The 57,671-nt window shown below is 58.4% G+C and carries 51 protein-coding genes and 2 pseudogenes (1 of these 53 running past the window's edge); 24 read left to right on the forward strand and 29 right to left on the reverse strand.

The window, feature by feature from the left end:
- The 4 genes from repA (at position 1) to PR017_RS17775 (ending at position 5,481) form a co-directional block, all read left to right on the forward strand.
- The gene (repA, locus tag PR017_RS17760) at positions 1-1,215 is read left to right on the forward strand and encodes a plasmid partitioning protein RepA (RefSeq protein ID WP_240538907.1); all 1,215 of its coding nucleotides are present in this window, start codon (positions 1-3) and stop codon (positions 1,213-1,215) included.
- Positions 1,212-2,249 (forward strand): plasmid partitioning protein RepB, encoded by a 1,038-nt coding sequence (gene repB / locus PR017_RS17765; RefSeq protein WP_111218139.1) that lies wholly within the window; start codon positions 1,212-1,214, stop codon positions 2,247-2,249. Before repA ends, repB begins: the two co-directional genes overlap by 4 nt.
- Positions 2,250-2,402: 153 nt before the next feature.
- Positions 2,403-3,617, forward strand: a complete 1,215-nt coding sequence (gene repC / locus PR017_RS17770; protein ID WP_111218130.1) for a plasmid replication protein RepC — start codon at positions 2,403-2,405, stop codon at positions 3,615-3,617.
- Positions 3,618-5,169: 1,552 nt separating this feature from the next.
- Entirely contained in the window at positions 5,170-5,481 is a 312-nt protein-coding gene (locus PR017_RS17775) for a KTSC domain-containing protein (protein ID WP_111218128.1), read from the forward strand.
- Between the two features lie 945 nt (positions 5,482-6,426).
- Here the strand turns inward: PR017_RS17775 and PR017_RS17780 are convergent.
- A complete protein-coding gene (locus PR017_RS17780; protein WP_111218126.1) occupies positions 6,427-7,329 on the reverse strand; it encodes a recombinase family protein in 903 nt (300 codons plus the stop codon).
- Between the two features lie 1,506 nt (positions 7,330-8,835).
- Here PR017_RS17780 and PR017_RS17785 point away from each other — a divergent pair.
- Together PR017_RS17785 and PR017_RS17790 are read left to right on the forward strand one after the other, a co-directional pair.
- Positions 8,836-9,186, forward strand: a complete 351-nt coding sequence (locus PR017_RS17785) for a hypothetical protein (RefSeq protein WP_111218123.1) — start codon at positions 8,836-8,838, stop codon at positions 9,184-9,186.
- Between the two features lie 448 nt (positions 9,187-9,634).
- Positions 9,635-10,387 carry an N-acyl amino acid synthase FeeM domain-containing protein gene (locus PR017_RS17790; RefSeq protein ID WP_111218121.1) on the forward strand — a complete coding sequence of 251 codons (753 nt, stop codon included), beginning with the start codon at positions 9,635-9,637 and terminating at the stop codon, positions 10,385-10,387.
- Positions 10,388-10,613: 226 nt separating this feature from the next.
- On the opposite strand, the gene PR017_RS17795 is transcribed toward PR017_RS17790, so the two are convergent.
- From PR017_RS17795 to PR017_RS17820, 6 genes are all read right to left on the reverse strand, one after another.
- A complete protein-coding gene (locus PR017_RS17795; RefSeq protein WP_133255559.1) occupies positions 10,614-13,028 on the reverse strand; it encodes a putative bifunctional diguanylate cyclase/phosphodiesterase in 2,415 nt (804 codons plus the stop codon).
- A 163-nt stretch (positions 13,029-13,191) separates the two neighbouring features.
- The gene (locus PR017_RS17800; protein ID WP_111218117.1) at positions 13,192-13,437 is read right to left on the reverse strand and encodes a hypothetical protein; all 246 of its coding nucleotides are present in this window, start codon (positions 13,435-13,437) and stop codon (positions 13,192-13,194) included.
- Between the two features lie 629 nt (positions 13,438-14,066).
- Positions 14,067-15,494, reverse strand: coding sequence for a mannose-1-phosphate guanylyltransferase/mannose-6-phosphate isomerase (locus PR017_RS17805; RefSeq protein WP_279619543.1), 1,428 nt, complete (start codon positions 15,492-15,494; stop codon positions 14,067-14,069).
- A 386-nt stretch (positions 15,495-15,880) separates the two neighbouring features.
- A complete protein-coding gene (locus PR017_RS17810; protein WP_111217243.1) occupies positions 15,881-16,510 on the reverse strand; it encodes a recombinase family protein in 630 nt (209 codons plus the stop codon).
- Positions 16,511-16,778: 268 nt separating this feature from the next.
- On the reverse strand, positions 16,779-17,198 hold the full coding sequence (locus PR017_RS17815) for a plasmid partition protein ParG (protein ID WP_341798958.1): 420 nt from the start codon (positions 17,196-17,198) through the stop codon (positions 16,779-16,781).
- A 702-nt stretch (positions 17,199-17,900) separates the two neighbouring features.
- Positions 17,901-18,461 (reverse strand): hypothetical protein, encoded by a 561-nt coding sequence (locus PR017_RS17820; RefSeq protein ID WP_206423120.1) that lies wholly within the window; start codon positions 18,459-18,461, stop codon positions 17,901-17,903.
- Positions 18,462-18,660: 199 nt separating this feature from the next.
- On the opposite strand from PR017_RS17820, the gene PR017_RS17825 reads away from it, so the two are divergent.
- Positions 18,661-19,017 (forward strand): Rossmann-fold NAD(P)-binding domain-containing protein, encoded by a 357-nt coding sequence (locus PR017_RS17825; RefSeq protein WP_240538876.1) that lies wholly within the window; start codon positions 18,661-18,663, stop codon positions 19,015-19,017.
- 268 nt (positions 19,018-19,285) lie between these two features.
- Here the strand turns inward: PR017_RS17825 and PR017_RS17830 are convergent, their stop codons facing one another.
- A complete protein-coding gene (locus tag PR017_RS17830; protein ID WP_111217245.1) occupies positions 19,286-20,014 on the reverse strand; it encodes an SDR family NAD(P)-dependent oxidoreductase in 729 nt (242 codons plus the stop codon).
- Between the two features lie 95 nt (positions 20,015-20,109).
- Here PR017_RS17830 and PR017_RS17835 point away from each other — a divergent pair, with 95 nt between their 5' ends.
- Positions 20,110-20,532 (forward strand): winged helix-turn-helix transcriptional regulator, encoded by a 423-nt coding sequence (locus PR017_RS17835; RefSeq protein WP_111217247.1) that lies wholly within the window; start codon positions 20,110-20,112, stop codon positions 20,530-20,532.
- Positions 20,533-20,713: 181 nt separating this feature from the next.
- On the opposite strand, the gene PR017_RS17840 is transcribed toward PR017_RS17835, so the two are convergent.
- Entirely contained in the window at positions 20,714-21,088 is a 375-nt protein-coding gene (locus PR017_RS17840) for a VOC family protein (protein ID WP_111217249.1), read from the reverse strand.
- A 120-nt stretch (positions 21,089-21,208) separates the two neighbouring features.
- Here PR017_RS17840 and PR017_RS17845 point away from each other — a divergent pair.
- Positions 21,209-21,403: pseudogene (locus PR017_RS17845) on the forward strand (3'-5' exonuclease); the annotation flags it as partial.
- A gap of 81 nt (positions 21,404-21,484) precedes the next feature.
- Here the strand turns inward: PR017_RS17845 and PR017_RS28320 are convergent.
- Positions 21,485-21,619 (reverse strand): 2'-5' RNA ligase family protein, encoded by a 135-nt coding sequence (locus PR017_RS28320; RefSeq protein ID WP_341798959.1) that lies wholly within the window; start codon positions 21,617-21,619, stop codon positions 21,485-21,487.
- An 892-nt stretch (positions 21,620-22,511) separates the two neighbouring features.
- Here PR017_RS28320 and PR017_RS17850 point away from each other — a divergent pair.
- The 3 genes from PR017_RS17850 to PR017_RS17860 all read left to right on the forward strand — a co-directional run bounded on the left by PR017_RS17850 (position 22,512) and on the right by PR017_RS17860 (position 29,370).
- Positions 22,512-23,447: a DUF3991 and toprim domain-containing protein gene (locus tag PR017_RS17850; protein WP_111217251.1), complete on the forward strand. Its 936-nt coding sequence runs from the start codon at positions 22,512-22,514 to the stop codon at positions 23,445-23,447.
- 132 nt (positions 23,448-23,579) lie between these two features.
- Positions 23,580-24,185, forward strand: coding sequence for a DUF1419 domain-containing protein (locus tag PR017_RS17855; protein WP_111217253.1), 606 nt, complete (start codon positions 23,580-23,582; stop codon positions 24,183-24,185).
- 97 nt (positions 24,186-24,282) lie between these two features.
- Positions 24,283-29,370 carry a helicase-related protein gene (locus PR017_RS17860; protein ID WP_111217255.1) on the forward strand — a complete coding sequence of 1,696 codons (5,088 nt, stop codon included), beginning with the start codon at positions 24,283-24,285 and terminating at the stop codon, positions 29,368-29,370.
- Between the two features lie 177 nt (positions 29,371-29,547).
- Here PR017_RS17860 and ligD read toward each other — a convergent pair whose 3' ends face one another.
- A complete protein-coding gene (ligD, locus tag PR017_RS17865; protein WP_111217257.1) occupies positions 29,548-30,594 on the reverse strand; it encodes a non-homologous end-joining DNA ligase in 1,047 nt (348 codons plus the stop codon).
- Between the two features lie 322 nt (positions 30,595-30,916).
- Here ligD and PR017_RS17870 point away from each other — a divergent pair, with 322 nt between their 5' ends.
- From PR017_RS17870 to PR017_RS17900, 8 genes and pseudogenes are all read left to right on the forward strand, one after another.
- Positions 30,917-32,617 carry a ParB/RepB/Spo0J family partition protein gene (locus PR017_RS17870; protein ID WP_111217372.1) on the forward strand — a complete coding sequence of 567 codons (1,701 nt, stop codon included), beginning with the start codon at positions 30,917-30,919 and terminating at the stop codon, positions 32,615-32,617.
- A 357-nt stretch (positions 32,618-32,974) separates the two neighbouring features.
- Positions 32,975-33,148, forward strand: a pseudogene (locus tag PR017_RS28440) (DUF7007 domain-containing protein); the annotation flags it as partial.
- A gap of 40 nt (positions 33,149-33,188) precedes the next feature.
- Positions 33,189-33,842, forward strand: coding sequence for a hypothetical protein (locus tag PR017_RS17875; RefSeq protein WP_111217259.1), 654 nt, complete (start codon positions 33,189-33,191; stop codon positions 33,840-33,842).
- Between the two features lie 253 nt (positions 33,843-34,095).
- Entirely contained in the window at positions 34,096-34,677 is a 582-nt protein-coding gene (locus tag PR017_RS17880) for a hypothetical protein (protein WP_111217261.1), read from the forward strand.
- Positions 34,678-34,960: 283 nt separating this feature from the next.
- Positions 34,961-36,004 carry an ArdC family protein gene (locus PR017_RS17885; RefSeq protein ID WP_240538877.1) on the forward strand — a complete coding sequence of 348 codons (1,044 nt, stop codon included), beginning with the start codon at positions 34,961-34,963 and terminating at the stop codon, positions 36,002-36,004.
- Between the two features lie 150 nt (positions 36,005-36,154).
- Entirely contained in the window at positions 36,155-36,373 is a 219-nt protein-coding gene (locus PR017_RS17890) for a prevent-host-death protein (protein ID WP_240538878.1), read from the forward strand.
- Positions 36,366-36,626 (forward strand): hypothetical protein, encoded by a 261-nt coding sequence (locus PR017_RS17895; protein ID WP_206423121.1) that lies wholly within the window; start codon positions 36,366-36,368, stop codon positions 36,624-36,626. Before PR017_RS17890 ends, PR017_RS17895 begins: the two co-directional genes overlap by 8 nt.
- Positions 36,627-37,129: 503 nt before the next feature.
- A complete protein-coding gene (locus PR017_RS17900; RefSeq protein WP_111217265.1) occupies positions 37,130-37,438 on the forward strand; it encodes a DUF736 domain-containing protein in 309 nt (102 codons plus the stop codon).
- Positions 37,439-37,487: 49 nt separating this feature from the next.
- On the opposite strand, the gene PR017_RS17905 is transcribed toward PR017_RS17900, so the two are convergent.
- Genes PR017_RS17905 through PR017_RS17915 form a run of 3 tightly spaced genes read right to left on the reverse strand, consistent with a single transcriptional unit; the run spans position 37,488 to position 39,437 of the window.
- The gene (locus PR017_RS17905; protein WP_111217267.1) at positions 37,488-37,766 is read right to left on the reverse strand and encodes an HU family DNA-binding protein; all 279 of its coding nucleotides are present in this window, start codon (positions 37,764-37,766) and stop codon (positions 37,488-37,490) included.
- A gap of 56 nt (positions 37,767-37,822) precedes the next feature.
- A complete protein-coding gene (locus tag PR017_RS17910; protein ID WP_341798960.1) occupies positions 37,823-38,179 on the reverse strand; it encodes a WGR domain-containing protein in 357 nt (118 codons plus the stop codon).
- Between the two features lie 55 nt (positions 38,180-38,234).
- Positions 38,235-39,437 carry a DUF1173 domain-containing protein gene (locus tag PR017_RS17915; protein ID WP_111217269.1) on the reverse strand — a complete coding sequence of 401 codons (1,203 nt, stop codon included), beginning with the start codon at positions 39,435-39,437 and terminating at the stop codon, positions 38,235-38,237.
- 267 nt (positions 39,438-39,704) lie between these two features.
- On the opposite strand from PR017_RS17915, the gene PR017_RS17920 reads away from it, so the two are divergent.
- Positions 39,705-39,836 (forward strand): hypothetical protein, encoded by a 132-nt coding sequence (locus PR017_RS17920; protein ID WP_275113008.1) that lies wholly within the window; start codon positions 39,705-39,707, stop codon positions 39,834-39,836.
- Between the two features lie 51 nt (positions 39,837-39,887).
- Here the strand turns inward: PR017_RS17920 and PR017_RS17925 are convergent, their stop codons facing one another.
- Together PR017_RS17925 and PR017_RS17930 are read right to left on the reverse strand one after the other, a co-directional pair.
- On the reverse strand, positions 39,888-40,289 hold the full coding sequence (locus PR017_RS17925; protein ID WP_111217271.1) for a hypothetical protein: 402 nt from the start codon (positions 40,287-40,289) through the stop codon (positions 39,888-39,890).
- A complete protein-coding gene (locus PR017_RS17930) occupies positions 40,286-40,996 on the reverse strand; it encodes a ParA family protein (protein WP_111217273.1) in 711 nt (236 codons plus the stop codon). The genes PR017_RS17925 and PR017_RS17930 overlap by 4 nt, the downstream gene beginning before the upstream one ends.
- Positions 40,997-41,513: 517 nt before the next feature.
- Between PR017_RS17930 and PR017_RS17935 the strand changes: the two genes are divergently transcribed.
- Entirely contained in the window at positions 41,514-41,912 is a 399-nt protein-coding gene (locus PR017_RS17935) for a plasmid mobilization protein (RefSeq protein ID WP_111217275.1), read from the forward strand.
- A complete protein-coding gene (locus tag PR017_RS17940) occupies positions 41,912-44,320 on the forward strand; it encodes a relaxase/mobilization nuclease domain-containing protein (RefSeq protein ID WP_111217277.1) in 2,409 nt (802 codons plus the stop codon). Before PR017_RS17935 ends, PR017_RS17940 begins: the two co-directional genes overlap by 1 nt.
- An 87-nt stretch (positions 44,321-44,407) precedes the next feature.
- Here the strand turns inward: PR017_RS17940 and PR017_RS17945 are convergent, their stop codons facing one another.
- The 13 genes from PR017_RS17945 to PR017_RS18005 are packed head-to-tail and all read right to left on the reverse strand — an operon-like array spanning position 44,408 to position 57,217.
- Complete coding sequence (locus PR017_RS17945) at positions 44,408-46,468, reverse strand: type IV secretory system conjugative DNA transfer family protein (protein WP_111217279.1); 2,061 nt, start codon at positions 46,466-46,468, stop codon at positions 44,408-44,410.
- Positions 46,465-47,496 (reverse strand): P-type DNA transfer ATPase VirB11, encoded by a 1,032-nt coding sequence (gene virB11 / locus PR017_RS17950; RefSeq protein ID WP_111217281.1) that lies wholly within the window; start codon positions 47,494-47,496, stop codon positions 46,465-46,467. The genes PR017_RS17945 and virB11 overlap by 4 nt, the downstream gene beginning before the upstream one ends.
- Positions 47,459-48,700, reverse strand: coding sequence for a type IV secretion system protein VirB10 (virB10, locus tag PR017_RS17955; RefSeq protein WP_111217283.1), 1,242 nt, complete (start codon positions 48,698-48,700; stop codon positions 47,459-47,461). Before virB10 ends, virB11 begins: the two co-directional genes overlap by 38 nt.
- The gene (locus tag PR017_RS17960; RefSeq protein WP_425070043.1) at positions 48,697-49,509 is read right to left on the reverse strand and encodes a TrbG/VirB9 family P-type conjugative transfer protein; all 813 of its coding nucleotides are present in this window, start codon (positions 49,507-49,509) and stop codon (positions 48,697-48,699) included. The genes virB10 and PR017_RS17960 overlap by 4 nt, the downstream gene beginning before the upstream one ends.
- Complete coding sequence (locus PR017_RS17965) at positions 49,506-50,198, reverse strand: VirB8 family type IV secretion system protein (protein WP_111217285.1); 693 nt, start codon at positions 50,196-50,198, stop codon at positions 49,506-49,508. The genes PR017_RS17960 and PR017_RS17965 overlap by 4 nt, the downstream gene beginning before the upstream one ends.
- Before the next feature lie 33 nt (positions 50,199-50,231).
- On the reverse strand, positions 50,232-51,239 hold the full coding sequence (locus tag PR017_RS17970) for a TrbL/VirB6 family protein (RefSeq protein WP_111217287.1): 1,008 nt from the start codon (positions 51,237-51,239) through the stop codon (positions 50,232-50,234).
- A 2-nt stretch (positions 51,240-51,241) separates the two neighbouring features.
- On the reverse strand, positions 51,242-51,457 hold the full coding sequence (locus PR017_RS17975; protein ID WP_111217289.1) for a hypothetical protein: 216 nt from the start codon (positions 51,455-51,457) through the stop codon (positions 51,242-51,244).
- Positions 51,447-52,148, reverse strand: a complete 702-nt coding sequence (locus tag PR017_RS17980) for a type IV secretion system protein (RefSeq protein WP_111217291.1) — start codon at positions 52,146-52,148, stop codon at positions 51,447-51,449. The genes PR017_RS17975 and PR017_RS17980 overlap by 11 nt, the downstream gene beginning before the upstream one ends.
- Before the next feature lie 11 nt (positions 52,149-52,159).
- Positions 52,160-53,242 carry a lytic transglycosylase domain-containing protein gene (locus tag PR017_RS17985; protein ID WP_111217380.1) on the reverse strand — a complete coding sequence of 361 codons (1,083 nt, stop codon included), beginning with the start codon at positions 53,240-53,242 and terminating at the stop codon, positions 52,160-52,162.
- Complete coding sequence (locus tag PR017_RS17990) at positions 53,239-55,653, reverse strand: VirB4 family type IV secretion/conjugal transfer ATPase (protein ID WP_111217382.1); 2,415 nt, start codon at positions 55,651-55,653, stop codon at positions 53,239-53,241. Before PR017_RS17990 ends, PR017_RS17985 begins: the two co-directional genes overlap by 4 nt.
- A 5-nt stretch (positions 55,654-55,658) precedes the next feature.
- The gene (locus PR017_RS17995) at positions 55,659-55,958 is read right to left on the reverse strand and encodes a VirB3 family type IV secretion system protein (protein ID WP_111217293.1); all 300 of its coding nucleotides are present in this window, start codon (positions 55,956-55,958) and stop codon (positions 55,659-55,661) included.
- Entirely contained in the window at positions 55,958-56,296 is a 339-nt protein-coding gene (locus PR017_RS18000; protein ID WP_111217295.1) for a TrbC/VirB2 family type IV secretion system protein, read from the reverse strand. The genes PR017_RS17995 and PR017_RS18000 overlap by 1 nt, the downstream gene beginning before the upstream one ends.
- Before the next feature lie 15 nt (positions 56,297-56,311).
- Positions 56,312-57,217: a lytic transglycosylase domain-containing protein gene (locus PR017_RS18005; RefSeq protein ID WP_240538880.1), complete on the reverse strand. Its 906-nt coding sequence runs from the start codon at positions 57,215-57,217 to the stop codon at positions 56,312-56,314.
- A gap of 288 nt (positions 57,218-57,505) precedes the next feature.
- Here PR017_RS18005 and PR017_RS18010 point away from each other — a divergent pair, with 288 nt between their 5' ends.
- Positions 57,506-57,671 carry the 5' end (the start) of a hypothetical protein gene (locus PR017_RS18010; protein WP_240538881.1) on the forward strand. It continues 329 nt past the right edge of the window, so the window shows 166 of its 495 coding nt (coding positions 1-166); it begins with the start codon at positions 57,506-57,508; its stop codon lies off the right edge, out of view.

Below are 57,671 nucleotides of genomic sequence, written 5' to 3' on the forward strand. Positions count from 1 at the left end.
ATGGCTCAAATCATTGGCAACATCCCGCCCGCAGACGAAAGTCTCATGGGGCTTATCGAGCGGCATTCGGATACGCTGTCAAGTCAGCTTCAGGCCCATCATCTAAGTGTCTTTCCACCTCATGCGGAAAAAACGATCCGCTTTTTTCAGCCAGCTGAAGCCGCAAGGTTTATCGGTGTGAAAGAGGTGTACCTGAGAACCCTTGCGAACGACTTAGCCGCGGATCTCGACGTTAGCACCGGCCCAGCAGGCCGGCGATCCTATTCAGCGATGGATATGCATAAGATCCGCAATCATTTGGACAAGGTCGGCCGCGGAAGTCGGCGTTATCTTCCACACCGTCGCAACGCAGAAGATCTTCAGGTCATTTCCGTGATGAACTTCAAGGGTGGCTCCGGCAAGACCACGACCGCCGCACATCTCGCGCAATATCTGGCGCTGCGGGGCTATCGCGTTCTTGCGATCGATCTCGATCCGCAGGCGAGCTTGTCCACCCTCCTGGGCGTTCAGCCCGAGACGGATGTCGGCGAGGGCGAGACGCTCTACGGTGCGCTGCGCTACGGGGCCCCTCGCCCCATGCACGAAATCGTCAGGGGGACGTATATTCCCGATCTTCATCTTGTACCCGGGAACCTCGAACTCATGGAATTCGAGCATGACACTCCGCGTGCGCTGATGAAACGAAAGCCCGGCGATGTTATGTTCTTCCAGCGGATGAAGGCAGCCCTTGCCTCGGTCAAAGACAACTATGATGTTGTCGTCGTGGATTGTCCGCCGCAACTTGGCTATCTCACACTGTCTGCAATTGCCGCCGCGACCTCATTACTGGTGACCGTCCACCCGCAAATGCTGGACGTCATGTCGATGAACCAGTTCTTATCCATGATGTCCGACCTTTTGCGCGAGATCGCAGGACACGGCGCAGAGTTTGATTACAAATGGATGCGTTACCTCATCACGCGCTTTGAACCGAGCGATGGGCCGCAAAACCAGATGGTCGGCTATCTTCGCGCCATGTTCGGCGACAACGTGCTGATCCATCCCATGCTCAAAACTACAGCTGTCTCTGATGCTGGCCTCACCAATCAGACGCTGTTTGAGGTGGAGCGCGGTGCGTTTACGCGGGCGACTTATGATCGGGCCATGGAGGCGATGAACAATGTAAACGGAGAGATTGAATCTCTCATCAGGAAAGCATGGGGACGGGCAGCATGAGCCGTAAAGACATTTTGCCAATTCCGCAGAACATTGGTCGAGTCGAAGCAACGCGCCAAGCCAAACCGCGCACTTTGCCACTTATGCCCGAGCCGCAAGATAGGCTGTCTCTCGTTGAGCAGCCAAAAGCAGAAAACAAGATTGTCAAACAGGTCGGCTCGACATTTGAACTAGAGCGCGAGCGTCAGGCGCGTGCCGACGATATCGAGAAGCGCCTGCTCGCTGGCCAATCGATCATTGACATGGATCCTGGTACAATTGACCCATCGTTTCTGCAAGACCGTATGCCCGGCGACATAGATGGGCTAGTGGTCTCTATTCGTGAGCAAGGGCAACAGGTACCCATTCTGGTGCGCCCTCACCCTGATATCCCAGGCAGATACCAGGTCGCGTTTGGCCATCGGCGCCTTCGTGCCGTTGCGGAACTCGGACTGAAGGTCAAGGCGATCGTCCGTGATCTCAGCGACGATCAGCTTGTGGTTGCGCAGGGACAAGAAAACAACGAGCGCCAGGATCTCACCTACATTGAAAAAGCTAGGTTTGCTGATCGCTTGAAGGCCCGCTTTGCTCGCGACGTGATCATGTCGGCTCTCTCTGTTCAAAAGGGAGACCTGTCGGTCATGCTGTCCGTGGTCGCCAAGATGCCAGGAGAACTAATAGATGCCATCGGACCTGCTCCAGGCATAGGTCGTCGTAGCTGGATGGAATTTGCAGACTATTTGACCGTCGGAAACAACCTCGACAGGGCAATCGATATCAGCGAAGGCGAAGACGTGCAGGCGCTACCATCAGACGAGCGGTTCAAGGCTGTCTTGAGACAGTTACGGCCCAATGCTGAGCGGCAAAAAGCAGAGCCTTGGACAAGCCCACGGCAGCATCGTCTTGGGCTAGTTAAACACGGCAAAGCCACGCTGGATATTTCTGTAAGCACGAAAGACGCGCCCGATTTCGCCGCGTTCTTGCTGAACCACGTTCCAGCACTCTACGATGAATTTAAATCGAAAAGTACCGAACATCAACGCAACGGAGAGTAGACCGGAAAAGAAAAAGGCCCCCAAAACGTTGCCGTCGTGGAAGCCCCTTCTGTAGTCCGCAAACACAGAATCGCACTTCCATGAAAAACAGTCAAGACTCCTGGCATCATTTTGGTGAGCGGATTTCTTTTGCCTATCGAAAGGTAAGAGTTAATGCACACAGAAAGCGTGACGACGCCCTTTGGGCGGCGGCCAGTGTCCCTTGCCTCGATCAAACGGCAAATGGCGGCTGTCGAGATCAAACCAGGAAAATCAGCAAATAAATGGAAAGTGTTTCGCGACATTGCGGCAGCAAAGTCACTTCTCGGCCTTCAATCTAGCAGTCTTACAGTTCTGAACGCGCTGCTGAGCTTCCATCCTGATGCAGAGCTGCGTCAGGATGGAGTGCTTATTGTGTTCCCTTCCAACGTTCAACTTGCCCTGCGCGCCCATCAGATGTCCGATGCGACCATCCGCCGACATATTGCAGCCTTGGTCAAGAAAGGTCTGATCATCCGCAAGGACAGCGCCAACGGCAAGCGCTACGCCCGTAAGGATAGATCTGGAGCCATAGAATCTGCGTTCGGCTTCGATCTCTCACCATTGCTCGCCAGAGCCGATGAGTTCCTATGCTTGTCCGAGGATGTGGCCGCCAAACGAGACGCGTTGCGAAAGGCCAAGGCCGACTTGACGATATGCCGTCGCAACGTCCGTAAGATCCTCACAGCCGCGATCGAAGAGGGTGCAGAAGGGAATTGGCATGAGATCGAAAACACCTATCTGGGTCTCGTCCGCCGCATGTCCCGTTCACCCACCATTACAGAAATAGAGGCGTCTCTAGCTCACATGAAAATGCTCGAGGCGGATCTCATCAACCGTCTGCATTTATTGGTGGATCCTGAGAAAATGAGCGGCAATGACAGTCACAATGACCGGCATATACAGAATTCAGATCCTGACTCTACTATTGAATTTGAACAGCGGTTAGACCAAAGCGCACACCGCCGTCCCCGTGGACCTGAAAGCGCACCACGAGATACACGAACGATATATCCCTTGGAAACGATTTTGCGTGCTTGCCCACTTATCTCAGACTATGGCCCAGGAGGGACCATCAAAAGTTGGCGTGAGCTTATGATCGCGGCCGTCGTCGTCAAGTCTATGCTGGGCGTCAGCCCGTCTGCCTATCAGGAGGCATGCGAACTCATGGGACCAGAAAACGCAGCGGCAACGATTTCATGCATTTTACAGCGTACAAATTTTATAACTTCTGCGGGCGGATACCTTCGAAATCTCACCAAGCGGGCGAGGGAGGGGCGATTTTCGCTTGGTCCCATGATTATGGCGCTTCTTAGATCCAACATAAGCAGGGAGCCCTCGTTTGGTTAGCGAAGTTTGCCGCGGCAAACTTTTCCCCATAAGAGTTTGCCGCGGCAAACTGCGCATTTCCCTTGCCAAGGGAGATTCAACCGGGATTGGAATGGTCGCGTGACTTCTCAAATCCCTCCTCCCGCGAAACAAAGCGGGACTCAGACACCATCGAAATGCCCAGACGGACTTATCCCGTGCCCGCGGGATCTGTAACCAATCTGGACGGCCGCAACAACGCTCGCCAACATGACTGGACCTCAACGCCGCAACGAAGACGACAAAGCAATGTAAACCAGACTGGTCTTACACAGAGAGCAGTCAGATGAAAGAATAGGGATTTGCTCGATGGTCGAGGGAGGTACAGGCAGAACCCAAGCATGCGACTATTGAACCTCCGTAGGAGGCGCGAATGAAACGCAACGCAGAATTTTGGAACTTCATGCTGCAGCACCTACCGACCACACAACACCGGTTCGCACAGATCGGCATTGCCGTGCATATCGCGTCATTACTCGTAGACATCAGGAACGTCGAAAAACTCTCTCCATCTCCGACACAAAACTTCCAGTTGTCGGAAAGACCGCTCAATCCCTCATCTCGATCTCCTGCTTGCCTAGAGATACCCTCCAGGGCGAATCCTAACGGACCCGACGATTCGCCGGCGCAAAACTGGCCTTCCATGGAGACGAAGTATCAGACATAGGTGCAAACCTTGAGATCTCCGGGACGCGTCGAACGCTTGGTACCGATCGACTTCGCACCTTAACGCTAGCAACACGCGCTTGGTCAGACGCGCCACTCAACGACAGTCCTTTGACCACTGGCCAGTAAGAAGCCGAATTCATTCTGTTCAACAGCTACGCCCGCGCCTGTGCGGCATTGAATTATAATTTATCAACTTATTCTTTGCGCCCGCATCGTGTAGCAAGCAGCATTTCCCTCTATGGGCAAGCTCTGGAGAAGAGACATATGTGCTTCAGGGATTGATATGTGGACGTCCTGTTACGTTGGGACTGCATTTCCGAGAAGGCCATAAAATGCAAAAGCGAACATCGTCTTCCCAGCGCAAGCATTTTTTTATCCACACGACGATGAAAGCCTTCCGGCGCAATTTCATGTTCCACCGAAGCAAGCAACTCTCTCTTCAGCCGGGAAGGGCGGTAAGGTTGAAAGCGCACGCGCACGTGTTTTCCATTGCAATGCAATTAATTGTGGCATTCCCCAGTGGTGGAAGTTCAAGATTCGAAATTACACCTACTCACTATCATCGACTGCCTTGAAACGACGGCATTGGGTAAAAGTAAGCGTGTTGCTCACAGGCTGTGAGGGCTTCAGAACAATGTTCTAAATAGCTTCAGTGGTTTGAAACATTGGCTGGGGCGTAAAGTTGATAATTGCGATGAGCATAGAAGAAATTTTACCAGTGTAGGCAAAGTAAAGCGTGGTGAGTTTCCTGCTCTTTTCCGCTGTCCCATTGGGCTTGAGCGAACCGACCCCTCGGCGTCATTTGATGACACTTGAACTTTCTGTGTTGCAGTGCATTATAACCACACACTAGGGGGTTTATCCAATGGACGCAGAAATCCTGACAGTTAACTTTAGGTCAAGAGCGGTGAGGACGGTTCACTATGAATTCGCGAGCAACCGACTTGTCGTTATCACGGCGCACCGCAAGACCCGCGTTTATGGCAGCGTACCATTTGAGCTTGTGAAGGCCTTTGCGGAACATCCGACGCCTGGTGTGTTCTATGAGAAATATCTAAGGGTGGCGCTCAGACCGCAACTCTTGTCCAATTTACTCGTTAAATTCATGCTGCTCAGGCGCATCAAGCGTGTTGAAACATCGTCGCCTGCTGATGTTAACCTAACGGTCTACTCTTAGCTGGCGATGCACGCTGATGTAGAGACAATTTGGCCAAGTGCCTTGCATCAAGCAAGAGGTCAGGCCGGAGCTTGCACATGTAGCGCTGAACCACGCAATAGAACTCAAGGTCTATCGCTCTCCCACTGACCCTGGTGATGTCGCCCCGGTAGCGCCATCCACTTGTTGCCCAGTGGTAATGCTGGTGGGCAATCCTCCGTCCTGTTTACCACCCTTACATTCGACACCGATCCGCCTCCGGCGGCGTTATCGAGAATGGTACATATTTCGATAGGTTGACTGATGACAGTGGTGCATCCAGCACTACCTGCGCGTGTTACATTTTAGTTGTTGAAGTCCCTCGGAAATTCCTTTGGTGCTTCCCATTTAAAATAACTGTAAAATACGGCCGGATTACTGATCAATTCATCAGAAGTAAATGGCGCCGCGTCGCGCAGTCAATTAAAAATGTTCTCTCTTTGGATCGTCGGTGCAATCATCGGCTACTGCCAATAAACTCTGACTGCCAGTTGATGTCACTATTAATTATTGCCAATTGGTTTGGATTAGGGAAAATGATGCCAAAACATTCAAACTCGGACGTTGGTCTTCGTTGGTTGATAATGTACCAGCGGGTGCCGTGGATGTTAAGAACAGTACTCTGTACTGCCTGTATGGTCCTGGTATTGGGCCTTTCTGCTTTGAACGCAAATGCCGATACTACCGTTACTCCGAAGTCAACGCGAAGCGGCGGCCAACTGATCGGAAATCAATGTCGCATCGAAGCAGATATTTGTTTCAATACATGCGACTCGAAGAAAGACAACGACCCGCATATGAGATGTCTCGGAACTTGCGTGGATGAATTTGATACCTGCAAGAAGGCGGGTGCGACAAAGTGACGATTTATTTTTCTAGATGCTGAGGTAAAGGCGGGGGCGTTCACCGGTATCTCGTTTTAGCCTCTCAGCCGCGTATCAGCCCGAACCTGCGGCCCTCATCGAGAAAATGACGAACCGAGGATGGTTGCCACTTTCGGCCACCGCGGGGCGGTTTCTCGCCGAGCAATTCTAATTGAGCCCCAATCCCCCGAAGCGACAAGGTCGGATCGGCAATCGCGATTGCGGCAATGAGCGTCATGAGGCGATCGTCCGGTCCGCGTCGCGGCGATCGAACAAGCAGGTCGGGATCCGCCAGTTTCTCGCGGGCCAGTCGATGGACGGCACGCCGGAGGCGTTCGGTGGTCCAATCCATGCCACGACGATTGAGCACAAGCGCGATGTTGTCCCAGCTATGATCGGGTCGAAGCTGCTGGACCGTTGGCAGCCAGCTTTCTGCCGATGCCATGAGTTCGTCGAGATAAATTTTGTCGCGTGCCCGTGACAAGGCCTGGAGTGCGTCCGGCCGCCGATCTCGCAGACCGGGATTTCCGGCAAGCCTCCCACGTTGTTTTGCCAGCTTGATACCAGCGCGGGTACTTTCCCCTGTCAGCGCCTTTTCGAGTGAAGCAATGGCCCGAGCCATCGCAAGGCAAACTGCGCCATTGGGCGGCGCGGTGTCGATGCTGTCCCCGATCGAACGGAGTTGAACGCCCCGTTGCTCGAGATCCTCCATCAAAGGAAGAAGATGGCGGGTGGAAAGGCCGAGCCGTTCGAGGCGAACAACGATCAGCACATCACCTGCCGAGAGGTCGCCGAGCAGCCGGGTCAGCACGGGTCGGTCCCGGGAGGCAGACGTCCCATGCTCCTCAAAGATCCGATCGCAACCGGCTGCACGAAGGTCGTCGATTTGTGAATCGCGCGGCTCTTCGCCAGGGACGGTTCGGGCATAGCCAATGAGGCGTGGTGCACTCGGCTGGATACTGGACATGTCTTCTCTCCCTGCCGAGTTGCCAACGACACACAACCCACTGTACAGCAAAGATACATCAGAAACAGCACTATTTAAAGCGTGGTTTACAGCATGCGTGGAAGGCGTCCAGGCGGAAGAGACACGTCAGAACGGGCCGTCGGCAAACGCGGATTGCTTGCGCCGCTCACCGGTGTGCTGTGGCGGTTTTTGGGCGGTACATGCTAACGCGAAGGCGACGACAAGGCACCCCAAACGGTGTAGGCCTCCAAAGCGGCTCAGTGCAGATTGAGGCGACGAGATCCTGAAGTGTCTCGATCCGCTCGACGAGCCAGGTGAGCTCCCCCTCACGGCTTTGCCGAAGGGACGGAACCTGACATCACTGCTCTCAATCGAGCAGCAGTTGAGCACAGACCGGACTGGTCACCAGCGACCAGCCAACGCATAAATCTGCCGAGACGTCGTGCGTTCTGCAGAGGGAACTCGTCGACGCTTCGCATCTGCAACGATTTAGTTGGGTGACGGCAAGTCCGCGTCCCTCCCATCAGGATTGTATACGCGAAAATTGCCGCTGCACGCGCGACGGCCGGCGGACCCTTCGGCCCCTCGCTGCTGCCATGGCTTTCTTTGGCGTCTTCCCCCATTCGCCTACCTGAGCGCAGCTTTTTCGTTCCAACATAACCATAGCGCCTACAACCTCCCCGGCTCTGTTCGCTGCACTGCGCTCGTTCGGGCTAGGCGTACCCGAAACTACCCTGAACAGCCTAAATCGCAGCAATCTATAAATACATGGCGATGGAGACCTTCCAAGACGGTGTATCGGCCCAGCGGCAGACCCGCGGCCCAAAACCCGTGTCGACTGGACGCCTCCCAAACGAGGTCGATCGCTTTCAATGGCGCCTAAGGTCTACCGAGTGGCGTCTTAATCAGAAAGAACCCGAACACTCAGGCTGGGGGGAGTTGCGTCCTCCCAGGGGTTCGAAAGGCACTTCCGCCTATGAAGGCGCTTGTTATTGGGTAAGGGTCATGGGGTTCGATACCACGGGGGAGGGCCATTCTAGTTACGGTCCAACCTTGAATGCGGTTTGCCATGCCTGCAAGTCGTAGGTGTGTGTTTCGTCTATCGGCCTCGGCAGATTTAATATGGACGATGTCCTTCCACGCTAACCAGGAAAGCTTTGCCGACGCGTTGGCACCCTGCGTGGCGCTATGAGACAGAGGGCGCGGGACGAGGGTTGACGACATTGGAACCCAGCGGGAAACAGATTTCGGCGTTATCTCCTACAGCAGCATCGGAGATCGGATCGTGACGGCGAATGACGTCAAGACTAGCTGCCAGCGGACGTTCGATTTGTGAGCAGTTGTATCATCCAGTAATATTTGGTTAACTATAGCGCCAAGAAGGGCCGCTGCGCTTATTGGTCCGCTTATTATTAGCTGCTAGAAAAATACTCGAGTTTGCATCGTCGTTTTTAGCCGGATACGCCTGTATCTTGCCGACACCATCTTTGAGACACAAGGACAGTTATGAGCGCCTGTTTTAAAGCCGGCAGGAACGTCGACATTGAATTGCGATTGATCTCCTATGCGGACGCTGCCCATGTCGATCGCGTGGACTACCAGCTGTCCGAGGATTCGCGAGAGGCGGTGGCGACGTTCAGGTGTGAGAGCTTTGGAGACTGCGTGGTATTCCTGGAGCTGAGCGACGAGGCCTTGGTTACGGAAAGCGATTTGGCGACCATGGCAATGCTTGCCAATGCGGAGCTCGAGCGGATCGTTTGCGACAGTGGCTATGGCGCGGTGTTCGATATCGTAAGGCAGAGCTCTCCCATAGCAGTCCCGGATCGTTTCAGGATCGAATACAAACAGTTTCAATAGGTCGCCGTGCCCTCGCCACAGCGTGCCGGAATTTTCGTTCCGTCGAAAAAGCATGTCAAAAGATCTGCGGTATGAAGACCGCGACTGCCATCTCACTTTGCCCATGTTGGCGGGTCTCGACACGTTTTGAACGGTATCCAACTACGCCTCATCAACGTTCCCGGCACATAGGGCGTAAGTCTTTTCAGCCGCGCGACCACCAGAGTGGGAAACCGTGGAAGCCCGCACAGCTCGCAGCCCACGTTTTGCTGCTGCCGCCCGATAACTGCCAAAGCAGCAGAAATGCAAGCGTTCGACGCCGGCGGCCAACCCTACAGTTGCATGGGGGAGGGGCTGGCGGTCCTTTGCAAATTAACCATATTGTGAACGGTGGAGGCGATCCATCGCGACGAGGATTGTTATGATTTTAATAAATCGTTAGGATATTTTGGGGGCAAAGGAAAAGACGATGACGGTGCGCAATCAATCTTTACACCCTCTGGCTGCCACGACAAGCTTTGCGGCTCAGGGGCTTGCCGCACTCAATCGGATTGAATACCGTCGCGTCGTCGCTGGTAACGACCTCGAAGAGATTTTCCGCCTGCGATACAACGCCTATCGGCGCGAAGAGCTGATCGAATCCGATGCGTCCCATCAGAGCGCGGACGCCTATGATAGTTCGCCGAATGCCCAGATTTTCGGCCTCTATTTCGAGGATCGTCTCGCCAGCTCGCTGCGCATTCATTTCGCGACTCCCACGGAGCGAACTTGTCCGACGAATTCGCATTTTCCCGGCGCTCTGGATTTCCATTTCGACAGAGGTTTCAAATTTATCGATTCCAGTCGCTTTTGCGCCGATTCATACCTGTCCGGCATCCTTCCCTTTCTGCCCTTCATGACGATCCGGCTAACGGCGATGGCGTGCATCTTTTTCGACGCAGACTTCACGCTGTCCGTTATTCGTCCAGAGCATGCGGGCTTTTATAAGCGTTACTACGGCATGAAAAAATGGAAAGGCAGCCAGAAGGTCGATTGGTTCGCCCATGAAGTGGATCTCTACGCCAATGGAAAACTCGAAAACAGCGATTCCATCCTTAGTCGGCTTCCTTTCTTCAGATCCCTGAGCTCTGAACGCAAACGCCTTTTCGGCACGCCGCCGGAAGGTGTGGAAGCCGTCTCGGTCATTCCGTCGGCTGAAGCGGCAATTTTGATCGCGCGGTAGAAATGTTTTCCAGGTTTGCCTGCGACACCCGTTGACCGCGCCGGTCGGTTTTTCTCTTCCAAGAGGAAAATCACGTCATCGTCGAAGCCTTGATATCGTCTCTCATAGGAAGTCAATCGGACGCAATACAGGGCTTTTCGTGTCGCCTTTGGCCAGACTTGTCTTCGCTCAACCAATGGCAGGCGAGTGCGTGCATCTGAGCAAACAGCGCCTCCGATGGCGTCATTCAGGGCTTCTTGATCCGGACGACTTTCTTCCCCGTCTGACCTTTGGCAATCGCTAGAAGTTCATCGATGCGGGCATTGATCTCGTCATTCACCATCGGCCGCCCAAACAAATAGCCCTGAATGAGGTCGACATCGGACATCTGAATAATGTTGAGCTGCTCGAGCGTCTCCACTCCTTCAACCACGATCCCGAAACCAAGGGATTTTGTAAAGGTGACCATCGAGGTGAAAAACGTTCTGGCACGCTGATCAGTGACAATGTTCTCGACAAACGACCGATCTATTTTCAGTTTATCAAGTGGCATGTCGTTGATGAGCGCGAGGTTGGAATAACCAGTTCCGAAATCATCAATGGCGATCCTGATCCCCATATCTTGCAGATTACGCAGGACGCCTGCGGCTTGGCCGCGGTCCTTAACGAAGACGCTTTCTGTCACCTCTATTTGCAGTCGGTGTGGGTCAAGTTTCGCGCTGGTGAGCGCATTTTTTATAACGTCGAGGATCCTGTGGTTGGCAAGGTCAACGGCGCTCAGGTTGACCGACACGCATATGGTCTGGTCGTGCCACCCGGCGCAATCCCTGCAGGCGCGGTTCATCATGGACACTGTCAGCTCGTGGATGAACCCGTATTGCTCCGCGATGGGAATAAATCGTGCCGGCGCTATGCTACCGAGTTCCGGGTGGTGCCAGCGCGCCAACGCCTCGCAGCACACCAGCCTGGCGCCGTCGGGCGTGTACATTGGCTGGTAGACTGGCGTGATATAACCCTCGCGCAGGGCGATCCTGAAGTCATCCTTCAGCTTCTGTTCCTTGTGATACTCTGCAGCCATCGCCTCATCGAACTGCAACCAGCCGATATCAGGCTCTTTCTTGGCTGTCAGAAGCGCGACATCGGCTTTTTTCATAGCATCTTCGAGGACGAACGAGTCCTTTCTACAGATCACCACGCCGCCCGAACAGTTGATATCAAGCTTGTTCACGCGCTGCATGACGACACCGTCATCATTGTCGCTATCGTCCGCAATTTCATAACGGCGGCAAAGTCGCGTAAAGATCTTGTCTAGCTCCTCCTTGATATGGCGCTCGTCCTTGAGGCCCAAAATCGCGATCATGAATTCGTCGCCGCCCCAGCGCCCGCGCAGCATGCGCTCGGTCTCGAGCGCGTTTATCGCCTGGCCAACGCTGCGAATGGCTGCGTCGCCTGTCGCATGGCCGAAATTGTCATTGATGAGCTTGAACTTGTTGATATCGAGTTGCCCGATGGCGATCAATTCTTCATCGCCCATCCCTTGCACGGCTTCGTTGATCTGTTCTATCAGGTAACGACGGTTTGGCAGCCCGGACAGATGGTCGAAGTTCGCATTGAGCCTGGCTCTCTCATAGGCCTCGACCCTCAGTGTTACGTCCTCGCAAATAAGGACGGCACCGCCAATGGCCTCATCCTCTTTCGGTGTTCTCGTTGGTAGTTTGTTGACGGTCAACTGGATATGCTTGTCACCGATGTTGACCGTCTTTGAGGCCAAGTCGCCGCCCATGAGGTCGCCAATTGCTGCCCTTAACCTCGACGCCTCGCCACGGGTCAGTTGATTGCTGACCATGCCAAGGGTGACCAGTCGCAACAGGCGCGTCCTGTTGGCCACAACCGCCGCCTGGTCCGGGATGCCGAACATTCTTGCGGCCTTGACGTTCATGATGGAGACCTGGTCGTTGTCGTCGATCATGATCAGGCCGCCAGGCATATAGTTCAGAGCCGCTTCGAACAGCTTCCGAAATGCATTGGCGTGATGAAGGTTGGTCAAACTGCTGTACAGGATTCCACGGACCTGGCGCGCCATCTGGCGTGCAATCAGCATGACGGGAAGGAGCAGAAGCGCCGTGACGACCATGATTTTATCATTCGCCAAGACACCCTTTAGCGCCAAAGTTAACATCATGGGCGCGCAGGTGATGAAGACGAGAGCGTCGATGTTAAACTTGTCGCCGAAATTCTTGCCGACCACCGAGTTCAATGTCCCGAGCGCCAGACCAATTGCAGCGAGCGTGGCAAGGGAACCGGGATCGATCCAGACGGTAAAACAGGAGATAAAAGCCAGGCAAAGAGCCGTGGAGCAGGAACCGATGATATAGCGGGCTCTCCAGATACGAATCTGGGCGTCCGTGACCTCATAGCCGCGTTTGCGGGCCATCTGCCGATTGAAATTGGAAGAGTCCCACATCCGCACGGCGAGAATGAGAGTAAGGACAGCAATCAGATATAGGAATTCGCTACGGCCAAGGTTGAAATAGCCGAGCAGACAAACCGCGCATTGCGAAACCCAGCCCGTGACCAGCGTCTCTGTCTGCATGAAAAGCGTGTCGACGAAAGATTTTCTGATAGATGGGGGAAGCTTTTCTTGTGCGAAGAGTGTTTTCAATCTCGTGGCTATCACCTGGATCACCTAACGATAGTACTTCTACCAACTTACCATCTGCAAAATTTAGTCAAGAGGTATGAAATATTCGGCTTTCAAGCAAAGGAAAACCTCTCCTGCACGATGTTGCTTCGTACATCGTTAACAGAACCTACGGCTTGACGCCTTACGCCGCAATCGACACGTGCCGTTGTGCGGAACTGGCACCGGTAATTTGCATTTTCGTTTCGGCGTGTGCGTTGCAGACCTGGGAAGTCGGCGGCCTCAGACCTTCCGATTGCGGGAACAGGCTGCTGCGGACTTCGACGCCGCAGCAATCGTGTGGCACCATGAGGGCGACCGTTCCTTGTCCGATTTGCTTCCGATAGCCCATGATGGCTCCATCGCAGATCACGGGATTGACGACCTGCATTCCATGAAATCTACAGGCAGTTATTCCAATAACTTGATCAGACCCAAGTTTGCCGGAGCGCACAGCGCAGAGCAGGTTTGCCTTGATCAGGCCCCCGTTCGCGCCGGGAACCGCCTCCTGTACTGGACAACTCCAATGGTTTGGCGCGGCAATCGAGGAGCAACCGCTGGCGAAACTTCGATGCTCCAAAGTTATAGTCTGTCGGGAAGCTGGCGCCTATGACATCTGTTGAGCCGAAGAGGATGATGCCTGGTGACCAAGGCTGACTGATTCACCGGAATGAATATGCTGGGTGAACTATGACCCAGTCTTCTTGATCACCAGCGGCGCTGAGCTGTCCCTTTGCTGTGATGCTGATGTCGATGCAGCGCGCGCGAAGCGACCACGCTTGCGATGCCACTCCGAAAGTGTGCAAGGTCGCTCATCGCTCATCGCTCATCGCTCATCGCTCATCGCTCATCGCTCATCGCGTATGGCAAGTGAGGCAGAGGCACGAAAAATCGACGAGGACGGCCCTTTGCCGAGAGCGTCTCGATGCCCGCTCTCGACAGTCAGGGATAGGCAAGTCCTGTGGTTGCAGGCATCGCCCAATTGTTCAAGCAGCCATCGGCGATCGCAAAATAGTTCTATCACGTGCGCCCGAATTCGTCTTCAATCCGGATGATGTCGTCCTCGCCGAAATAGGAGCCGGTCTGCACTTCGATCAACTCCAGCAGGATCTTGCCCGGATTGGCCATGCGGTGGACTTCGCCGAGCGGGATGTAGACGGACTCGTTCTCGCGCACGACCTGAACCTTGTCGCCGATCGTCACTTCGGCCGTTCCCTTGACGACGATCCAGTGCTCGGAGCGGTGGTGGTGCTTCTGGAGCGACAGCTTCTTGCCGGGCGTGACGAAGATGCGCTTCACCTGGAAGCGGTCGCTCTTGATCAGCGACGTGTAGCCGCCCCAGGGGCGATAGGACGTCGGATGGGTTTCGGTGAGCGTCGCAGTCTTCTTGTGGCTGGCCAGCAGCTTGACCAGCTTGCCGACGTCCTGGCTGTCTTTCAGATGTCCGACATAGACGGCATCTTCGGATGCGATAACGGCGACGTTTTCTAGACCCTGCACGGCGAGATGGGTGCCGTGGGTCATGACGAGAGAGTTCTTGGTGTTGACGAGCGTCGTGTTGCCGGCCGAGACGTTGCCGTCCTCGTCCTGCTTCCCGACCTTCCAGACAGAGTCCCAGCTTCCAAGGTCAGACCACAGGAAGGACGAAGGTACGACTGCGGCATTGGAGGTCTTTTCCATGACGGCATAGTCGATGGAGATGTCGGGGCTCTTGGAAAAAGCTTCGCTGTCGAGGCGGGTGAAGTCGAGATCCCGAACGCCCTTGGCCAAGGCCTCCTTGGCCGCTTTGACCACGGCCGGTGCAAATTCGGTCAGCTCCGTCAGCAGCGGCGTCACCGGGAAAACGAAGATGCCGGAGTTCCAGTAGAAGCCGCCGGCTGCAAGCATCGCTTCGGCCTTGTCGACGGGTGGCTTCTCGATGAAGCGCTTGACCGCATGGGCACCCGAGGCCAGCGACTTTCCGACTTCGATGTAACCGTAGCCGGTGGCAGGCTCTGTCGGGGTGATGCCGAAGGTGACCAGCTTGCCTTCTGCGGCCGTCGCACGGGCGATGCGGATGCACTCGAAATAGGTGGCGTCTGCCGTGATCTCGTGGTCGGAGGCCAGAACCTGGATGATGGTGTCCTTGCCGAAAAGATCGTTGGCGAGCGTTGCTGCGGCGGCGACGGCGGGGGCTGTGTTGCGGGCGACGGGCTCGAGCAGCACGGCTGCAAGTTCGATGCCGAGTTCGCGGGCCTGCTCTGCCACGAGGAAACGGAACTCCTCATTGGTGACGACGATGGCCGCTTCGTAAAGGTCCCTGTCGGAAACGCGCGACAGGGTGTTCTGAAACAGTGTCTGGTCTCCCACGAACTGGATAAACTGCTTTGGCGCCGTGGCGCGCGACAGCGGCCACAATCGAGTTCCCTTGCCACCGGCCATGATGACCGGGACGATTTTTGCTGCCATGAATTCGATCCTCTTTAAAACTTGTCGTCGATGAATTTCTGCAGGCGAGGTCATCCCGCCGCCGTCTGGCCCCGGCATATCGACGAACGCTCTTTCTGCCGCTCGTCATAAGCATGCGATCAGGACGATAGTATCGTGTCTTGCGGTTTCTCCAATCGGTCATTGTCCATTTGTCGATCAAATGGGAAGCAAGGTTAAGGCTGCAGTATAGTTGCGAGGATGGGCGGGGGAGGGATGCTTGCTTGCAGAGCGCCTGTCCCGTTCGCAACTCGTCTGTGTCTCCTCCTCGATTGGCAGCGAAGGGCGCTGCCTCGCTCGAGCCGGGCGGCTCTTCGGGTAGACGCCCCCGGTCCAAAGGCTCTGGCCTCAGGGGCGGCTGGGGACGGTCATTCCTCCGCAGACTCGGTCTTCATGCGTTTTGCCATTCGCGCGATTGTCGAGTTCGAGCATCGGACCTTGTTGCGGACGCTCTCCCAGGTCCTTCCGCTTCGAAGCATCGCTATGATCTCGTCGTTGCGCCGCGTGTTTTCCGGACGGCCACGATAACCACCGGCCGCCTTGGTGGCGGCGATACCTTGACGCTGAAGCCAGCGTTTGTCTTCCTGCGCTTTGCGCGCAAGGGTGGAAAGGACGTCCAGAAGCGTGCTGTTGATCGCCTGGTTGATAAGTCCCGCGATCTCAGACGGTTCCGGCGATCCGAAAGCCCATGTTGTCGGAAGGTCCGGAGACACCAAGAGAACACCACGGGCGTTGATTTCGGTGCGCAGACGATCCCAGGTTTCGATGTTCAGACGGGTGAGGCGGTCCACCTGGGCGATCAGGAGGATGTCGCCGGGCTTGCAGACTGCCAAGAGGTGGAACAGGCCCGGACAGTTGTGTGTCGCGCCGCCCTCGCTCTCGACGCTGGTGGTGGCAATCGCCCAATTGCGTTCGCCAGCAAATTTTGCCAGCGTCTCGTTGGCGCCTGTCGCCTCGCTTTTGCCAATACTCTTCTGCAGGTAGGCATGTATGGCCATAAGACAGATGCTCACGATATGCTGTTTTGAAATGTAGTATGTTTTGGTCCGAGGATGGAGATTCCCCACTATTGGAAACAATATTTCGGGTTAAAAAGATACGCAATGGCCCGTAGCGGCACGATTTGCTTTTATTGTTATGCCTTGACGTAAAAGAGAGACGTTCAATGCTAAGGTCCATAGGGTAACGCCAGATGAGGCCACACACTGTTCTTACGCCACCCGTATAGTTGCACTGTCTTCCAGGCAGGCACCCTTCATGACAAAGTTACCTGAAAGCGGGAATTGCCGCCCCAAAAGCCGGAATTGCCGCCCCAAAAATACAAACGCATTCAAATTTTATTGCGCAAGAACCGGGCAGACACGTCGCTGGGAAGATAGCTGCCATCCCCGCACGCTCATTCTGCTCAAATCGTATTGACGACGCACATTCCTTTTCGAGCAACTCGCGGATCACATCGGCCATATGGGTGCCACGCATGGCGCACCGCGCCTTGATGCGCTTATGCAGGCTCTGAGTGACATCGAAGGCGAGGCGTTTGTCGCTTTCGGCTCCGGCCGCGTGTAGCGGGACCACCTTGTGCCCTCGGTGGGTATCATCGCCTATGGGGTATCGATGTTCAAAAGCGAAAAGGCCCTTCGCCTCGCGATCGGCGGGGTGTTCTTGGTACCGATGACGATGCCGCACTTCCGTGTTGAAATCAAAGAGTAACGAGATACTTTTGGGGCGGCAGTTCCCGTGTCTTGGGGCGGCACTTCCACTTGCTCGTATGTCTGTCGATTGCTAGCCAAGCGATCTTCTGGGGCGGCACTTCCCGTAAAAGCTGACCTTTTTGGGGGATTTTTTGTCGTCGCAAGGAAGGCTCACTGTGAAAAAGCAAGCCTAACGGTTCATTTTTGGGGCGAGGTTTCCCGTTGAAAACTCAAATGCATGACTATTCGGCCGTGGCTTGCAGAAGGTCCATTTCCATCTGCCGGGGGGACGCATGGATGTAGTGGCAGCGTCGTGATTTGGCCCTGCCTGAACCGGCAACCCAATTCGCAACCACACCGTGGAACATAGTTCCGAGACTTGCCGATGGAGCACCTGAGGATAGGTGTATCGTATTGGTCGAAAGACCGGCTCCCCAACGGTCAACCGGTCAACCAGCGTTGCGTCGGCAATGGTTGAACTCATGTCACAGAATTCGTCGATACCAGATGAGCCAACTGCAACCGACATAGGCGCGTTCAGGGGATCGCCACCCGTTTTTCTGCCCAGTCTTACTGAGGTGGATGTAGCCAGTCCGGAAATTTTTTTTGCCAAGGTTGATCACCTTTTCCTTTGATGCGTTGCATCCCGCGGGCGGCGAATGACCCAGTTCAACTGCTCGACGACGCTGCGCCGTCGTCAACGCATTCCAAAAGCAGTGAACGCGCGAGGTCTGCATCTGCCGAAGATCCTCGGGGTGCCGAGCGCAACGAAGCTCGACCTGAAAGGACGACGGGTGATGATCAAATTTGAAAACCTGGAGCTTCCAGAAAACAACGGCGGCATATTTTGGGGTGAGCTTTTGTTTTTACGGCGGTAATCAAGCGCGCCCGACAGGATGGGGTTGCTCTCTTTCGCTGCAAGTTGCTCAAGGGTGCGGATACAGGATGCCAACTGCATTTGCTGGGTAAGCTTGGTGAGATGCCGTTTTGCCTCTGCGGGCGAAAGACGCCGACCCTTTTCCAGGACGGCCACGTCAAACTGGAGTAGGCAATGGGAGCCCACCCAGAGCGTCGCCTCTGTATATTGGTTGGCAATCTCGTAGTTGTGGCCGAGATCCTGCTGACCGCAGAGTTTGGTTGACTGCTCGTGATGGACCGTGTTTTCCGTAAATGACCACTCGCCGAAGGCAGTCGGAAGAGTTCCGTCCACGGACAGCGGAAGAATACTGTCACCGACCCGCAGAGCGTATGCGCCCATGGTGGTGTCGCCCCCTATTTAAGAGTGCTTACCTTGGCTCATTTCCTATTTATGCCAAGAGGCTATTGCTTAAACAACGACGCGGCTGATCCGAGGTCAGCGGAAACACGGGCCATTTTTCCAAGGCTTCCATATCCTGGATCAGATCCTCAACCGACTACGCGACATCAATTTGGTGCACCTGCAGGGTGGCTGGTTCATGGAGGACCTGTCCAGGTGGGTCGACTCGATCGCGCAGCACGATAGGATCGGCTGGTCGCTTGCCCCCAAGGTCAAAGCTCCGTGGGGTGCCATTCAGGACATCGCGGATTTCGCGGCGACGCATTTCGACACGCCGACTGACCAGCACCGGTCCGTCAAGCAACTGGGCATCGATTACACGATGCCTGAGATCGCCGCGATTATCGGCCGGGCACGCGGTAGAGAGGTGGACTATCGTTTCGTCGATATGAGCGATCGCGATGTCGAGACGGTATTCCGAGAGAAAAATTCGGGACTCTCGGACGGTGGGTCTACGATCATGACACCTTGGCTGCTCTTAACGATGGGCGTGTAAGGTTTCACGACGATCGTCCGGCGCTGCGCACGACAATGGAAGAATTCGCCAAAGACACCCTCAGGCCGTCGATCGAGAAGGCGCGGACAGATGGCGTCAAGCCAGAGACCTTCCTAACGTGGAGCTCACATAGCTAGAGCCGTCCAGTAGGGGTCTTGGGGAACCCAGGCATGAAGCCGTGCATCATGCCTGGACCAGATCGGTCGGCGGCGGAGCCGCTCGTCCCTTGAGGTTTAAGTGTGGTTTCCGACGCCCTTCGAAAGAGGCGTCAAACCTGGGCCATACCCCCATCGACGGCTATTTCTGCACCTGTCGTAAAGCTGCTCTCGTCACTTGCAAGGAAGAGGACTGCGGCCGCCACCTCGTCAGGTCTGCCCATACGCCCAAGAGGGATCATGCTGGACAGTGCGTCTCGGATTTCCTGTGAGGCCGCCGCCATCATCGCCGTATCGGTCGGTCCAGGGCTGACAACGTTAACGCGGATGCCCTTGCGGGCAAGCTCGTTGGCCCATGTGCGTGTGAACGAACGGACCGCGGCCTTGGTCGCACCATAAACGCCATATCCTTTGGTGCCGATATCGCCCGCGATGGAGCCAATCAGCACTACCGTTCCGCCGGGCTTCATGATGTCGATGGCACCCTGCACCGCGAACACGAGAGATCGCACGTTCAGGCCGAATGTTCTATCGAAATGCTCCCCGGAAATATCCTCAAGGGGTGCGTATTCGGATAGGCCTGCGTTCACGACAAGCACGTCGATGCGGCCTTGCTCTGATCGTATCTGCTCCATGACGCGCTGAAGATCGGCGTCGTTGCTGGCGTCCGCTTGGATCGTGATGATGCTGCCTATGCCGACTGGGTCTGGTTCGCTTTCCGCGCCCTTGCGGCTGGTCGCGTAGACTTGCGCTCCCTCTCTGGCGAACCTCTGAGACACGGCTCCGCCGATGCCACCGGCACCGCCGATAACGAGGGAGATCTTGTTTGCTAATCTGGTCATGTTAACTCCACCAACAATGATGAAGCTAGGATATATCCTCTATACCTACGGTCAATTACGCACTATATGTAAAGCAGATATCGAGGAGTATATCTATGCCCGCGGCGAACGAAGGTCCGATCATCAAAGCTTGCACGTCTCATAGCCACAAAGCTGTCTCCGCCGAAGCGTTGCTTGACGTGGAGAGGGCGCGGCCGGTGCTTGAGCAGATCGCCAACAAGTGGTCGATTCTGATCCTCACCGTCCTGTGTACCAGGCCGTCACGGTTCAACGAGATCATGCGGCGCTTGGACGGTATCACGCACAAAGCGCTCGCCGACGCATTGAAGCGACTGGAGCGCAACGGACTGGTTCGCCGTGAAGTGCTCACCACAACGACACCGGTCGGCGTCGAATATACCATCACTTCGCTCGGCCGCTCTCTTCAGCAGCCGTTCGAGGCACTCTACGCTTGGTCAATGACTTACGGCTCGCAGCTTGAACGCGCGCAAGAAGAATACGATCGGTTTCGAGTCTAGCTCGGTTGGGATCGGCCGACTTTGCATCGCCCGTCCGGGTGTGACCTAGTGCCGAAAAGTTTGTCCTCGCCCTGTGTCTGTTCGCAGTCCGCCTGTACAATGGTAATTGTCAAGTGACCTAACATCGTGAAGTTTTCCCAGCTGCCTAACGGGCTGACGCTCTACGGAGCCGAGGCTTGGCTCAATTCGTAGGCAGTGTCCGCGCGGATAATTTATGTCCGTCAGGATCGCGAAGATAGGCAACGAATGACCCGTTCGGGCGCTTAGCGGGCGAGCTCTCGATCGCGGTACCCCCATTCGCGGTGCCCGCTGCGTGCCAAGCTAGAACTTGGTCAGGGCTGGCAGCGGCGATGCCGATGGTCCCACCGTTGGCCACGGTAGCCGGTTTACCGTCGATCGGTGTCGTAACCATCAAACGATTGCCCTCATGAGCATAGATTAGCCTGCCTCTTACATCAATCTCGCCGGGCTTTCCTCCCAATGCAAGGAAGGTGGCGTCGTAGAAGATTTTGGATCGTTGCAAGTTGTTGCTTCCGATCATGACGTGGGTGAACATCTTCCATCTCCAGTGGGTTGACCAACCTAACCTAGCCGTTGTGTCGCGGCAAATCGCTCGATTTGCTTCACCTGGCAACACATTTTCTACGTCGCCGCGCGTGGAAAATGCTGGTCTGTCGATTACAAGGATCATCTGAAAGCACGCGGCTATCGTTGGTTCGACGGAAGCGAAGGCCGGCCGAAATCCTGGTGGATCGCGGTAGACGAGGCAACCTTGAGCCTGAGCCAAGCTACCTGCGAACCGAGATTTTCAATATCCGGAAGCTGATCCTCCGGCCGGCATCTCACGGCCTTCGACCGGTCCAGGGCCTGAGAAATCACCACGGCTGGTCCTGTTTTTCCCAAGGGCATGTGCCAACAAGGCTGACGTCAAGTGCCGTCATCGACCACCGCACTATTCCCAGAGGTCGAGACCAGTAATTTCAATGTCGTGAGGTCGAAAGCTTTGCCTCAGCTCATGGTAGAGTTGGTCCGCTTTTGCCTTCGGCGCCTTGTTCTGGATCGTGAGGTGCGGCTGCCAATTCTGCATGTTCTGCGGAAGCTAGAGGTACCCGTTGCTCTGGTGGATGACTACAATGTCATGCCGACGGAACTGGACATCGATAAGCCCGAGCATGTGTAGCACGATTTCAAAGTGAATTCCGGGGGCACTTTACCGTATGCCCCTCTTGTAGAATTACGTTGACAGAAGAGGGACGATTCAGAGTGGCTTAGGCAGGAGCGAGGCTCCTCCTGCAGCGGAAGTGTTGTGCTTAGACCTCAACGGGGAGCGTCCAGTCCGCAGGCCATCATATCTGAAGCAGTCGTTGATCATCCGGCCGACATATCAAATTGTGCCTGTCGAAGTCGCGCTCTGGATGAGAAGCAGTTCCCACATTTCCCCTCGTTACAGAAAATGGCAATCCGAACGATCCGGACGAAGGTCAGTGCGGCGTGATCGCATACCAATCCGCTCCAACCATCGGCGTTGCCAACCCAGCGCTTTTGTCTGGCATCCCTAACCCGCCCCGTCCTTGGACGGTCAACCCGCAACGGGTTGGCAGCTCCTGGGACCCCTCTGACTGCGCCGCCGAGGTGACTGCGGTGGGGTCCGGATCACAGGGGCGCAATCGAGCGGGAGTGGGCCCCGCCACCATATGGAGCCTTACATGGAGAAATCGGCATCATGCCCATCGCAGAGAATGACGGCAATGCAGACGCCATCATCAACGAATGCGATCCCTTCGCCTATGGAGCGGCGCATTGGCCGACCAGCCCTTCGGAGGAAGCGCGTGCCGCTTGCGCTGATGCGCGCGCAAGGGAGGCTTCGCCGCGAGCGTGTCCCGCAGATCTGCACATTGCAAACCGCGCCCTTGCGCGCTTGCACCTTCGCGGCCTGGGCGCTGACAGCCTGAACGTTCAGGAAGACGATAGGAGGAAATATGGAAAAGAAAGACATCGAAGCGCTGCGCGCCCGCGTCGGCTGCGCAGCCGTCCTCGAGCACGAGGGCTTCGCGAGAGACAGAAAAGAGAGCACGCGCCGGGCAGTCAAATTCCGCCGCGACCACGACATCGTCATTGTCATCCACGACGACAAGGGCTGGTTCGACGCCCGTTCGGAGGCCAAGGGCGATGTTTTTGCCCTTGCAAGCTATCTCCGGGGGATCGGGTTTGCCGAGGCCCGGGCGGTCGTCGGCGACCTTGCCGCGTTCCAGCCGACCGCGCGGGCCTGGAAGAAACCTTTCCGTCAGGCGCAGGTCATGGCTTCGGTGATCGCCCGCTGGAACCACAGAAGACGGCCTTCGCCTGGATCTGCGGCGTGGACGTATCTCGAGCAGCGCCGGGCGCTGCCAGGGCATATCATTTCAGCTGCGATCAAGGCCGATTTGCTTCGCGAAGGCCCCTATGGCTCGATGTGGGCAAGGCATGTCGATGAGGCCGGCGCCGTCATCGGCTGGGAAGAGCGCGGCGCCGAGTGGCGCGGGTTTTCCACCGGTGGCGCCAAGGCGCTCTTCCAGTTTGGAATGAATGACGCTCGCCGGATCTGCGTCACAGAGGCGGCGATCGATGCGCTCAGTCTCGCCGCAATAGAGCACATAAGATCCGACAGTCTCTATGTCAGCACCGGAGGCGGGTGGTCTCCGTTGACCGCGCAGGCGTTGGAAAACCTCGCTTCCGGGGAGGGCGCGTGGCTGGTCGCGGCGACCGACAACAATGTTCAAGGTGAGGTTTTTGCCGATCGTCTGCGCCAGATGGCGGACCGCGCTGCTTGCGATTTCTCGCGGCTACGGCCGGAAGCTGAGGATTGGAATGAGGAACTGAAGGAGAGGAGGGAGAGAGGAGAGCTGCCGCATACGCGGCCAGCGCATCAAGGGTGAAGCTGCCGCCCGCCTGATGGCGGCCCTTGACCCGCCGCCCGCGAGGCGCCGGCTGAGGAGGGGTGATCAAAGGACTGAATAAGGAGGTCGATCAGGCTTCCGCTTCGGTCCCCAACCCCAAAGGAGCAGCCGATGTTCAACCCTCCCACCATCCGTAAAGTGTTCGAAGGTGTGGCCAGCCGCCACGAGATGTATGCCCTGTTCAATCGCCACAGCCAGTCGCCTTTCGACGATAACAGGATGAATGGTACGCGATATATCGGCGAGTGGTTTGAGATATCCGAAGCCGATCACGACCACATGTTCGAGATCCTGCCGCCGCTGTTTTACCGCGGTGACATGTTCGCCATGCGCGAGTTTCTGGCCGCCAGCGTCACCAGCGTGTTCTTCGCCCTGACGATCGATGATTGGTCCCGATGGTTCCACGGCTATTGCGATCTGGGCGATCGTGAGTCGCCCAACCGGATGCGCGCCGAGATCATCACCCGCGAGTCCCGTCCGGTGCGCGCGATGAACCGACAGGAAAAACTCGATCATATCTGGAGCGCGACCGGTCCGGATTTCCGTGGTTATGCCGACGCTCGCTTTCCAGCCGATCTGCGCAATCGCCAGATCGTGCTCGTCTATCCCTCCGCTCAGGGGAAGATCTGGAAGCTGCTCGACGATCTGACCGACGAGGAGATCGCCGCCAAGCTGCCCGTACAATTCCGTCTTCTGCCGGAAACCCTCGCTGCCTGACGGCGGCCTTCATTTCCAAACCTCTACCATCCGCAGCCTGGCAACACCGCTTCTTCCCGCGAGTGTGCCTTGGCGCGCCCACTCACAGGAGTTTTCAATGGCGCATGACGATCCTTTCACCATCGACCTATTCGGCAATACAGCTCTCGCATCCGGTTTCGATCTCGGTATGCCGGCTTTCGCAGCAGACTTCGCGCCCGATATTGATATCGACCCCCGGTCCTCGACACCGGCGGCAGCCGGTCCGCTCCGCAAAGAATCGAAAACCACGCCACAGATGCGGACGAAGGTAAATTTCCGGCTGCAGGGTTCTCGCGGTCTCGCCAAGTCGTGGCGCGACCGGGCACGCGACAATATTGCCGCAATCCTGCTGGCCAACGAGATCGATCGTCACGGAGTGCCGGCCCGACCTGAACAGCAGGCCAAGTTGATCAAGTTTACCGGCTTCGGTGCTTCGGATCTGGCCAACGGCATTTTCCGGCGTCCGGGCGACGACGCCTTTCGCAAAGGCTGGGAAGAGCTCGGTGGCAATCTTGAGAGCGCCGTAGCGCCGAGTGATTACGCGTCTTTGGCGCGTTGCACCCAATATGCCCACTTCACGCCGGAGTTTATCGTTCAGGCCATGTGGATAGGTTTGATCCGCATGGGCTTCAAGGGCGGCCGGATCCTGGAACCGGGGATCGGCACAGGCATGTTTCCGGCGCTGATGCCGGAGTCGCTTTCGACGGTGAGTCATGTCACCGGCATCGAGCTCGATCCCGTCACCGCCCGTATCGTCCGGCTGCTGCAACCGCGGGACAAAATCGTTTGCGGCGATTTCGCGCGAATAGAGTTACCGGCGCATTTCGACTTGGCGATCGGCAACCCTCCGTTCTCCGATCGCACGGTAAAAAGCGATCCGGTCTTCCGCTCTCTCGGTTTTCGGCTGCATGACTATTTCATCGCAAAGTCAATCGACCGGCTGAAGCCGGGCGGCCTGGCCGCCTTCGTCACGTCGTCCGGCACGATGGACAAGGCCGATGCCCGCGCTCGCGAACACATCGCTGGCATGGCCGATCTCGTTGGCGCGATCCGCTTGCCCGAAGGCAGCTTTCGCGCTGACGCCGGCACGGACGTCGTTGTCGATCTTCTCTTCTTCCGGAAGCGCCGAACCGGCGAGCCGGCTGGAGACGACAGTTGGCTCGATCTCGCAGATGTCCAGGTGGAAGGCGAGGGCGGTTGCGTCCGTGTTAACAGGTGGTTCGCGGAGCATCCCGACATGGTGCTGGGCCGCCATGCCATCACCTCAGGTCCCTTCGGCGAGACTTATGCCTGCCTCCCGATCGGGGATGATCTCGAAACGAGCCTGAACGCCACGATCGGTCAGTTGCCCGCCGGCATCTACGCCGGTGAGGCGTCCACAATTGACTTCGCCCTTGAGGACGAAGTCGCGGAAGCCATGGCAGAGCGCCCGGATGATCCAAAGGTTCGCGAAGGCAGCTATTTCATCGCCAAAGGCGCGGTCTTGATGCAGGTGGTGGACGGCGTCGCGGTTCCGCTGGAGATCAGGAAGGGTCGCAGCCGCGATGGCATCTTCGTCAAGCATGCGCTGATCATCCGCAAGCTCATCCCGATCCGCGATGCGGTCCGCTTGGTGCTCAAGCTTCAGGAGTGCGATCAACCATGGCAGACGGCCCAGGTATCACTGCGCATCGCCTGGTCGAGCTTCGTACGAGAATTCGGGCCGATCAACTTCACCACCGTCTCGACATCGGAAGATCCGGAAACCGGTGAGACCAGGGAGGTCCATCGCCGGCCCAACATCGTGCCTTTCCGCGACGATCCTGATTGCTGGCTGGTGGCCTCGATCGAAGACTACGATCTGGAGACCAACACCGCCAAACCCGGCCCGATCTTCACCGAACGGGTGATCGCCCCGCCGGCGGCACCGGTCATCACGTCTGCTGTCGATGCGCTCGCCGTGGTGCTCAATGAACGCGGCCATGTCGATCCCGATCACATCGCCGAACTGCTGCACCGTAACGTGGAGGATGTGGTCGGCGCGTTGGGCGACGCCATCTTCCGCAATCCGTCCGACGGCTCCTGGCAGATGGCCGATGCCTATCTCTCCGGTCCAATTCGGGCGAAGCTTGCTGTTGCCCGCGCGGCCGCCGAGCTCGATCCAATCTTCTCGCGCAACGTGACGGCCTTGGAGCGCGTCCAACCTGCCGATCTCAGGCCCTCCGACATCACCGCGCGCCTTGGCGCGCCATGGATCCCGGCCGATGACGTTGTCGCCTTCATCAAGGAGACGATGGACGCCGACATCTCCATTCATCATTTGCCGGAATTGGCGACCTGGACGGTCAACGCCCGCCAACTGGAATGGTCGGCATCAGGCACGACCGAATGGGGCACCCACCGCCGCCATGCCGGCCAGCTCCTGTCCGATGCGCTGAACTCTTGCCTGCCGCAGATCTTCGACACGGTTCGGGACGCAGAGGTCGAGCGCCGGGTGCTGAACACGGTGGAGACGGAAGCCGCCAAGGAAAAGCTCGCCAAGATCAAGTCCGCCTTCCAGTCGTGGATCTGGTCGGATGCGGATCGCACCGACCGGTTGGCCCGGATCTATAACGACACCTTCAACAACATCGCGCCGCGAGCCTTCAACGGCGATCATCTCCAACTGCCGGGCGCCTCAGGCGCCTTCTCTCTTTATGGGCATCAGAAACGCGGGATCTGGCGGGTTATTTCGGCAGGTAGCACCTATCTCGCCCATGCCGTGGGCGCCGGCAAGACGCTGACCATGGCGGCCGCCATCATGGAACAGCGCCGGCTGGGCCTGATCAACAAGGCGATGCTGGTCGTGCCCGGCCATTGCCTCGCCCAGGCCGCGCGCGAGTTTCTGGCGCTCTATCCCAATGCCCGCATCCTGGTTGCCGACGAGACCAACTTCGTCAGGGAAAAGCGCCATCGCTTCCTGTCACGGGCCGCGACCGCCAAGTGGGATGCCATCATCATCACCCACTCGGCGTTCCGCTTCATCCCCGTTCCCTCATCGTTCGAGGCCCAGATGATTCAGGACGAGTTGGATCTTTACGAGGATCTGCTCACCAAGGTCGAACGCGACGACCGGCTATCGCGCAAGCGCATCGAGCGCACGAAGGAAGGTCACAAGGAACGGCTGGAAGCACTCGCCACCCGCAAGGACGACCTGCTCACCATCTCGGAGCTCGGGATCGATCAGATCATCGTCGACGAGGCGCAGGAATTCCGCAAGCTGTCCTTCGCCACCAACATGTCAACGCTGCGCGGTGTCGATCCGAACGGTTCGCAGCGGGCCTGGGACCTGTTCGTCAAATCTCGCTTCATCGAGACGAAGAACCCCGGCAGGGCGCTGGTGCTAGCTTCGGGAACGCCGATCACGAACACGCTCGGCGAGATGTTCTCCGTGCAACGGATGATGGATCCGCAAGCATTGTCGGAACGTGGTCTGCACGAGTTCGATGCCTGGGCATCGACCTTCGGCGATACCTCGACCGAACTCGAACTGCAGCCGTCGGGTAAATACAAACCGGTCACGCGCTTTAGCCAGTTCGTCAACGTGCCGGAACTGATTGCCATGTTCCGATCTTTCGCCGACGTCGTGCTGCCGGTCGATCTGAAAACCTATGTGAAAGTGCCGGAGGTCTCCGGCGGCAAGCGCCAGATCGTCACCGCCGAGCCGACGGCCGCTTTCAAGTCCTACCAGAAACAGCTGGACGCGCGGATCAAGGCGATCGAGATGCGCGATGGCCCGGCCAAGCCCGGCGATGATATCCTGCTCTCGGTCATCACGGCCGGCCGCCATGCGGCGATCGATCTGCGGCTGGTCGATCAGGCCATGGGCAACGAGACCACCAACAAGCTGAACGCGCTTGTCACCAACACCCACCGGATCTGGCAGGAAACGGGAGGGGCAGAGTATCGTCGCAAGGACGGCAAGCCGTTCGACCGGCCGGGCGCTGGTCAACTGATCTTCTCGGATCTCGGCACGATCAATGTCGAGGCATCCCGTGGTTTTTCTGCCTACCGATGGATCCGCGATGAGCTCGTCCGCCTTGGCGTGCCGGCTTCGGAAGTGGCCTTCATGCAGGACTACAAGACGTCGGATGCCAAGCAGCGGCTGTTCAACGACGTCAATGCCGGCAAGGTCCGCGTGCTGATCGGCTCGTCGGAAACGATGGGCACCGGCGTCAATGTCCAGGCACGGCTAAAGGCGCTCCATCACCTCGATGTGCCGTGGTTGCCATCGCAGATCGAACAGCGCGAGGGCCGCATCATTCGCCAGGGCAACCAGCATGACCAGGTCGATATCTTCGCCTATTCCACGCTCGGGAGCCTCGACGCCACCATGTGGCAGAACAACGAGCGCAAGGCCCGCTTCATCGCGGCTGCACTGTCCGGCGATACCAGCGTCCGCCGGCTAGAGGATATGGGCGAGGGGCAGGCAAACCAGTTTGCCATGGCCAAGGCCATCGCGTCAGGCGACGAGCGTTTGATGCAAAAGGCCGGGCTGGAGGCCGAGATCGCCCGCCTCGATCGCCTGCGCGCCGCCCATATCGACGATCAGCATGCGATCCGGCGCCAGATCCGCGACGCTGAACGGGATATCGAATTTTCCAGCCGCCGGATTGAGGATGTAGGCAAGGATATCGAGCAACTGGTCCCGACATCCGGCGATGCCTTTGTCATGCAGGTTGGTGAAGACACTTTCGACGAGCGAAAGCTCGCGGGCCGTGCGGTGATGAAGGAGATTCTAACACTGGTGCAGCTTCAGCAGGAGAAAGAGGTGATCATTGCCACGATCGGCGGCTTCCATGTCGCCTATCACGGCGAACGGTTCGGTAAGGATGGCTACCGCTACGAGACACTCCTTCAACGCACAGGTGGCGACTACGAGATCGACCTGGCCGTCACCACGACGCCGATTGGGGCCATCTCCCGGCTCGAGCATGCGCTCGGCGGGTTTGAACTGGAGCGCGGGGGCCATCGCAATCGGCTCGCCGATGCGAAACGTCGCCTCGCCTCCTACACGCCGCGTCTGGGCGAAAGCTTCTCATTTGAAGCCGAACTTGAGCTCAAGCTGAGCCAACTGGACGAGATCGAAAGGGATCTTGCGGCAACCGGCGACGAACCAGAGGAGGATCGCCAGGAAGTCGCGTGAACGGCGGCATATCTGCGGTCACTTGAAACGGGGTCGGACCATACACATCTATCGCTCATCACCCGTTTCGATGGTTTGCCTCACAGTGGCGATTGCCGCGCGTCTGAAATCGTCTGGGTTGGAAGGGCGCTCCCCGAAAGGGTCGAGCGCCCTTTGGTTTTTGGGCCCTTGAGCGTGCTATACTCCTAGCTTGTAGATCGCCGCATTGTCCTGCACATCTCGCAGGCCCTTATACGAGGCATGCCGTAACTTGCCGTCGTCGGTCCAGGCTCGATATTCGATCTCGGCAATCAGTGTCGGTTGAACGAAGACGGCCCCCTTCTTATCGACCGCAACCGGAGCACGCCTGGTCTTCAGCGTGTCGAGCATCCGGCGCAGTTCGATAGTGTCTTTCTCTTTGAAGCCAGTCCCGACCGAACCGACATAGACGAACGCGTCGCCCTGGTAGGCCGCGAGCAGCAGGCTGCCGATCCCGCCGCGTGCCGCGGTCGACGGCTCGTATCCGACAATCACGAAGCTTTCGCTCTGGATGCATTTGATCTTCAGCCAGTCGCCAAGCCGGCCCGAGCGGTAGGCACTGTCGCGGTGCTTGGCGATGATGCCTTCCAGGCCGTGCTCGCATGCAGCCGCCAGAAGTGTCGCGCCATCCGCTTCGACCTCCTGCGAGACGCGGATTACTCCCTCGCTTTCGCCGATCAGGTCTTCCAGGAGGAGACGGCGGCCCGACAGCTCCATGTTCGTCAGGTCATGCCCGTCGAAATACAACAGGTCGAATGCGTAGAGGATGGCATCGTCTGACGCTTGTCTGCCTCCGCGTCCGCCCAGTGACCGTTGCAGCGTCCCAAAATCCGATCGGCCCTCGGCATCAAGGACGACGGCTTCCCCATCGAGAATTGCCGTTCCTACGCCGAGCTTGCGCGCAGCGACGGCGATCGCGGGAAACCTGTCGGTCCAGTCATAACCGCCACGGGTGATGATCCGCACCGAATTCGGTTCGATGTGGACCGCCACGCGATAGCCGTCCCATTTGATTTCATAGATCCAGTCTGGTCCGGGCGGCGGCTTTGCCTTCAACAGCGCCAGGCACGGTTCGATGCGATCAGGCATCGGGTCGAAGGGAAGTTGCGGCTGCGCCGGATCGCGGGGTTTGCGCGGTCGCGAGCGGATCGGGAGATCCATCTCCCGCAAAAGCGGCTGGGATTTTTGGCGCGGCGGCTTTGTCATGGCCAGAGTTCAGCAGCAATTGCTTAAAATCGTGTGACATCGCTGGGACATGGAGAAGGGGAGAAAAAGATGGGGGAGGAAAAGGAGACGGCAACCGGTTCGCAAGGACGGTCCATCGGCAGACGGTTCCCTCAATCGCGCCGGTCGCCGAGACCGGGCCCGCTTGCCGCGCAAGGCAGGTGTGCCTCGCTCTCCCGCAAGCCAGGTCTGCTCCGGCACAATTGCAGCCACTGCCCCGCCCTGCGGTTCGCAAGATGTCTTCGAGAAGAAGACGAGGAGGCAAGGACAGTCCGTCCGCCCGAAGCTCAAAGAGGTCATTCCCATGCAGATAATTACAGCCGATCCGCGCAGCCTGAAGGACAACCCCAACCGTTCGCGCCAGTCGAAATCCTCGCCGCAGTCCGATGCGCTGCTCTGCGCATCGATCCGGGCCATCGGCGTCGTGCAGCCGCCGATCGTCAAACTCGATCCGGAAGGCGGCAACAGTTACATCATTGTCTTCGGTCACCGCCGAGCCGCCCAGGCCATTGCCGCCGATCTTATGGAAATCCCGCTGCTGCTAGCCGATCCTTCCGACGATCTCGCCGCCATGCAATCCTTTGCCGAGAACATCGCCCGCGAACCGCTGAACCCCGTCGATCAGTGGCGCGGCATCGAACGGCTGGTGGCTCTCGGATGGACCGAGGAGTCGATCGCCATGGCGCTTGCGCTCCCCAGCCGGCAGATCAGAAAGCTGCGGCTTCTGGCCAACATCCTGCCCGCGATGCTCGACCAAATGGCGCGTGGCGATATGCCGAACGAGCAGCAACTGCGCACAATCGCCGCCGCCGGCCAGGCCGACCAGGCCGAGGTCTGGAAGAAGTACAAGCCAAAGAAACAGGACCCCCAGGTGTCCTGGTGGGAAGTGGCTCGCGCCCTGACAACTTCCCGAATGCTTGCCAAGAATGCACGCTTCGGTGACGACCTGGCGAAGGCCTACGGCATCACCTGGGTCGAGGACCTGTTTGCACCCGCCGACGAGGACAGTCGCTATACCACCGATGTCGAGGCGTTTCTCGGTGCCCAGCAGGAGTGGCTTGCCAACAATCTGCCGAAGCGCGGTTCTATCATCGAGGCCAATGAATACGGGCAGGCCAAACTCCCTGCCAAGGCACAACAGGTCTACAGCAGGCCTGGGAAGGGCGACCTGACGGGCTGGTACATCAACGCGCGCGATGGCTCGGTTCAAACCGTCACCTATCGCATGCCCGAAACAAAGAAACCGACGCCGGGCAAGGATGCCGATGGTGTCGAAACCCCCATGGAGGAAGTCGAGGCTTCGAAGGCGCGGCCAGATGTGACCCAGAAGGGTCTCGACATGATCGGCGACCTGCGCACCGATGCCCTTCACGAGGCGCTCGCGCGCTCACCGATCGAGGACGATACGCTGACGGCGCTGCTGGTCCTTGCTCTCAGCGGGCAGAACGTCACGATCGCCAGCGGCGCGTCCGACAATCCCTCCGGTCATGCCAAATGCGCACCGCAGGCGGCCCGGCTGATTGGCGAGGACGGCAGGCTGTCCTTCGATCGCGAAACCCTCGGGCAAGTCGCCCGCTCCGTCCTGATCGAGGTGCTGTCGCTTCGCCGCAATCGCTCCAACAGCGGACTGGTGGCTCGCATTGCCGGCGACGCCGTAGGCGCTGACCAGTTTTTGCCCACCATGGCGCGCGAGGACTTTCTCGCATGCCTCTCGCGTAGCGCGCTGGAAACCGTGGCGGAAGCGGCAGGAATTCCCGGTCGCATCAAGGTCAAGGATATTCGCGCCGCTGTGGTCGAGCACTTCGCCGATGGCCGCCTGATCCTGCCGGCGGCAGCGATCGCAGCGGATCGCGCCGAGGTTCTGGCGTGGGCTACGCGTTTTGCGCCTCCGATATCCGGTCTCGAGGACGATGACGAGACCGACGCAACGACAGAGGACGTCATTCCGCCGTCTGATACCACCAGGGCCATTGACGACGACGGTCTCCGCGAGGCGGCCGAGTAGCCCCAGACATCAACCCCTCTGTCCGCCGCCGGCCTGCCGGCGGCGGACATGTCCCATCCGAGGACTGCAGCACATCGTGTCCGCACGATCTCCCCTTGACGGACAGACCCGCGCTGAGCTCGCATCCGCTCTGGTCGGCGACTTCGCTTTCGCCACGATCCCGACAGACACCGGCTTTTACCTCGCCACGGCAGGGCGATTGGCGAGACCTACCAGACGTGGACGATCGCCTATTTTCACGACAGGCCAAACGAGCCGGTCGGCGAGGCCGCCTTGCGGCGCACTGGCGAGGAACGGGCGATCCGTGTCGGCCAATTGGCCGATCTCGATCGCAGAACCCTATCCGCACGGGTGTCGATGCGGTGGGGGCCGTCGCAGCACGCCGTCCGTTGGGCCGATGGCATTGTTGCCCACAGCACGGCCGGCCATGGCGGCTTTGCACCTTCCCCCGAGCGCAACAGGCTGGATTCCTTCAGATTTGCGCGTCGGGCGTGGTTTTACGAACAGGACTGCGCCCGGGTGGCCGTGGTGATCGCCTTGCCCGATCTGTTCACCGCGTTCGAGAAGCGCCATGTGGACGACATTTTTGTGCAACGTCTATCCGCAAGTTTGGGAGGATCGACGAGGCAAATTTCTGGAGCCGGGGCAGATGCGCGGCAAGGGCCGCAGCCGCTTCGAGCGCGACAATGCCGGCCGCTGGGTGGTAATTTCGGCCATTCAGCCGCGTCACCATCCGGGCTTCGTCGAATGCATCGTGCCATTGGCCCGACGGCGGTCGACCGAACCTTTCATGCCGGCAGATGAGCAGCGGCGCTATCTGGTCGCCGAGACCGCCAACATGCGAACCCCTCAAGCGTCATTGGCTGGGACAGGACGTCAGGCGCCGCGCCAATGGCGTCCGCCAAACAGGACCAGCGCAAACTCAAGCCGGCGGTCGACGGAACCGTGGCATGCGCACGATGCTGGTGCCGGCCGTTTTGTGTCTTGCCGAACGCCACGCGTTGGATCGGCAATTGCCGGGTTTTCCAGCCTGCGCTTGAGGACGAGCCGGTCGAGCCGCGCTGACATCTCGGCCATCGCGCCGAGAGGCGATCGACGGACCCACCGTGGGGCGGTTGTCAGCCCGGGCCGGCAACGCGCGGCGCTGACATGGGCGCTGTCGTCCGGTGACCGGCAAAGACGTCAAGCCGGCTCCGGCACCGGCCCTCGGATTGCTGCGGTCTGAACCGGTCGCGCCCTGGTCCAAGGTCGCGTTCCGCGCCGCGGGGCGGCAGGATCGACGCGCGCTTCGCAAGGCGCGGTCGCGTTCGCTGCAGACCGCGGTGCGGTCCGCATCCCCCGCAACCCAACCCAGCTCGTCCGCATCGTCCTGACCTTGGGCCAGGCCGCTTGCCCGGTCCGTGTCGACCGCACCCGAGGGACGGTGCCGGAAAACGGCAGACCCGGGCTTCGCTCAACCACGCACAAGGACAACGCTCATGACATCGCTCAACCGCTCCTCCAAGGTCCGCCCCAGCGCCCAACGCGCCGCCACCCTCGATATGGTCCGCCACGCCTGCCCCGACGCAGCCCAGGCCACCCGGATCTGCGAAAGCTTCGGCCTTACCATCGTCGACAGCGATGGTATCCGCGCGCTGCACCGCCGCCAGCTCATCGACAGCGCCGAGGCGCTGAAGGAAGGCCTCGCCGAAAAGGCCATGCAGATCCACATGCAGCGCGTTGTCGGCTCCTTCGTCGGCTCCGCCTATGGCGCCGGGCAATTCTACAGCCGCGCCGTCACCGAGGCGCGCGATCTCACGACCAAACTCTCCAACGACGATCGCGACGAGGATCTCGACGGTCCGGTCGGCTTTGGCAGCCGGGCGCAGCGCAAGCGTGAATTCGCAGCCGATATGGGCCTGCAGGCCCACGTGCTGCGCATGGCGGCCGAAGGTGCCGTCTCGGCCTATGAAGACATCACCGGCGAGACCTGGAAGCCCTACGAGCGCGCCGGTTCGGCGATCGTCGCACCGTCGCTCGACCAAAAGGCCGCATCGGTTCAAATGTCGGCCTTCGACTGAACCAAGCGGCAAACCCGCTTCCACCAGAAAGGCCGGCGTCCTGCGCCGGCTTTTCCGGTGTCACCGGGAGCTGCTGCGGCCGCCGCAGTTCGTCCCGGATTGCGGTCTAGCCGCGTCCGGAAGCAGACCCGCAACGGCATGCCGTCCTCCACTCACGTTCCGGCCCGCTCGCGAGGCTCGAAACGGTTCAACGCCTAAGGCAGCGGGTGCGGCGCCTCCGTCCGCCGCTTCTTCGACCGCCGTGACGAACCGCGATCGGCGCGGTCGACGAAGTGGAGAAACAATGATGAAAGGGAAGATCTCGAAGGAAATGGACGGCAGGACCGAAAGCAGGATCGAACCGCGGACCGATGTCTATGCGCGCATCACCGACAAAATCCTGGCTGCCCTCGAAGACGGCGTGCGTCCCTGGGTGCAGCCCTGGAGTAGCGCACATCTCATCGGCCGCGTCTCGCGACCGTTGCGCCACAACGGCGAACCCTATTCCGGCATCAATGTCTTGCTGCTGTGGTCGGAGACGATGGCCCGCGGCTATGGCGCCTCGACGTGGATGACGTTTCGCCAGGCTCAGGAACTCGGCGCATCCGTGCGAAAGGGCGAGACCGGCTCGATGGTGGTCTATGCAAACCGCGTCATCAAGACCGAAACCGACAGCAGCGGCCAGGATCTCGAGCGTGATATCGTCTTCCTCAAGGCCTACACCGTCTTCAATGTCGAACAGATCGACGGCCTCGGTGACCGTTACGCCGATACAGGGCAGGACATCAACGCGCGGCCCGTCGACAGGATTGCTCATGCCGATGCCTTCTTTTCCGCCATCGGCGCAAGCATCCGCCACGGCGGGGCAGATGCGTTCTACGCGCCGGACGCGGACGTCATCCAGATGCCGCCGATCGAGACGTTCCGGGATGCCGAAATCTACTATGCAACGCTGGCGCATGAGAGCATCCACTGGACAGGCGCGGCGCACCGGCTCGATCGCGACCTGTCCAGATATGCGAAAGATCGAAGCGCCCGCGCCCGGGAAGAGCTGATCGCTGAGTTGGGAGCGGTCTTCCTCGCGGCCGATCTTCGCATCGTTCCGGACATGGAGCCACGGTCTGACCATGCGAGCTACCTTGCTGCCTGGGTTCAGGTGCTTGCAAACGACAAACGCTTCATCGTGCAGGCGGCGGCGCAGGCACAGCGATCCGTCGCCTTTCTTCACGATCTTCAGTCGCAGCCACGACGCGATGCGGCATGGCCTTCGTTTCAGGACACAGGGCGACTGCAATCCGCGTCTGCCAAATCTGATCCGGATGCGCAGGATACGCCTCGGCTGACATAAATCGGCTCTGAAGGAAGGCGCGCCTGCCGCTTCAATGCGCTCGGCAATCCGCACAGCGCGGCGGATTCCAATTTCAGGAATCGCATGGAATACCTATTCTAGGCAATTCGGCATGGAGACCTGGCGATAGAGCTGTTGACCTTTCCGGACATGAATCGCGCTTCGGGCGATATCCTCGAGGCGGCCGTTGTCGAACCGGCCAGCCTGACAAGGCGGGGCAAAGACAAGCTCGTCATCCTGACCGCCGACGACGAAATGCCACTCTGTCCTTCGCACAGGCAGGCCTACGGATTGCTCGGCGCACCGCAAGACAGTCATCGAAAATTGATGACCGGCCTGGACGATATCATCGGGACCGGCAATGCTTGAGCCTGGGCAGATCGTCCGGCTCTTCTATCTTCAGAGCCGCGGCGCGGCGCAAGGAAGAATCCGGGCCCGCAAGGCAAGGCCCATCTGTGTCGTCGTTCGCACCGCCGCCGTGCCGGACGCAGTGTTCCTCTTTCCTATGACGTCGCAATTGCCCGGCACTGACCGGCTGTCCCTTGCCATCGGCCAGATGGAGTGTCGTCGCGCCGGACTGGATTTCCCCTGCTGGATCATCTTGGCGCGTATTATCGGGTAGAGCGGGACATGGCATCGACGTCAAGACGGCCACGCCGATTGGCAGCTTCAGTCCTGGCTTTCTCAAGACCATTGCCAGCACCGTTAAGCAGGCGGCGTCGGCCCGAAAACGCGCAGGCGTCGCGCGATCCTGGCATCGATCAGCCGGCGTCGAAGGAGGCGGGGGGATCGCTGGGCTGGAATGTCGCTGGTGGAGCAACGCCGCGGCTTGCCCTTGCCCTTCCTTTCGACGTGGGCATGGCACGTCCACTGCGGTCTCGATAGGGCATGTCTGACCGAAGAGCGCCTCACGCTGTTCGGCTCGATCGATCCGCGCAACGGCCGGCTCGTTTTCTTCCCCTGGGCGCTGAAGCGCCCATTCCTCGCGAGGCAAGAAAGCCTCGGCCATGGCCGCCCTCCACGTCGTTGCGGCCCTGCGGGTGCGAGCCGATCGTCCCCGGTCTGATCGACAGCCATCGAGATCGCGATGGGCGCGGTCCGATCAACTCGAAAAGGAACACGACAATGGCAAACATCGGCTCTTTCACCGCTTCCGGCAACGGCTTTTCCGGCACCATCAAGACCCTAAACCTCAACGTCAAAGCAACGATCCGCGCCGTGGAGCGCGCGTCCGACAAGGGCCCCGACTTCCGCATCCTTTCAGGCAACGTCGAGTTCGGAGCAGCCTGGCGCAAGAAGTCCGCTGAGGGCCGCGACTATCTCTCCGTCAAGCTGGATGATCCGTCCTTCCCGGCCCCGATCTATGCCACGCTGATCGAGGTCGAAAACGAGAGCGACCTTTCGCTCATCTGGTCCCGGCCAAACAGGGATTAAGCCTGAAACCAACGGGCCCGCCGCAAGGCGGGCCCGTTCCCGTCTCCAATTACCTGTTCATGGCGTCCTTCAACGCCTTGGCCGGCGTGAAGGCCAGCTTCTTGGACGCGGCGACGGTCATGGTCGCGCCCGTTGCCGGATTGCGCCCCTCGCGCTCCGGCGTCTGCTTTACCTTGAATTTGCCGAAGCCCGGCAGGGACGTCTCGCTGCCGGAAAGCGCTGCCGCCGTGATGGCGGCAATCACACCTTCGACGATCGCCTTGCCTTGGATCTTGGTCAGTCCGTGCTCATCGGCGATCTTTTCGGCGATTTCGTTGGTCGTCGTCATTTTTTCCTCCGCATCATGGTTGATAACATGATCACTTGCAGGTCTGGAGGGCCCTGTCATTGCGGCGGCGCAGCAACTTTTACCCGTTCAGGGGGATTTCCACAGATACTCCTAGGAAAATAGCCTCTTGTGCGTTTCCAGACCAGGATTTCGAGAAAAAGCCTGAGGGCCTCTCGCTCGTCTGCGAACAGATGTATTTTTTGCCGACCGCGGCTGCCGATCCGACCCCAGCCCCGCAAAAGCGATGCGTCTCCGAACAATGTCGGCTCTATGGACAGCACATAGTAGCGTGCCATGTTTCTCTTGGCATCGATACATTCCATGTAAAGGTGGTATTGCTGGGTGATCATGGAACCAGCATCGTCGGTGTCGATTCTGGCGTCCAACGAGATTTTTGAATCGATTTCGATCAACCGATTCAAAAAAGTTGCGGATCGATATCGACAAGGGCGCTCAAGCCTCCAGCCCTCACAGAACCGGCAGGTCCGGGATATCCCCTTCGGCGACGCGCCATATCCAGGGCTCGATATCCGGCCGCGCGGCTATCATGTCGCTCAGCGCCGCCTCGAAAGCCTCGTCGGCGTCGGGAGGAACAATGTAAAGGGCAACCGGACCTTGCCGGCGATGGGGCAGGGCGGCTGCGGCAATCGGCTTTGTAGACGGAAGATTGAAGCGAAGACCTTTGACGCTCTTCTGGCTGAGCCGTGCCAGCCGTTCCACCAGCCGTTGTTCGTGGATATTCTCGATGGGGATCCATTGTTCGGAGGTACACATGAGGCTGACGTCTTCGGCCACGATCAATCCTGAAGCGCTGAGGCCGAATGTCGCGATGAGAATGAGATGCGAACCAACCTCGGCTTTCCAGAGTTCCAGTTCGCGGGCGTAGCGTGCCTGAAGCCGCCTCAAGGTCGTGTCCTCCAGGAAGAGTGGATATCCGGGCATGTGCTTGACGACGATCTTCTGACCGCTGCGCGCCGTTGCGAAGTCCTTGACCTCGCCGATCAAGAGCATGAGGTCTCTCACCCCGTTGCTTGCTGGCCGCAGCGCAGACAGCGCTTGGGCGCGTCGCCGTTCGATGTCCGGCTTGTCGGCGGCACGAAACGTTTCGGGCACGTATAACCGTTCTGCCAGGCCGCGGCCTTTGACGCTCATTTCCCTGGCGGCGTCCGCCAGATGAGCATGGACCTGGAACCAGTGCCGTTTGCCCGCCCAATGCGCCGTCCATTCCGTCAGGCCTGCCTGATGCCAGAGGTAGTGAAGAACCCCCCGCAAAGACAACTTTCTCGCCTCGTTCTTGACCGGGCCTTCGCTGGCCTGGATATCTGCAAGAGGCGCGCGGGGGCCGCGCTTGGTCAGCGAAAAGTCGAGCTTCAAGGCCGCGGTTCCATCGGCTGCATCGATATGGATCGCATTGCCGATCAAGGGTCCAAGCCCCGAAAGTTCGTAGGGCGCCTCGTAGGACGGGCACGCAACATGATGATCGCTGCCGGTGAGCGGCATTCGCTTGACGATCGGCTCCTCGCCGATCCGTGCGATATACATGGGAATGCCCGCAGACTGGCACAGGCAAAAGGGACGTATCTTTCGCGCATAGGCATCCGCAAGGATGTCGAGGGCAGCAGGGTGATCGTCTTCCACGACCACTGAACCGATCCGATAGCGCCTTGTCAATATCGTCGCCTTCCTTTGGCCGATTGGGCGTTGGCGGGTCTGTCGGGGGCACACGAGACAAACCTTCCTGCTGGCGATGGAGCATTTTGATCCCAACGAAAACGCCGCCTCAAGGTCGCGCGGCCCCTCCAATTTCGCCTCCTCTCCGCTCCGGCGAAATCGGCACCTCCGCACGCCGGCTCCGCCGGTCGCTGTCGCGAACCTTGACCCGTCATTCCCTTTGGGACCCGCGGGACATCATCTTCCACAAACGTCAAGGAGACGAAGATGACGATCGAACAGCACATCGACGAGTTGCGTATCGAACTCCGGAATGCACCGAGCACCGAGGAGCGGCAGCAGATCGAAGCCGAGCTTGCCGATGCGATCGTCGAGCTGGAGAGCCTCGCCCCCGACTAGGGGCAATGCGCCGGATCGACCGGCTCGCCATCCTTGAAGAGCCCGACCGGCTCAATAGCCATTGTCCGTCAGATAGGCATCGATCGCAGCTGTCATGATCGTAGTCATCTTGACATCGTTTTCGGTTGCCGCACGCACGAGACGCGCCTTGGTTGAATAATCCAGAGCGACGTTGACATAAAATTTGATGCTTCGTTGTCTTGCGCGGCTAAGGTCGCTCAAGCGCAATCTGGCGTCTTCCCGGCCGATGGCGCGATTCTCCGCCGCCCGCCGCCGTTCGTCTGCCGGCAACCTCGGCAGCACAGTCGGAGCTGACTCCGCAGGCCCCGTCGTATCCGACGTTTCAACCTCCGGCGCTGCATCCGGCGCAGCCGAGTTGCTCGTGGCGTCACCAGGCGGCCTGCGGCGCGGCGCCATTGCAAAATCGCCGAGATCGAGACCTGGCTTGCTCATGCGGCGACCTCATCGCTCACCGCGAGCCGCCGGCGCTCGATCTCGTCGACCAATGCCCGGACTTCCGCCCGGCCTTTCCTGACCGGCTCGGTGAGTTCCTGCATCTGCAGCGTTCCCAGACCATTTTGAATTTCTCGATAAATGTTGCGCTCGAAGAGCTCGGTATCAACGAGATCGGTCTGATAATCTCCCGCCTTCAAACCGGCGACGAACGGGCGGATGTATCGATAGGCCTCCAGATTGCGTGCCGTCAGGGTCACGCGCGTCCTGATGTTCAAATGCTGAATGGTCAGTCCCAGTCGGTCGTTCAGCTCGTTGACGGCGGCGACAGTCTGACCCGCTGCCTCGATCTCTTTGATTGCCGGTTGGACAGGAGACAGAACAAGATCCGAAGAACGCAGGATGGTGGTCTGCAAGGTGCTGTCGACGCCCGCAGCGTCTATGATGATCAGGTCGACGGATTTGCCGCGCTCTCGAATCAAGTTTTCGATGGCGGTGTGCGTCACGGCAACCGCAACTTCAATGTTCTCGGCAGCATTGCCCTTCGCATTGCAGAGCATCCACCAGCCGGACAGGTTCTGCCGTTGGTCTGCATCTACGAGAAGGACGCGCTCCTGGCGAAGGGCGTACTCTCCCGCGATTAATGTTACCAGGGTCGTCTTGCCCGCCCCGCCTTTGTTGCTGACTGCCGCGTAAACCCTGGCCATGGTCTCTCCCTGCTGCCATCCAGCGCTGCCCGCGTTCACGAGGCAGCCCGGATAAAAACTGCCGACCGGATAACCAATATAGTCATATTTTAGCGTGAGGCGCAACAGCAGTTTTTGCGGCGAGTATCGTGTGAGAGATCTCTCACAGGTCTCAAATGCATCTCCAATTCATGTCGCACATTCACATGCCACGCCCACACGACCAATTCGAGTGAGTGACTGGAACCAGATTTAAGGCATATAACTCAATTCTATACCGGGTTCACTGCCCGGGTCGCAGGCGATCTGTCGATTCGTCTCTCCGAGGCAGGCCTCTGTCTGGGAGACGGTACTGGCTGCTTTCACTGCTCGGCGGCCGTTGTGAATGCGGCTTGCGTTGAGTGACTAAATTGGTTATATTTCTTTGGCAGGATACGCAAATTTGTGATACAAATTAGCTACAATCGACGGACGAGCCGTCGATGGCGCCACCGTGCCCAATCGGGAGGCAATGTTGCGACGAGGCAATCGCAAAAGCATGGCCGCCAAGATCGCCGCGCATCGACCCGCGGGCGGGCGGGAAAAGGTTGTCCATGCCCGGTACAGTTCCTCTGAATTTGCCGCGATCGAACACGCGGCCGCATCGGCTGGAATGACGGTCTCGGGCTTTCTGCGGTCGCTGAGCCTAGACGGGGCAGGGGTTTTGCCGTTTCTGACCGATGAGGATCGCGCGGTTCTGGCGCTGATCCGATCGGAGTTGAGAGCAATAGGTGTGAACCTGAACGGGCTAGCCCGCGCTGCCAATCACGGCGCCGGCCCGGCAAAGACTGATCTGTCCGAAGCGGTCGCGCGCCTATGGCCGGCACTTGCGGCAGTCGCTTTCGAGCTTGATCGCTATACGGCCCGCATCGCTAGAAAACAAAGCGGGGCACCGTAATGGAACTGTTTTTTGGAGCGTTCACGACTGAGTGGGAGCGCAAGCGCGCTGCCTTCCTGCACGACCTTTCCCTCGGCAAGCGCAAGCCAGTCGACGACGAGGGACGGCGTCGGCGCAGTGCTTCTGTCGTTGCGACAGGTCCGAATGGCTTGCCGTTCTCTCGCAGGAGGACGGCTGGTCTCGGGCCTTCGGGGGTGGGGATTGGCTCATCCGCGCGCACCATGAAGATGCGGTTGACCGAGGTTGCCGCCGGGAGCCAGCCAGCCGTGGTCAAGATGGCGTCGTACGGGGGCGGCAGTCGGTTCGGGGCGATGGTCAACTACATTGCCCGTAACGGTGAAGTGGAGCTCGAGAACGAGCGAGGAGAAAAGTTGCATGGTCGTCACGCGCTCGCCTCGATCGCTGCCGAATGGGATCACCTGATGAAAAACCGTGCCGAGAGCCGCGACATCGCATCGTTTCGGATCGCGGTCGAAACCAGGGTGGACGAAGGCGATCGTCATCACGCCCTCGGCCGTAAAATTATCAAGTGGGCCGTGGGCGATCGTTCGTTTGCCTTTGCCGTATCACCTCGGACGGACGGTTCGGGCTACGACGTCGAGGGACTGGTTGTCCTGAGAAGCCCAGGCGGAGAGCGCCTGACAGGGGACGCAAAAGCGTCCCGGATCGTGCAGTTGCGGATGGAGGAGGCCCGACAGTTGAAACGCGGGGGTGCTGGGATACCCGAAGCCGTGCGTTTCCAATTTACGGGTTACGGCAACGGGACAGATTACGGTACCCGCCGTCTGCGCACGCTCGTCGAGAAACATGGCGGTCGAGTCGAGGAGGACACAGGAAAAGCCGTCGCTGACGCCAAGGCCGCGGGTGACCTCGTACAGAAGGTCTGGCGGGAGCAGCTTCACGGCCGCAAGCCGCGCGATGTCATGCATCTGATCCTGTCGGCGCGGCCGGGAACGGATATTGCCGCGTTCCATAGCGCTTCGCGTGAGTTTCTGTCAGCGCAGTTCGATGGACACCGGTATGTCTTTTCCATTCACGATCCGGTCAAAGACCCGAAGCCCGAACAGGCGGGCGGCAAGCGCCCGCACGTCCATGTACATGCGATCGTGGCGATGCGCTCGGACTTCGGCGACCGCATCGAGACGACGATCCAGTCGTTTCGACGATGGCGGGAAGGCATGGCTGAGAAAGCCCGCGAGCAGGGAATTAGGATGGAGATGACCGATCGTCGCGAACGCGCTGCTGCGGCCGCCTATCGCCGGGGGCAGGTCCGTCCCATAAGCACTCTTGGGAGAACGCAACATGAAGGCACAAGCGAGGCAGCCCAAGGCCGCTACGATGCCAAGTGCGGCGACGCCCGCGCCTTCGCGCGCTCCGAGCAGAGCCGCTCTTATATGCACGCGGCGCGCAGGGCCTGGGCAGAGGTGGCGGAGAAGGGTGGCAGCGACACCGTCGTCTCCTTCGCAAAGGCTCAGCTTCTTCGTCTCGGGGAGCAGGAAATGAGTGGAGAGCGGCGTGTTGCGCACGCCGGCCCATCCGACCATCCGCGTTCGCAGGCGAGGACTGATCTGGTTACACTGATGACTATAGTTTCGGAGGGTGATGAAATGCGCCAAATGTCGCGTTCGGAATTCGAATCCTATGAAAAGAGGGTCGAGACGGCTCTGTTTCATGCAGAGCGAATAGCGCCGGCCGACCAGTTCCCGGACTTCGATGAGATTGCCCGAGCTGCGCGCGCCCACGTCAATGTCCATCGCGAACTGATGGAGCTGCGGGAGCAGGAAATTGGCCGGGGGGTTCGACGGGAGCCAGATCGTCAACATCAACATCAACATCAAGATCGAGGCGATGAAAACAAGGCCTGGGATGAAGCCGTGTCTCGCCACGGTCTCCAGGCGGTGGAGGCCGCCAACAAAATCATGCTTGACGTGGAATATGCGCGCGAAAGGATCGAACGCGCGGATGCTGGAGAAATAAAGGCCGACAGGCAATCTCTCAGATTAAACCTGGAAGCCGAGATGGCTCGTGCCGGAGAGCTCGGAGCAGCGGGCAACGGCCTTATCCGTGAGATAGCGCAAGTTGATGGCGAGCTCCGTATCGCAATCGAAGCCGCGGAGCGCTCCAGGGAGCGGAGTGCCACCCATCGTCAGTCGGACGACGGTCCAATACCCAGCCAGGCGCATTCTAAGGATTCTCTGGTTGGGGAGCGACAGAATCCTGCAGGGGGACGGCAGGAAGTTGAGGGCCAAGCCGAAAACAAGCATCACGCTCTCCGAGAAGAGCGCGTATCCCCCGCGCCGGGCGATACGACCCGCGCTGATCCGGCCAAGCCTGTACCTCGTCTGGAGGCGCTGCAGCGCGAGGTGGACGAGAGAAAAGAACGCTATCTGGATGATGGTGAGCGGTAGAGGATCCCAGGCAGAACGGAGGTGGTCCCGCGCGTCGTTGGCTGCGAAGACAAATTTTTGTTCCACTCGTCGGTTGAGTTGGATATTTCAATCTTCGTTCGAGACAATTCGTTGCGCCGGATCGAGACCGACATCGGCTGGATCTGGAACAGTCTGTCGAAAGATTTCTTCGATGCTGCGGCGTTGCGAAGGCGTCCGGCTCTTGCGGCCAGCGGCCTTTGAGATCGCCGTCTCAAGTGCCTTTGCCGTCGCGTTCAAATCGTCTTCGAGCCCATCTGCGGATCCCGCCTTGGATCTGTTAGGCCGGTTCTGGTGCCGTTCTGCCAATATTTTTTCCCCGGGAAGGGGCATCTGGATGATCGCCTTTGCAACGACAATATCTTCGGTTGGACCTGCTTTTTGCGGCGGCTGAGCGACCGCAGCCATGACTGAAAGGTCAAGATTATCGGCGTGTTCTTGTCCATAACTGGCTTGTGCTGCCGGGACAGGACGGGGTGATAAGAACTCGACATCCGGAATGTCAGGCTGATTTTCCTTTGAATATGCGGCGGCGCCTTTGAACGGCTCAGCGTCGAAATATTTCAGCTTCTCCGCGAGGATGGGTCTTTGGCCCTCGACCAATATGATCAGGCGATCCTCCGGCATTTGTCTGACTTCCTGGGGCATCATAAGGTCTCTTTCTCGGATCTGCTCGACCTTGGTTCTGCGCGGTAGCCCCATCAGTTCCAGGGTGCGCGATTGCGAATAATAGCGAATTGTGCGTTTCCCCAGCGCCCGCGAGGCGTAGTCTGCCGTCGCCTGATCGTTTGCGCCAAGGATAATCTGAAGGCCGCAGTTTCCAAGCAGGGAATGACGGGCGGTCTCGCCGTAGATCTCATCTAGATTCTTTAGATCCTGAATTATGAAAGCCATCTTGATATTATAGCCGGCGACATAGGGTAGCTTGTTCATGATCTCATCCATTCTCTTCAGCTGCCGGAATTCGTCGAGCAGAAAATAGACGGGAAGGGCGTCCGGGTTATGCTGGCGTGTCAAAAGGTCCATCACCTGTTGCACGAAGAGGCTCAGAAGCGGGCGCAGAATGGTAACGTCCGTGATATTGGGAGCCAGATAGACGGTCACCGGCTTGCGGTGCATCGATGCAAGGTCGATTTCCGTCACACTGGTTGCTGCGATCACACGTTCGTTGCGGAACGGCTGCATTGCCTTTTGAATGTCGAGGAGTGCCGAACGAGCGGCGCGCTCGTTCAAGGATATATAGGCGTTGAAGCTATCTGTCGTGAATCGCGACAAATCCGGCTCGGTTTCGACGACGAGCTTCATCAGGACCTGTAAGTCGACGCCAGCGTTCAGGATACTGCTTACCTCGCCAAGCGTGCGCCGGCCCTTGTAGTGCCGGCTTTCCAGCACATAGCTGATGATGCCGGCGATCACCTGCTGGGCCGTGCCCTGCCAGACCGCATTGTCGGAGCCAATGGTCTCGGGGATCAGAATGCTGGCGATGTTCTGAATATCGATCGTCCGATTGCCTCGATCGGCCCGCACAAAGTCGAGCGGATTCCAGCGATGGGTTCGCGCAGATCCGGGCGAGAACAGATATACTTGATGGCCTGCCGCTTTCCGATGACCAGCCGTATGCTTGTAAATCTCGCCCTTGAGATCTGTCACAAGCATTGAACCCTGATGTGTCAGCGCATTGGGAATGACGTAACCGACCCCCTTGCCCGAGCGTGTCGGACCGACAACGAGATGATGGCGATCGTCCTGCCGACGAAGAATATGCCTGCCAAGACGGCCGACGACTAGGCCTTCCTTGCGCAGCCATTTTCCGTGCCGAAGGGTCGCCAGATTTTGAAATGCCGCGTCGCCAAGTGGGTTGGTCGGGCGGCGCAGCCCAAACGCCCCAACGGCCACCGACAGAAGGCTTGCCGGAACAAGAGCCATCAACGCTGCGATCTGGAGGTTCCTGTTGTTTGGGTAGAGCCAGATCTGTTGAAACGGAGCGAAAGGGTTGCTCGTCACCGTCAGATGCAGAATGCGGCCGTCCTTATAGATGAGCTCCAAGGCGACGCCGTATGCAATCATCCAAACCGCCGTGGCGGTCAGCAGACAAAATGTCAGATAGATGAATTGATATGAGCGGCTCACCGGCCTGACCGCGCATAAAAGATCTCCGAGATGCCGCGCTTGCCGCCGTCCCGCCGTAGCTGGATCACGATCGGGATGACCATCTGGATATAGGACATGAGATCCTGCTTGTTGTAGCCGGCGGACATGCCACCTTGCATCATCATCATGGCGAGTTGCTCATAGGCCCCAAGCGGGGTATCGGCATGCACGGTCGACATGCTGCCGGGATGGCCGGTATTGATGGCTCTAAGAAAGGCAAAGGCCTCGGTACCCCGGATCTCGCCGACGAACAACCGATCGGGTCGCATGCGCAACGAGGCTTCGAGCAAACTCTGGATCGTGACATGCGCCGTTCCCTGATCTCCTCTGGATGCCAGCAGATGCACGACATTGCGTTGGGGCGGAAACAGTTCCCGGGTGTCTTCCAACGTCAGAATGCGCTCGCGATGGTCTATTGATCGAAGGCAGGCATTGAGGAACGTCGTCTTGCCGGACGAAGTCCCGCCACTAATCAGGATGGAGACACGATTTCGGATAGCGGCATCGATGAATGCATAGATGTCTCCGTCGTCAAGCCGTTGCATAAGGCCCTGCTCTATATGGTTCAGGCCGCCGCCGCGGGCAATCGCGACGCGCTCCAGCCCGCCATTGTCGCGGTAATCTTCCAGCGTGAAACTGCTCCGCACCTGCTTGCGAATGGAGATTGCGCCGCCGTCGGGTGCTGCGGGCGGAAGGACGATCTGGATGCGCTCGCCCGTGGGCAAGGCAGCGCTGAGGATCGGGCTTGCCCGGCTGATGAATTGATGGGTGACACCGGCGACACGCTCCCCGATATGCTCGATCTCGGTGGACGAAAGCTCCGAAATGCAATGGTGCTCCATTGCTGCGGCGCCCAGGCGCTCAACAAACACCTCCCCTGGCCGGTTGATGGAGACTTCCACCACATCGGGATCGGTGAGGAACGGCGCGATCGGCGCCAGTGCTCGCCCGAGAAAATACAGAGGGCCGCTATCGTCCGGATGCCGCCTGGCGAATGCCTCGCTCATGCTTGATCTCCTTCAACGCCTCCTCGACCGGATCCGGATACATCGCCGAGAAGTCGAGGTCCTGACGGACATAGGCAAAAATCCGCTCACCCTGGGCGACGGAGATCGTCGGCGGGATCTTCACGTTCTCACCCAAGGCCTGATTGGCCATGTCGGAAAAGGTGCGGGCGATCGTCTCCCGGGCGAGGTCCGCAGCGCGATCGGAATTGGTTTCGCTGCTGCCGTTGTTATACTGACCGCTTCCATAACCGGTGAGATAGCTGGAGCCGGCGCCGACAATGGACAGAAGGATAGCCGACCCGAACCGCTCGCGCCATTTGTTGTCGATCAAGCCGGTCAAGCCTGAGCGACCCAGGCTGTCTGTCCCGATGCTGTTCAATCGCACCGATACGCCATCGTCGCGCAGGAGGCGCGTCCAGATTACAAAGATGCGCTTTTGACCTCTCGTAACGTCTGACTGATACTCGCCGATCAGGCGCGTTCCCGTCGGTATCAGGATACGGCGTCCATCGAAAGAATAGACATCCTGCGAAACGATTGCCCGGATCTGGCCAGGCAAATCGCTGTTGATAGCAGTCTCCAGAATTCCCGGGATCAACGTCCCCTCCGGTATCATCGCATCGATGCGCGCAATCTGCCGTGCCTTCGCTGCCCGATCGCCGATGGCAGACGCGTTTGCAAGGAACTTGCTGTTGCGATCTTCACCAGCGACCGTAGGACCACTCTCGGCGCCCGATCCCAGAGACCCGTTCGCACTATCGGCCTTAGCTGAGTCGATTATGACCTGCTTGGAAAGGAAGCGCTTTGGAAACTCTTCGACCTTGGGTGTTTCTGCGGGCGGCGCGGCGTCGTCCGTTTGTATTTCCCCGGGAGGCGGCGGGACTTCGAATTCAGTCGTGTCGGATTGTTTCGGGGCCGGCGGCGGATCGGGAAGTTTGATGACGGGCTCCGGCTGTCTTTCAGGCGGCTTGTCCTGTTCCCGCAGAAAAGAAGGCGGCCGGAAGGTGGTGGTCGAAAATTCCTCATCGCCGTTCATGACATCGCGCGCTTGCCTTTGAGGTGCAAAGACGATCGCATAGGCAAGCGCTGCACCACCCAGCAACAGGGCGGCGCTGCCGAAGACCTGCTTTGTGCGCGCGCGCTTGTCCTCAATTTCCGTCGCATCGGCTGCCATCATGGCTTCAAGTTCAGGTGCCGACTTCATCCGTTGCCGCTCCATTTGCGTGCGCGTGCCTTCTCGTCGTGGAGCGGGGCCATGATATTCGGATCGGGAGCACCGAAATCAGGCTTTCTGAGATTGAAGATGCAGGTCCAGGTCGTCCCGTCACGCAGGGTAAATTGGGTCGCTGTGCCATCGACGACGATGTACTCACGTTCCCGTCGATAGTTGAGGAGGGTTTCCGAAAAATCTGAATTGACGACAAAAATGGCCGGCACCTTGTGACCAAATTTAAAGAAGGTTTTCCTTCCATCGTCAAAAACCATGGCCGGCTTGAGCCCGTTGCCGGAAAAAGAATAATCTATATTGACGTTTGTCTTGTCGATGTCTGAAATGTTTGGACTTGCAGCACGCTCCTCCGCCTCCTTCCGCAATGAGGCGTTCAAATCCTTTTCCGGATATATGAACCGGATGCCGAACACCTTCTTTCCTGCGTCGGGCGCAAAATCGTTGAGCTCGAGGTAGTAGATCCGCTTGTTGGTGACGACGTTGAGGTTGGTCGTGACGTTCCTGCCCTTTGGCTTGACGAAGAGGATATTACCCTTGTCGGTCGGGACGACATCCCAGCTTTCTGTGTCTCCAAGCGCGATGGTCTCGAATTTCTCGTCTTCGTCAAAGATGATCATGGTCGAGATCCCGTATGTGGCAAATACCTTCACGACGTTGTTGGGCTGATAGACGACGCTTGTGACGCGTGGATCGAGGCGGCCGGCGACTGGTGTCTGCAGGGCGTTGACAGGGCCAACCATGACCAGAGGGGTTGCGGCCACCAGGCGAAGGAGGGTGGCTCTCATGGATTGCCCTCCGTGACAGTCTCCTGATCGCGTCGATAGTCGTAGACTTGGAAACCGAGAGGGTTTTCGAACCGCCATTCGTTCGTCGCCGGTGTGTCTGTGTACCGATAGCGGACGACAGCTATCCAGTGCCGGGGAATCGTCTCGCTGTCGGACGTTTCATAGGTTGCAAAGCGAACGATGCCTGTGCTGCTGTTTGGCAAGGTCACGGAAGCAATCTCGGTGGTGATACGCTTATTTTTCCCGTAAGTCCGAGCTGGGTTTTTGACATTTGCGGCACTGTAGAGATCCTGCAAGTCGGACGCTGCCTTGCCTGTCGAGAGAAGTGCGGCGATACCGAAGTTCTGCTCGATTGCGTAGGGATCGTAGCCTTCACGTGCACGGATGTAGCGCACGATGTTTGCCTGTGTGATCGCCTGCTGTTCGGTCAGGTTGGTCGGTCGTGTAAGACCGGACTTGACCTCCAAGTAGCCTGTGTTCTTGTCGACCTCGACGATGTAGGGCTCGAAGGTTTTGAGCGGCACCAACATGACCAATGCAAGCAGGCTCAGGATGGTTATGCCCGCAAAGATCATGGTGACAAACCAGGCAAGCGAGCGCGAGCGTTTCGCCCGCTTCACGATTTCCTGCTCCCAGATATCGCCGCTCTGGTAGTAGGATATGAGTTTGATGTCTCTTGGATCTGCCATCGTTCCCCATGCTTTCGAACGAGCAGCACATGCCTATCGAGGCATGCTGTGCTCACTGATCTTGGATTGCATTGCCGCTCTGGCGGAACTGACGCTGTCATGGCTTGGATCGCGCTTTGCCGGGCGGACCACAAAGCCCGCAACACCCGCGACCGTTCTCGCCCCGGCGGCAGGTGCCCGACGCAGCAGCCGACGCGCAACCGCACTGCCCGCGTTACCAACTCCAGCAGAAATTCCGCCGGCGATACCCTGGCCCAAGGACTGAATGTATAACATCACGAATGCCCCGGCTGCGCAGAGCAGGAGAAAACCCGCCACATCTGCCAGGGTGAGTGTTCGTGTGCCGCTTGCGACATCGATCTTACTGAGTTCCGGGTTCATGGCGGCGATGAGGAATGCCGCTATGACGTACACAAACAGGGGGATGAGGGCGTAAGTCAGGACCTGATTGAACCACCCCAACCCATAGACGCGCGTTCGATCGAACAGCATGCAGGAAATGAAGATGGGAGATGTGCCGATCAGCACCCACAGCATCACCTTGGCCAGTATGAGAATTGCAAGAGCCACCGCAATGAACAAAGCGGCCCCAATCATGATGAGGGTGCCGATCATGCTTGGCAGAATGGAGAAGTAACCGGACTGCTCGGCAAAGGCGGATGCAGCCTTGTTCGCCGTTTCCCAGATCATCGACAGGCCATTTGTCGGCTCGGCGATCCCGGTTCCGGACGCGCTGAGGATGGCTTTGCCGACGTCTTCCGGCATGGTGTTGATCCACCTGTAGATGAAATCGTTGAAATTGCTCCAGGAACGGACCAGCGCGATGATGATCATCATCCGGACAATGCGGCTTATGATCTCTGCGACGCTGATGCGGGCTGTTCCCATGAGGAGCTGGAGACCGTAATAGGCCACGTAGACGACAAGCATGACCTTGAGGAGGGGCAGGATTTCGTTGCCGACGATCGTATAGGCCTTTTCGGAAAAGCTGGTCCCGGAGTTTTCTATTCTATCCAGAAGGTCGCCCAGGAAATCCTGCATGTCTATTCTCCGTCGATCACGCCAATGGCTGCAAACGCCAGGCTTGGATCATTGATCGGATGCATCGGGCCGCATTCCCTGCGCGGATCTGCGGCGTAGGAGGATAGCCCTGCCGGCCGTTTGCAGGGCGCGGTCCTGTCCTTGAGAGCGGCGCAGCCCGACGGGAGTGCCGCCAAGAGGATGACGGCCAGCGCAGCCCGCACGCCATCAGTTGCCATAGCTCAGTGACTTCTTGCTGTTGGAAATATCCGTCAGGCGGCGCTGGTTCTCGGCTTGCAGGGATGTCACGGCGCCGTTCATCACTCCGATCATCTCGTTGAGGGTGAGGCCAGACTGAACCTGAATCTGGGTGTTCTGGTCGATCGATCCCTTGATGTCGTCAGCCTTTCCGATCTGTTGCCCAGCCCGCTCGAAGGACGATCGCCGGGTCTCGATGGCCTTCTGGGAACCCGTAATCAGCGCGGAGACACCGAGCACGGTATTGACGAGCTGTTCATAGGACTTGTCACCGGAAAGGTCGCTGTTCTCCCTTCCAGACAGGGATTTCACCAGCTGCAGGTCATTGATGAAGGTTGAGGCAGCCTTGGCGACATCGCTGCTCATGTTCCCGAAATTCGGCACGCCGTCTTTGAGGATGCTGTCGAAGGAGGGCATGGAGGACACGCTGAACCCCTCTCCGATAGCGAGATTTTGCAAAGGCTGTGCGGTGCGACCGCGATCGCCGGTGACGGCCTTCAGGGTCTCCTCGACCGTGGAGAGGATATTTTTATTGGTATCGAGGATGCGGTCGGTCGTATCCGCGGTCTGCTTGGCAATCTTGTAGTTGGTCCTGTCGATGACGGGGACATCGGCATAAGCGAACCGTGTCATCACGACGATGGCGATGAATACAAAGAATGCGTGTCTCATCATTTGTCTCCTCACTGCGTTTGCAGCATCAGCTGAATCTGGTCGCCGGTCTGGATCGGCTTGACGCAGGCCTGACGTCCATCACTCCACACGAGGCCTTGCGCTGTGTCGCAGAGCACCGGCGGATCTCGCGACCTGCCGTCGTCACGGGCAGAGGCGGTCGAGCGAGACGAACTCGACAGGCTCGACAGCAAGACGCCATTGCGCGAATTGACAAGATCGGAGAGGCTGGCCTCGAGCTTGATCACCATGTTCATCATCTCCAGATTGGCATTGCGCGCGGCCGAGTTGTGGTCCCAGCTGTCCTGGATCGTGCTAGTCTGCAGGGAGCCAAGCTGCTGGTACCAGCTCGAAACGTTGGAGAGACTCTCGCTGGCGGCGGCCGTCGTTTCCATCGCGGTCAGTGTCGCGTCGCGCATATGGCTGTAGGCGGTTTCTCCCCCACCATAATTCACCGGTATGCCGGACTTGTCGGAACCTGCGAAGGCAGGCAACCATTTCTGGGTGATGCTGGCAACGTAGCCTTCGGTTTCCTTGAATGGTGGGATGCCGCCATATTTATCGACATTGCCCGGCCCTGAATTGTAGGCGGCAAGCGCCAGAGACACGTTTCCACCATTGCGCATCAGCTGCTCCTTATAATAGCGGGCGCCGCCACGCAGATTGTCTTCGATGTTGTTCGCGTCGACACCGAGCTGCGCGGCGGTGCCGGGCATCAGCTGTGCAAGACCGGTGGCGCCTGCCTGCGATTTTGCGCAAGGGTTGAAGCGGCTCTCTTGATAGATGAGGGCGAGAAACTGATTTTCGTCGACACCTTCTTCGCGTGCGATCCTGCGCACAAGCCCGGAAATCTCCGGGTTCGCCTCGGCGGCCGAAACGGGATCGTTGGACCTGCCTCTTCGAAACATGGAGCAGTTGACCAAAGCGTGGATCGTCGATCGGTCCTTGTCTGCCTTTTCGATCGAAGTCGTCGTTTCAGCCCGTTTCTGGTCCTGCCTTCGGTTGGTATCGTCACGCACGGGCACATCCGCATAGGCAAGCAGCGGCGCGCACAATGCGGACAGGATCAACACGGGAAAGGTCGCGCTCCTCATGGCTCGGAATCCCAGCCGCAGAACGCGCATAGCCAACCGGCGGGATTGTCCCCGTACCGCTCACGCAAACGCGCACATTCCTCGATTGTCTCTTTGCGCCCCGAGAGAACCTTGATGAGATCGGGCATGCCGCCTAGATCGAGGCCTGCGATGACGCTGTCGCTGCCATGCTTGATCAGAAATGTTCGCCGTTCCAGCGGCGTGTTGCGAATGAAGCTGAATTCCTTCGCGGTCAGCCCGAAGCGGACGACATAGCTTTCTTCGTCGGCCCGTGGATTGGGGAAGTGGATGTTGGTCGCGGATTGCTCGATCAATGTATGCGACGCCGGTGAGCGGGCAATATCGGCTGCGGATTGGGTTCCAAAGCCGACGATGCCATTGAGCTTCCTGATCGTCTTCATCTTGTCGACGATAAAGTCGCTGAAGACTGGATCCTTCAGCAATCGCCAACCTTCGTCCAGGAAGATCATGACCGGCCGGCCGTCGAGGAGCGCGTCCAATCGATGGAAAATATACATCAGTGCCGGCGTGCGCACCTCGTCGCTGTCGAGGATACTTGTCATGTCGAAACCAAAGATGTGGTGGTCGTCGAAAGACAGTACGTCGTGCGGCGCATTGAAGAGCCACGCCTTCTCGCCTTCCACCCAGGGTCTCAGACGCGCATGAAGATCGTTGGGATCCGACCTTGACCGGCCGATCAGCAGCCCCGCGAGGTTCGCCAGATTACGCTGTGCTGCAGGCTCCTGCATCACGCGCAGGAGCGCGCGTTCCAGGATGTCTTCCTCCTCCTGATCGAAGTCCTTCGCTGCGCCCCGACGCAGCATGGCTTTCAGCAGTCGGAAGAGAAACTCTCGATTGGGACCCGTGTTGTCGAGCTGGAGCGGGTTGAAGCCCGTCGCCGTCCCGGGTGTCAGCACTTCATAGCTCCCGCTCATCGCCCGGACGAATATCTCCGCGCCGCGGTCCTTGTCGAAAAACACCGCTCGAGGGGTCGGCTTTACCCGAAATCCTTGCGCCAGAAGGAATGTCAGAACCACGGTCTTGCCGGAACCGGTCGGGCCGGTGACCAGAAAATGACCGATATCGCGGCGATGGAAGTTGAACCAGTAAGGGGTCTGGCTGGTCGTCTCGAGAACCGTGATAGGCGTGCCCCAATGGGTACCCTCCCGTTGTCCCGATGCGAAGTTATGCATCGAGGAGAGGCCTGAAAAATTGGCACTGGAAAGCAACGCCTTGCGGGCGATGTAAGAATGGTTTCCCGGAAGCTGCGCCCAGAACCCGGCCTCGAGATTGAGATCCTCGCGAAGCCAATTGATGTTCATGTCGGTGAGGCAGGCGCCGAGGTCAGAGACAGATTTGTTGAGGCCATCCAGATCTCGCGACAGGCAAAGCAAGGTCAGATGATGGAAGCCGAACACCGCCTCCTGATTCAGAAGGCTGTTCAAGGCAAAATCGATGTCGTTCTCGACGTCGCTGCCGGCTTCGTCGGACGCCGCAATCTGGCGCTTCAGCCGGCTGATACGCTCCTGTGCTATCGGTTTGTCGGTAATCGTGAAGGACTGGGTGAGAACAAATTCGTGACTGACTTGCAACAGCCCGTCGAGCATGCCCGGACCTGTAAACGGCGGATATTCCTTGATTGAGAGCATCGCGCCGAAGCGATCGTCCGCCTTGGTGGATCCTTGTGCTTGTAAGGTTCTGCGGGAGAAGTGCAGGCGAGAGGTGCCAAGGAAGTTTGCAAGGCCCATTCGGGGCAGGCGCATCCGGCGGGGCACACCGCAGGTCAGCAGGATATTGAAGAATTCTGAGGGCTCGGAGTAAGGTTCCTCTTGGCGATAGGCAATGCCCAACGGCCTTGCCCCGTATTTGTGGAGGTCGCGAACCATATTTGCGACCAGCTCTTCCAGTTCCGCTATGGCCTCCCGCTGATCGAATGCTTCCGCCTGCCTGCCGCCGATCTTGTCGATCAACTTCCGAAAGCGATCGCCCGCAGCCAATGCGCCGCGCAGTCCCGTGCGAATGACGCTCAAGTAGATCTCGTTGACGAACATCCGCTTGTTGCAAAGCTGTGCGCGGTATCGCCGATCGAGCAGAGACGCAAAAGGATCCTCGAACGCGCCATCGATCTCCGCTTCGACCCGGCGTCGTACAACCGTGGACCAGACCGAAAATCGACTGGAGCCAAGTGCGCGGAGCATCGTGTTTTGAACGACCGAACGCATGTTGAGCTCGGCCTGATCCTCTGTCTGAAAGAACAGCCCGTCGAGTTTGATCACGGACAGGATGGCGCCGCTCTCGAGCTTGATCACTGTATCGGCGACATGGCGGACATAGGGAATATGCGTGGCCATGGGCCGCTCGCGATGCCCCACGATCCCAAATCCGAGTTCCTCGCGGATGACCTTCAGCATGGTGTTCACGGCCCGTAGGAATTGGCGCCCCAAAAGGCCTTGTTTGCCGTCTTCGGCGTCAGGCGTGTTGAGACCTGGAGAACATCGAGGATCCGGCTATCCCACGAGCACAGGGTGAAAAGCATCGCATAGGCGCTCGGCGCAGTCAGCAATGCCCAGGCCTGATTGATGGCAAGCCAGGCGATAATGGTCAGCCCGGTAATCACAACAATGGCCATGTAGGGCACGCCCCAAAGGGTAGGCGAACGCGTCAATCCGATGATCAACGGCGTGAGCGCCGGCTTTTCCGTTTCGAGAGCCATCATCAGTTTCCCACGGTGCTGATCAACTGATCGACAATCGCCGGTGCGCCGAAGACGAGGCCGATGCCAAGGACGACAGCGCCGGCGGTGAACCAGCTGAGGCGGCCGGCAAAGGCCAGGAAACCGAGGCCGATCACCGCGATGATGGCGACCAACCGTCCGAATGGTCCCGTTATGAAGTCCACGACAGCCTGGACGACTGTTTGCAGCGGCGCGAACGCCTGATTGGTCGCCTGGGCCATTGCAAGATCGGCGGCCACGCCTTGGGTCACCAAAACGATTGCGCACAGAGTGAGAAGCTTCAACGCGCGGGCTTGGTGGCGGGAAATACGGATGGTCATTGTTATCTCCTTCGTTCAAAATTGCATGACGCCGCTGACAAATTTGGCGGCGCGGGACGTCCCGACATCAGACGAACTGGCTTGAGCGGGCCGCTGTCGAGGCGTGGTATTGATCACCAGGGATTTTGTGGGTCCTGAGAGGCCGAGTTGGTAATTGACCACCTCCGCGACATAGCGAACGGTCTCCCCATAGGGCGGTATACCGTTATGCTCATATATCCTGCCTTCGCCGGCATTGTAGGCGGCCGCGGCAAGAAGCGGATTGCCGAACCTGTCTATCAGCGACCGGAGATAGCGCATTCCGCCATCGATATTGGCAATGGGATCGCAGATATCGGCGACATCGAAACGTGCGGCGGTCTCGGGAACCAGTTGCATGGGGCCGCGAGCGCCTTTCGGACTGTTGCGCTGTCGGTTGAAGCGACTTTCAGTCCAAGCAATTGCCTCGGCGAAATCCGGATCGACGCCGTATCTCATCGCGCTGCGGGCAACCAGTCCCGCAATCTCATCAGGCGAAAATCGCGATGGTCCACAAACTGACCCATCTTTGCGCGGCTCGAAAGACGAACTAACTTGGTCACTTCTCTGTTGCGCGATGGTCTTCGAGATCTGTCCCGACGCCAACTCTGGGTCGACGCTTCGAGAGTGGCGGAAGTGACCAAATATGTAACCTTTGCTGGACGCAGGCTGAGACCCCTCGCTCGCGACCGCGACGCCATTTTGATTGATCCGAAATTCGGCAGCGTCCTGATTGGTTTCTTGAGATAATGCAGCGCGGCCCCGGGCAAGGGACCCGTTCAGTCTCGGCGACGCCCAAATAAATCCCTTAAAATCAGCAGAAAATGCCGACTCAGTGGGCGTCGCACCGGCGTAGGAGGCGATCAGGACTGGCAGAAACAGCATTGGAAGCGCGATTCTCACGAGTTGCTCCTAAATGGAAATTTCAGCTGCGGGCCATTGAGAAGTCTGTCGTAATCCGCTAGTGTCAACTGACAGGCGGTAACTGATTTAGTTAGTGTTATCCTCAAAGCGGAAAATGTAAAGACCCGAAATAAAACTTTTGGCGGTGTTCCCGTGAAACCAAAATTAGTCACCCCTTCAAAGGCCGGCTTCCTGGGATTGGCTTTACTCGGTGTGGCGGTAGCACCGGCCCGCGCTGCGGGGAGCGTCGATGAAGCCTATGTCAGATCTCTCGCGGCACCGGGAAAGATGGTTTTGGTCATCGAGTATTATGATGGAAATCAGCAGGTCGTCGGTCGCCGGGGGTACGCGTCTGTCGCCGGTTTCAAGGCGGTATCGCCCCTCGATATTCGCGTCGACGACAAGGTTACGCTGCACCTGTACGGACTCGAGCCATGCCAAGGGGATATGGTCA

Origin of the sequence: Rhizobium tumorigenes, assembly GCF_003240565.2 — a bacterium.
In the GTDB taxonomy this organism is placed as follows: domain Bacteria; phylum Pseudomonadota; class Alphaproteobacteria; order Rhizobiales; family Rhizobiaceae; genus Rhizobium; species Rhizobium tumorigenes.

Excerpts from the sequence above, each read along its gene's own strand:
- PR017_RS17855 (WP_111217253.1), top strand. The coding sequence starts at position 23,580 with ATGTTCAACCCTCCCACCATCCGTAAAGTGTTCGAAGGTGTGGCCAGC.
- PR017_RS17930 (WP_111217273.1), bottom strand. The coding sequence starts at position 40,996 with ATGGCCAGGGTTTACGCGGCAGTCAGCAACAAAGGCGGGGCGGGCAAG.
- PR017_RS17995 (WP_111217293.1), bottom strand. The coding sequence starts at position 55,958 with ATGATGGCTCTCGAAACGGAAAAGCCGGCGCTCACGCCGTTGATCATC.
- PR017_RS17975 (WP_111217289.1), bottom strand. The coding sequence starts at position 51,457 with ATGGCAACTGATGGCGTGCGGGCTGCGCTGGCCGTCATCCTCTTGGCG.
- PR017_RS17925 (WP_111217271.1), bottom strand. The coding sequence starts at position 40,289 with ATGAGCAAGCCAGGTCTCGATCTCGGCGATTTTGCAATGGCGCCGCGC.
- PR017_RS17985 (WP_111217380.1), bottom strand. The coding sequence starts at position 53,242 with ATGAGGAGCGCGACCTTTCCCGTGTTGATCCTGTCCGCATTGTGCGCG.
- PR017_RS18000 (WP_111217295.1), bottom strand. The coding sequence starts at position 56,296 with ATGACCATCCGTATTTCCCGCCACCAAGCCCGCGCGTTGAAGCTTCTC.
- PR017_RS17935 (WP_111217275.1), top strand. The coding sequence starts at position 41,514 with ATGGCCGCCAAGATCGCCGCGCATCGACCCGCGGGCGGGCGGGAAAAG.
- PR017_RS17875 (WP_111217259.1), top strand. The coding sequence starts at position 33,189 with ATGTGGACGACATTTTTGTGCAACGTCTATCCGCAAGTTTGGGAGGAT.
- PR017_RS17830 (WP_111217245.1), bottom strand. The coding sequence starts at position 20,014 with ATGACCAGATTAGCAAACAAGATCTCCCTCGTTATCGGCGGTGCCGGT.
- PR017_RS17800 (WP_111218117.1), bottom strand. The coding sequence starts at position 13,437 with ATGCAGGTCGTCAATCCCGTGATCTGCGATGGAGCCATCATGGGCTAT.
- PR017_RS17790 (WP_111218121.1), top strand. The coding sequence starts at position 9,635 with ATGACGGTGCGCAATCAATCTTTACACCCTCTGGCTGCCACGACAAGC.
- repA (WP_240538907.1), top strand. The coding sequence starts at position 1 with ATGGCTCAAATCATTGGCAACATCCCGCCCGCAGACGAAAGTCTCATG.
- repB (WP_111218139.1), top strand. The coding sequence starts at position 1,212 with ATGAGCCGTAAAGACATTTTGCCAATTCCGCAGAACATTGGTCGAGTC.
- PR017_RS28320 (WP_341798959.1), bottom strand. The coding sequence starts at position 21,619 with ATGCAGAATTGGCAGCCGCACCTCACGATCCAGAACAAGGCGCCGAAG.
- virB10 (WP_111217283.1), bottom strand. The coding sequence starts at position 48,700 with ATGAAGTCGGCACCTGAACTTGAAGCCATGATGGCAGCCGATGCGACG.
- PR017_RS17880 (WP_111217261.1), top strand. The coding sequence starts at position 34,096 with ATGACATCGCTCAACCGCTCCTCCAAGGTCCGCCCCAGCGCCCAACGC.
- PR017_RS17860 (WP_111217255.1), top strand. The coding sequence starts at position 24,283 with ATGGCGCATGACGATCCTTTCACCATCGACCTATTCGGCAATACAGCT.
- PR017_RS17775 (WP_111218128.1), top strand. The coding sequence starts at position 5,170 with ATGGACGCAGAAATCCTGACAGTTAACTTTAGGTCAAGAGCGGTGAGG.
- PR017_RS17990 (WP_111217382.1), bottom strand. The coding sequence starts at position 55,653 with ATGCTGAAGGTCATCCGCGAGGAACTCGGATTTGGGATCGTGGGGCAT.
- PR017_RS17885 (WP_240538877.1), top strand. The coding sequence starts at position 34,961 with ATGATGAAAGGGAAGATCTCGAAGGAAATGGACGGCAGGACCGAAAGC.
- PR017_RS17920 (WP_275113008.1), top strand. The coding sequence starts at position 39,705 with ATGACGATCGAACAGCACATCGACGAGTTGCGTATCGAACTCCGGAAT.
- PR017_RS17805 (WP_279619543.1), bottom strand. The coding sequence starts at position 15,494 with ATGGCAGCAAAAATCGTCCCGGTCATCATGGCCGGTGGCAAGGGAACT.
- virB11 (WP_111217281.1), bottom strand. The coding sequence starts at position 47,496 with ATGAGCGAGGCATTCGCCAGGCGGCATCCGGACGATAGCGGCCCTCTG.
- PR017_RS17980 (WP_111217291.1), bottom strand. The coding sequence starts at position 52,148 with ATGAGACACGCATTCTTTGTATTCATCGCCATCGTCGTGATGACACGG.
- PR017_RS17960 (WP_425070043.1), bottom strand. The coding sequence starts at position 49,509 with ATGAGAGCCACCCTCCTTCGCCTGGTGGCCGCAACCCCTCTGGTCATG.
- PR017_RS17820 (WP_206423120.1), bottom strand. The coding sequence starts at position 18,461 with ATGGGCGCATACGCTCTGCGGGTCGGTGACAGTATTCTTCCGCTGTCC.
- PR017_RS17850 (WP_111217251.1), top strand. The coding sequence starts at position 22,512 with ATGGAAAAGAAAGACATCGAAGCGCTGCGCGCCCGCGTCGGCTGCGCA.
- PR017_RS17780 (WP_111218126.1), bottom strand. The coding sequence starts at position 7,329 with ATGTCCAGTATCCAGCCGAGTGCACCACGCCTCATTGGCTATGCCCGA.
- PR017_RS17810 (WP_111217243.1), bottom strand. The coding sequence starts at position 16,510 with ATGGCCATACATGCCTACCTGCAGAAGAGTATTGGCAAAAGCGAGGCG.
- PR017_RS17785 (WP_111218123.1), top strand. The coding sequence starts at position 8,836 with ATGAGCGCCTGTTTTAAAGCCGGCAGGAACGTCGACATTGAATTGCGA.
- PR017_RS17970 (WP_111217287.1), bottom strand. The coding sequence starts at position 51,239 with ATGCAGGATTTCCTGGGCGACCTTCTGGATAGAATAGAAAACTCCGGG.
- PR017_RS17870 (WP_111217372.1), top strand. The coding sequence starts at position 30,917 with ATGCAGATAATTACAGCCGATCCGCGCAGCCTGAAGGACAACCCCAAC.
- PR017_RS17965 (WP_111217285.1), bottom strand. The coding sequence starts at position 50,198 with ATGGCAGATCCAAGAGACATCAAACTCATATCCTACTACCAGAGCGGC.
- repC (WP_111218130.1), top strand. The coding sequence starts at position 2,403 with ATGCACACAGAAAGCGTGACGACGCCCTTTGGGCGGCGGCCAGTGTCC.
- PR017_RS17900 (WP_111217265.1), top strand. The coding sequence starts at position 37,130 with ATGGCAAACATCGGCTCTTTCACCGCTTCCGGCAACGGCTTTTCCGGC.
- PR017_RS17905 (WP_111217267.1), bottom strand. The coding sequence starts at position 37,766 with ATGACGACGACCAACGAAATCGCCGAAAAGATCGCCGATGAGCACGGA.
- ligD (WP_111217257.1), bottom strand. The coding sequence starts at position 30,594 with ATGACAAAGCCGCCGCGCCAAAAATCCCAGCCGCTTTTGCGGGAGATG.
- PR017_RS17825 (WP_240538876.1), top strand. The coding sequence starts at position 18,661 with ATGGAGGACCTGTCCAGGTGGGTCGACTCGATCGCGCAGCACGATAGG.
- PR017_RS17895 (WP_206423121.1), top strand. The coding sequence starts at position 36,366 with ATGCTTGAGCCTGGGCAGATCGTCCGGCTCTTCTATCTTCAGAGCCGC.
- PR017_RS17940 (WP_111217277.1), top strand. The coding sequence starts at position 41,912 with ATGGAACTGTTTTTTGGAGCGTTCACGACTGAGTGGGAGCGCAAGCGC.
- PR017_RS17840 (WP_111217249.1), bottom strand. The coding sequence starts at position 21,088 with ATGTTCACCCACGTCATGATCGGAAGCAACAACTTGCAACGATCCAAA.
- PR017_RS17835 (WP_111217247.1), top strand. The coding sequence starts at position 20,110 with ATGCCCGCGGCGAACGAAGGTCCGATCATCAAAGCTTGCACGTCTCAT.
- PR017_RS17890 (WP_240538878.1), top strand. The coding sequence starts at position 36,155 with ATGAATCGCGCTTCGGGCGATATCCTCGAGGCGGCCGTTGTCGAACCG.